Source organism: Lentzea sp. NPDC092896, assembly GCF_044754905.1.
Classification (GTDB): Bacteria; Actinomycetota; Actinomycetes; order Mycobacteriales; family Pseudonocardiaceae; genus Lentzea.
Genome location: NZ_JBIVPX010000019.1, coordinates 1 through 56746, shown reverse-complemented (window position 1 = coordinate 56746; position 56746 = coordinate 1). Strand labels below are relative to the sequence as shown.

Here is a 56746-nt window from a genome sequence, read left to right as displayed (position 1 = left end):
ACTGGCCGAGGCGTTCCTCCGTCAGCGGCCACGCGCCGACGAGCGACTGCCACGCCAGGCGGTTCAGCGACGGTTCGGAGAGCCCGTGCTTCTGGCTCATCTCGGCCTCGAACGCCAGGTACTCGTTCGGGATCTCCGCCAGCACCGAGAGCCTCGCGCGCACGTCCTCTGAGCGCTTGGTGTCGTGCGTCGACAACGCCGTCATCGCGTTCGGCTCTGCGGACTCACGCCGCGCCGCGCGCTCGTGGAACTCACCGACGGGCAGCCCGAACCGGTCCGGCGAACCGCCGACCTCGTTGAGCGCCACGAAGTTCGTGTACCGGTAGAACGCGGTGTCCTCGGTGCCCTTCGCGACGACCATGCCGGACGTCTGCTGGATCCTGGTCGCCAGCTCGCCGCGCGGATCGGCGCGGACCTGCTCGTCCAACGCGCGCACCGCGGACGACCTGCTCCGCTGCACGGCGATCTCCCAGTGCCGCAGGCCTTCCGGGAGGTAAGAGCGGTACACCGGGAAGTTGACCATCACCTCGGCGACGGCCTTGCAGGCCTCCTCGAACTCGACGCCCTGGACCAGCCGGGCGATCCGGCGCACCTCGGCCACCAGGATCGAGTCCGCGACCTGCTGCCGCGACGAGTGCTCGATCTCGTGGAAGTCGCCGCTGAAGGCGTCCCTGGCGGCGATGAACACGCCGCAGATCTCGCGCAGCGCGTCGTAGCCCGTCGTGCCGTCGACCGGCCAGCTCTGCGGCAGCGACTCGTCCGGCCCGAGGATCTTCTCCACGACCAGCCAGCCGTCGAAGTGCTCGCGCAGCCGCCGGAAGTAGCCGCCGGGATCGGCGAGCCCGTCCGGGTGGTCGACGCGCAACCCCGTGACGCCCCACGACAACACTGCGCGGTGCGTCGCCTCGAACACCTCGGGGTCCTCGACCCGCACCGCCGCGAGCTCGGTGATGTCGAAGAACCGCCGGTAGTTCAGCTCGGTGTTGCCGCGCCGCCAGTCCACTTTGCGGTAGTGCTCGTGGACCTCGTCCTCGGAGTCCTCCCCGAGCACCGGCAGCAGCACCTGGCCGGACGACCAGTCGATGTCGAAGTACCGCGCGTACTTCGACTCCTGCCCGTGCGCGAGAACGTCCTCCCACCACGGGTTCGGCACGACCATGTGGTTCGGCACGATGTCGACGACCAGGCCGAGGTCCAGTGCCTTGAGCCGGTCCTGGAGCGCCACCCGGCCCTCGTCGCCGCCCAGTTCGGCCCGCGCGCGGGTCGGGTCCACGACGTCGTAGCCGTGCGTCGAGCCTTCCCGCGCGTCGAGCATCGGCGACGCGTACAGCGCGCCGATCCCCAGGCGCGCCAGGTAGTCCGCGACGGCCGTGGCGTCGGCGAAGGTGAAGGACGGGGTGAACTGGACGCGGTACGTCGAGGACGGCGCGCCCATCAGCCCACCCGCTGCAGCACGACGAGCGACCGCGCGGTCAGCGAGAGCTGCCCGGACGCGGCGATCGGCTTCTCGTTGCCGCCGACCTCCCCGGTCGTGGTGTCCACGACGACCCTCCACTCAGGACCGTACTCGGGCTCCGGCAACGTGACCTGGATGTCCTCGTAGTGCGCGTTGAACGCCATGAGGAACGAGTCGTCGACCACCCGCATGCCGCGCGAGTCGAGGTCGGGAATGCCCTCACCGTTGAGGAAGACGGTGATGCACTTGCCGAGGTCGTCCTCCCAGTTCTGCTCGGTCATCTCCTCGCCGGCCGGCGTGAACCAGGCGATGTCGCGCAGTTCCTCGCCCTTGCGGATCGGCCTGCCCGCGAAGAAGCGCTTGCGCCGGAACACCGGGTGCGCCTTGCGGAACGCGGCGAGCGCCGAGGTGAACTCGGCCAGCTCGGAGTTGGCCTCCAGCAACGACCAGTCGACCCACGAGACCTCGTTGTCCTGGCAGTACGCGTTGTTGTTGCCGTTCTGCGTGCGCCCGAACTCGTCGCCGTTCACGATCATCGGCACACCCTGCGACAACAGCATCGTCGCCATCAGGTTCCGCCGCTGCCGCCGCCGGAGCGTGAGGACCTCCTCGTCGTCGGTCGGCCCCTCGACACCGCAGTTCCAGGACCGGTTGTGGTCCTCGCCGTCGCGGTTGTCCTCGCCGTTGGCCTCGTTGTGCTTGTCGTTGTACGACACCAGGTCGTTGAGCGTGAAGCCGTCGTGCGCCGTCACGAAGTTGATCGACGCGTACGGCCGCCGACCGTCGTCCTGGTAGAGGTCGCTGCTGCCGGTGATGCGCGACGCGAACTCGCCCATCGTCGCCGGCTCACCGCGCCAGAAGTCGCGGACCGTGTCGCGGAACTTGCCGTTCCACTCCGTCCACAGCGGAGGGAAGTTGCCGACCTGGTACCCACCGGGCCCGACGTCCCACGGCTCCGCGATCAGCTTCACCTGCGACACCACCGGGTCCTGCTGCACGACCTCGAAGAACGTCGCCAGCCGGTCCACGTCGTAGAACTCACGCGCCAGCGTCGCCGCGAGGTCGAAGCGGAAGCCGTCGACGTGCATCTCGGTGACCCAGTACCGCAACGAGTCCATGATGAGCTGCAACGTGTGCGGCGAGCGCACGTTCAGCGAGTTACCGGTGCCCGTGTAGTCCGTGTAGAACTGCGGGTCGTCCTCCACCAGCCGGTAGTACGACTCGTTGTCGATACCGCGCATCGACAACGTCGGCCCGAGGTGGTTGCCCTCCGCCGTGTGGTTGTAGACGACGTCGAGGATGACCTCGATCCCCGCCTGGTGCAGGGCGCGGACCATGCCCTTGAACTCCTGCACCTGGTTGAGCGGCAGTGCCGAGTAACCGTCGTGCGGCGCGAAGAACCCGATCGTGTTGTAGCCCCAGTAGTTGCTGAGCCTGCGCTCCGCCAGCGTGTGATCGCTGATGAACTGGTGCACCGGCATCAGCTCGACGGCCGTGACCCCGAGCTTGATCAGGTGATCGATCATCACCGGATGCGCGAGCCCCGCGTACGTCCCGCGCAGGCGCGGCGGGATCTCCGGGTGGTCGATGGTGAGACCGCGAACGTGCGCCTCGTAGATGACGCTCTCGTTGTACGGCGTCCTGGGCAGCCTGTCGTTCGTCCAGTCGAAGAACGGGTTCACCACCACGGACTTCGACACGTGCGGAGCGGAGTCGTCGTCGTTGCGCTCGTCCGGCGACCCGAACTTGTACCCGTACAGCGCCTCGTCCCACGACAGGCCGTTCGAGATGGCCTTGGCGTACGGGTCGATCAGCAGCTTGTTGGGGTTGCACCGGAGGCCTCGGGCCGGGTCGTGCGGCCCGTGCACGCGGTACCCGTACCGCTGCCCCGGGCCCACGCCGAGCAGGTAACCGTGGTGGACGAAACCGTCCACCTCCGGCAGCCTCACGCGTGTCTCCGTGCCGTCCTCGTCGAAGAGGCAGAGCTCGACGTACTCCGCGACTTCGGAGAACAGGGCGAAGTTCGTGCCGACGCCGTCATAGCCGGCGCCGAGCGGGTAGGGCCTACCAGGCCAGGGTCGCACAATGCTCCTCGTCACAAAGAACTAGCTACCGACAGACCATATCCGTGCGACAACGTCGTGGCATCACGCTTCGACGACGGGTACCGACGGTCCACGAAAAGACACGTACCCCGTCATCGCGCCTCGTACGCACGATGTTCGCCGGATCTCACCGAACCCTGTGCCGGCGATCCGCAGGACGCCGCGGATCATCGCGGCCGACCTCGCGGGCGGCAGGTGGGTGCGCTCGACCTCGCTGGTGGAGGGAGCGGGAAACGCGCGGCACCGCAGGGCGCGGACGACGTCCGCGCCTGTGCCGGGTGCTGGTGGGATGCGAGCCGGTAGGCCTGGTGGAAGATCACACTCGAACCTTACGAGCGGGCTCTGACAATTCCGGGCCCGCTGCGGCAGGTTTTCCCGAGAGCAGGAGCAGCTTAACTCGATCGTGTGATCGTGCAGTCAGGCGACTACCGGGGTGCGGTCACACTCCTTCGTGCGCGAGAACGAGCTGTCCACGTGCGGCCGTGAGCAGCGTGCGGGCTTCCTGGATCTCCGCGTACTTCAGGTGTTCACAAGCGGCCTCAGCGCACGCCAGCGCGTGTTGAAGGGCGATGTTGTCGTCGACGGGACCCGCGTCCCGCAGCGCGTCACGAAGGGATTCCTCCGCGCGCCGTGCCCCGACCACCGGGTCGCCGAGCGCAGTGGGTCTCACCGAAGCGAGGACCTGCTCGACGGCCAGTTCAAGCACGCCGGTTGATGTCCGCGTGCCCACGGCTGAGCTCATTTGGTACGCCACCTCCAAGAACGTTCGTCTTCCGCCGTCCGGTGACGGCACCTACAGTACTCCGCGGGTCCATGACCTGCTGTTACGCAAAAGTTTCATCTTCCGCGGTTGCGCAGTGGCCGGGTGATCTCCCGGACTCGTGGGAAGAAATCATCCAATACCACCGGCAGGGGAATTCTCCAGTTCGGGTGCTCGTCGATCGTGCCCGGCACGTTCGGCTGCCGGGTTTCCCGCAGAGCGTCCTGAGGTGAGGTCAGGACCAGCGCGCAGGGGGCCTGCGCGAGCAGTTCGTGGGCGCCTTCGACCCTGTCCGCGGTCTTGATGCCCTCCTGCCGCATCAGCGCGTCGAAGTCGGGGCCGTCGGGGCCCGCGAAGAACGTCGCCGCGGTCGGGAGGTCGTGGGTGGAGATGCTGGCCATCTGGTTCGGGTTCCACTGCGACGGCGGGATCAGCGGGTGACCCTCGGCGTAGTAGTCGCGCTGGAAGTAGAGAACGGCGCTGGTCAGCATGCCGTTCTCCTGCAACGTCTTCGTGACGACCGGCTCGACCGTGCCGAGGTCCTCGCCGACGACGACGGCGCCGGCCCGGTACGCCTCCAGCGCGAGCACGCCGAGCATGGCGTCGGAGTCGTAGTGGACGTACGTGCCCCTGCTGGGCGGCTCGCCCGGCGGGATCCACCAGAGCCGCCACAGGCCCGCGACGTGGTCGATGCGAATGCCGTCGGCGTGCTTGAGGACGCTGCGCAGCACCTGCCGGAACGGCCGGTAGCCGGTCTCGGCGAGCTTGTCCGGGCGCCACGGCGGCAGGCCCCAGCCCTGGCCGTCGGCGCTGAACGCGTCGGGTGGCGCACCGACCGTGACGTCGATGGCGAACACGTCGGGGTCCGCGAACGTGTCGGCGCCGCCGGGGTCGACGCCCACCGGGAGGTCGTGGATGACGCCGATGGCCATGCCGGCCTCGTGCGCGGCGAGCCGCACGTCCTGGAGCTGGCGGGTGCAGAGGTGCTGGAGCCAGGCGTGGAACCCGACCCGTTCCGCCGGAGGCTCGGCGCGGTCGGCCGGCCACGTGCGCCAGTCCTTGCCGTGGATCTCAGCGAGCGCGCAGTACGTGGCGAACTTCTCCAGCTCGGCGTCCATCTCGACGTCGCCGCCGGGGAAGAGCAGCTCCAGGGCCTGCTTCTTGGCGTCCCAGATCTCGTCGTAGTCGATCAGCTCGTGGTTGCCGGGCCGGAGGTCGCGGATGAGCTGCCGGGTGCGCGGGCAGGCCTGCAGGAACTCCGCGGTGTCGGTGACGCGCAGGTACAGCGGGTTCGCGAACCGGCGGCTGGTCGGCGAGTACGGCGAACGTTCGACGGGATGCGTCGGCGACGGCGCCTGCACGGGGTTGACCAGCACGACACCGGCGTCGAGCTCCAGGCTGCTCCGGCGGGCGATGGTGGCGAGGTCGGCGAAGTCGCCCATCCCCCACGACTCGTTCGAACGCGCGGCGTAGAGCTGCAGCATCCAGCCCCAGGTGTGCGGGACGTCCGGCAGCGTCCTGGGCGCGACGGCGAGCGTGACGGTCTGGTCCTCGGTGACGACGCGGTGCCAGCCGAGCGGAACCGAGTCGGGCACGTGCCGTTCGACGGCGAACGAGGTGCCGTCCTCGAGCTCGATGGTCGCGGGGCCGCGCAGGTCGTACGTCTCGTACTCGCGGATGACGATCGTGGGCGGGAGCTTCAGCTCGGCCCGCCGCCGTTCGACCTCGGCGAGCTCGCGGGCGACGGAGTCCTCAGTGGACGCGTCGACACCGAACTGAGCGAGGACCTTCACGACGACGTCGTGATCGACCACGACCTCTTGCTGGTCCGCGTTTTCGTACCGTGTGGCAACGCCCCAAGCGTCCGCCAGCCGCGCCACCAACTCCTCCACAGGTACAAGCTATGTCATAGCCCGGTCCGCATTACCAGAGCAAATGGTCCCTGGTCACCCGATGGGTGCAGGCCGGTCGAGACACCCACGCAGAGATGCATTTACTTAGACATCCGATGCTTCACCTGGAATAGCCACGACCGCTTCGACCTCGACCAGGAAATCGGGTCCGAACAAAGCAGCCACCTGAACCAGCGTGCTGGCCGGGTTGGGCACTTCTCCCAGCGCGGGCCGCAGAATCTCGTCCCGCACGTCACGAATGGTCTGAACCTCCGACGCATCCAGCACGAACCAGGTGAACTTGATGACATCCGACCAGTCGGCGCCGAGATTTCTGATGACGTGATGAAGATTGCTCAAGGCCTGCCGCGTCTGCGCCGCGAGGTCGTCGACGCCGACCGCACACCCCTGCGCGTCCACCGCGACCTGACCGGAGACGAACGCGAGCGTGCCGGTGACCGTCACCGCGTGGGCGTAGCCGGGCGTCGTCGGCAGGCCGGGCAGTTCGGTCAGGCGCTCTTGGGCGGGCATGGCGCCACAGTACTTCGAGCGGGTGGAACGCATCGGTGCGCTCAGCGCGCGACCGGACCGCACGACCGGAATGCGCCGCCTGCTGTTGCCGAGCGACGAGTTCGTCCTGGTCGACGACGACGCGCCGGTGAAGCTCGGCAAACCGCGCTACGTCAGTTCGCGGGCCCGCTCGAGTTCCTGACGACCAGCCGCACCGGGTGTTCGGCCGGTTCGATCTCCCCGCCCCTGATCAGCGTGAACAGGTCGGCGACCGCCCGTTCCCCCTGCGTCTTCGCCGCCCCTTCGACGGCGGTCAGCCCGACCACGCGGGTGAGCTCCTGCCCGTCGAGCGACACGATCGACACCTCGTCCGGCACCGCGCGCCCGTCCCGCTGCATGCGCAGGAAGATCCCGACCGCTGCGGCACCGTTCGAGCTGATCACCGCGGTGGGCAGGCGTTCGCCGTCGAGCAGCACGTCGACCACCTGCTCGCCGCCGTCGACGGTCGGCGAGCACCACACCGTCCACTCCGGACGCACCTCGAGGCCGGCGGCGACCAGGATCTCGTCGTAGGACTCGTCCACGCCGTCGGCCAGCACCAGGGCCACCTCGCGATGGCCGAGGGCCTGCAGGTGGGACACGGCGGTCTGCAGCGCGTGGCGGAGATCGGTGTCGTCGACCGTGACGTGCGGGACCTCCAACGACTCCAGCGCGACCTGCTCCGAAGAGGACAGCGACATCGACAGCAGCAGCACGCCGTCCACCCGGCGCCCCAGCGGCAGCTCGTCGAAGAACTTCGCGCGCGCGTCCGCGTCACCCAGCACGTAGAGCAGCACGTCGTACCCGGCCTGCCGCAACGCGCCCTCCGCGCCCGCCAGCACGGGACTGACCTCGGACGTCAGCACCGCGATCGCGTACCGCCGCCCACCGGCCAGGGAGGAGGCGTCGCGGGCGATCGCGTACTTCATCCGGCGTGCGACGTCGCTCACGTGCTGCCTGGTCGCCTCGGACACGCCCGGTTCGCCTCGCAGCGCACGCGATACGGTCGCAGCGGACACACCAGCGGCCTTGGCCACGTCGGACATGCTGGTCACGGCCCGAGCGTATTGGAGATCCATGAAGCCCGGCGACCTCGCCCCCGACTTCACGCTGCCCGACCAGGACGGCACCGACCGCAAGCTGTCGACGCTGCTCGAGGACGGCCCGGTCGTGCTCTTCTTCTACCCCGCGGCGATGACGTCCGGGTGCACCGCGCAGAGCTGCCACTTCCGCGACCTCGCCCAGGAGTTCAAGGAGGCCGGGGCCCAGCGCGTCGGCATCTCGATGGACGACGTGGCGAAGCAGAAGGAGTTCGCCGAGCTGAACGGCTTCGACTACCCGCTGCTCGCCGACGTCGGTGGCGACGTCGCGGAGCAGTACGGCGTGCGGCGCCGGTTCGGGCCGATCCCGGTCAAGCGGCACACGTTCGTCATCGGGGCCGGCCGCGAGATCATCGAGGTGGTCAAGAGCGAGTTCTCGATGAACGCGCACGCGGACAAGGCGCTGGCGGCTCTCCGCGAGCGAGCCGCCAAGTAGTCGGCTAACCGACGATCCCGGCGAGAGCGGCCTCATACTCTTTCGCCTGGGTCGGCGTGAGCTGTTTCGACACCCGGACCAGCACACCACCGGCGACGTAGTCGTACTCGGCGAGGACCGACATCTGCTTGCCGAAGGACTGGATGTAGTCCATGCGCGCCTTGGCCGCCGCCTCGTCGGCGAACACCTCGACCCCTCCTCCCCGGAGGGTGTCGTTCTCCTTGGTGATCGCCACCTCGCCCTCCACCGCGACACGCGTGTCGGTGAACGCGGTCTTGGACGTGTAACCGTTCGGGCGGCCGAGCAACTTGTTCGGATCGTCCTCGGCAGTGAAGACCTTGGTCAGTTTCAGGCTGGGAACCTTCTGTGCCAGCGCGGTGGTGAGCTCTTCTGCGGTCTTGGGTGCCGCAGGCTTGTTCTCCGCCTGGACTACCGGAGTGTCGGCCGAGCCGGTCGGACCACTGGTCGACGGCGAGCCGCATGCGGTGAGCAGAGTGGCGGCGAGGATGCCGACGGCGATGCGATGCATGCGACGTCCTTCGTCCCGCGAAGGCCGGCCGTTACGAGGCTCTCAGGAGTCAGTGATCGTCAGCACGCCGTAGGGCCCGGACGCCTTGCCCTCGCGGACAGTCGTGCCGTCGATCGTGTACTTGCCGTGCACCTCGGCACCGTCCGGGCCCGCGACGACCACGAGCATCACGGACTCGGACGCGGGGCCGGCGGGCACCTCGACGGTGCGGGTCCACGGCAGGGTCACGCTCGCCTCGTTGTGGATCGTCGCGCCGACGGTCGCGGTGACGTTGAACGCCTTGCCGGTGCCGGTCACCTCGAACACGACGGTCCGCTTCTCCGGTGCCGGCGCGGGCGACTGGACGGGCTCCAGCGGCACCGCGGTGTGCTCCGGGGAGCTGAAGGTCCGCTCCAGCATGGTCGTCACGTGGTTGCCGAACGCGAGTGCGCCCAGGACCACCAGCACCGTGATCAGCAGCAGCACCCAGGGCCACTTCGACGACTTGGGTGGCTCGTGCAGTGGCGGTGCGATGCCGAACTCGGGCGGTTGGTGCGACATGAGGACCCCCTGCCCTGGGAGTCGATCTCGCGACTCCCGCCGTTACCGCCACTGGGACGCGGCGCGGCGCGGCGCGGATCCGCCCGTCTGCACCGCACCGGCCGGCGCCAGCCGTTCGACGTGGTCGGCGCTGAGCGCGGCGGCGTCGTGCTGCCGGTACTCCGCCGCGAGTTCGCGGGCCCGCAGCCGGAACGACCCGCCGTCCAGCACCGACCGCACCGCCGCCCTGATCGCCTTCGACGACGGCGCCGAGGTGCGCAGGTTCAGGCCGGCGCCGGACCGTTCCACGCGGGCGGCCACCTCGGGCTTGTCCTCGGTCGTGCCCGCCACGACCAGCGGGACGCCCTGGGCGAGCGCGAGTTGCACGCCACCGAATCCGCCGTTGGTGACCATCGCGGCGATCTCGGGCAGCAGCCGGTCGTAGGGCAGGAACGGCGCGGTGAAGGCGTTGGCGGGCAACGGGCCCACGTCGTGCGCGCCGGTGCTGGCGACGACCGTGACCGGCTCGTCGGCCAGGGCGTGGATGGTGGGCAGCACGAGTTGGTGCAGGTCCATGTCCGCGACCGTGCCCTGGGTGACGTGCACGATCGGGCGCCCGGCGGTCATCATGCGTTCCCACCAGTCCGGCAGGTCGATGGTCGGGGCCGGGTCGACCAGCGCGCCGACGAACTTCACCTGCGGCGGCATGAACACGCGCGGATGTTCCAGGCCGGCGATGCCGTTCTGCAGGTGCAGGTGCGAGGACACGCTCGCGAGCCGGCGTTCGCCCTCGGGCAGGCCGAGCCCGGCGAGGATCCGGTCGCGGTGCGCGAACACGGGCTTGAACACCACGTTGTCCAGCAACGCGCGCACGGCCGCGTATTGCATCCGCGCCACCACACCGGTCCGATGCCGCAGACCAGGTCCGAACGGCGGCACGTCCGGCGCGGGCAGCATCATCGGTGTGACGCCGACGCTCACGGCGCGAGGCCCGCCGAGCAGTTCGAGCACGGTCGCGCCGACGTACGCGGTGTCGTGCACCACGAGGTCCGCCGGCCGTTCGGCCAGCACTCGCTGAAGGTCGCTGACCTGCGCGGGGATCGGGTCCAGGAACACCGCGGTCATGTCGTAGCGCAGCTTCGCGATGCCCTTGAGCCTGGTGCGCTCGGGGAACAGCTCGTCGACGTTGCGCCCCTGGTGGTCGATCGACGGGTCCATCGCGACGAACTCCGCGCCGGTCGCGGCGATCCGGGCCGCGAACACCTCGCCGGTGCACCACCGCACGTGATGGCCGCGCTCGGTCAGCGCACGGGCGATGGGCAGCAACGGCACGACGTGACCGGGTACGGGCATGGTCGCGAACAACAGGTTCAGACGGGGCACGGGGGCAGTCGATCAGATCACGCTTAACGCGCCCTAATTCGTCATCTCAATCCGGCCAGCACGAAGTCCGCGATCTCCCCCGCCAGCACGGCGGGCGTCTTCTGGCCGTCCGGCCGGAACCACATGGGCAGCTGGTTGACCACGCCCAACGCGATCCGCACCACGGTGTCCGCGGGCACGACGGAGCTGAACTCGCCGTCCGCCTGCCCCTTCTCGATCACCGCGAGGAACGTCTCGTGGTAGCGGCGGCGTTCGGCGCGGAACTCGGTCATCGAGTCCTCGCCGAGCCGGTGCAGCTCGCGGACGAACACCGCGGTCTCGTCGACCCGTTCGGCCGTCGACACCACGAGCGACGCCAGGATCTCGCGCACGGTCTCGCCGGCGGGCAGGCCGAGGCCGATGATCCGGTCCATGTCGGCGGACTGGGACGTGATCAGCAGCCGGTAGATCTCGAAGAGCAGGTCGTCCTTCGCCCGGAAGTAGTGGTAGAGCGCGCCCTTGGTCACCTGCGCGGCCGTGACGATCTCCTGCACCGACGTCGCGTCGTAGCCCTGCGACGCGAACAGCCGCACGGCCGCGTCGATGATCTTCTGCTCGGTCGCGCTGGGCATCGCTAGGCCTTCGGTGCCAGTGCGCGTACCTGTTCGATCTGGTCGCCACCGGTCGGAAGCAGGGCGATGATCGGGGTGTCGACGCCCTGGGCCTGGTACTCGGCGACGCGATCGCGGCACTGGTCCAGCGAACCGTGCACGACCAGCGCGTCCACGACCTCGTCCGGGATCGACTTCGACGCGGCCTTGCGGTCGCCCGCCGCCCACGCCTCGTGCATCGGGCGCAGCGCCTCGCCGCGGCCCAGCCAGTCGTGGAACGCCGCGTAGGCAGGCACGGTCAGATAGGTGCTGATCAGCATGCGTCCCAACGCCCGCGCGGCGTCGGCGTCCTCGGTCGGGCAGACGAAGATCCGGGCCGCGAGCTCGGCGTCGCCCAGTTCGGCACGCACCTGCGGCACGTCGGTGGCGGCGAGCCAGTTGGTGATCGCGCCGTCGGCCTCGCGACCGGCCAGGCGCAGCATGTTCGGGCGCAGCGCCGCGAGCATGATCGGCACCTTCTCGGCCGGCGGGCGCTCCAGCTTGAAGCCCTTCACCGAGAACGTGTCGTAGTCGGCGCTGACCTTCTCCCCCGCCAGCGCGGCCTTCAGGAACCGCAGCGTGTCGCGGGTGCGCTTGAACGGCTCCTCGAACGGGATCGCGTTCCAGCGCTGCACGATCGCGGGCGACGACGAGCCGATGCCCAGCACGAACCGCCCACCGGTCACCTCGGCCAGCGTCGCGGCGGTCATCGCCAGCGTCGCAGGGCCGCGCGTGTACACCGGCGCGATCGCCGGGCCGAAGCGCAGCTCGGAGGACCACTGCGCGGCCAGCGCCAGCGGCGTGAACGCGTCGGTGCCCGTCGTCTCGGCCGACCACACGTCCGTGTAGCCGAGCCCGGCGAGCTCGGACACCAGCGCGCGGTGCTCCAGCACCGGCACTCCGATGAGCGGCAGCGTGATTCCCCAACGAGCCATGAACGCCTCCAAGTCAGCTTGAAGGCACCCTACCGACCGGTCGGTATGCTCACAACCTCACTTCTTGCGGGCCATCGTCAGGCCGTCCGCGATCGGCACCAGCACCGACTCCACGCGCGTGTCCCTGCGCACGAACTTGTTGAAGGCGTCGATCGCGGCGGCGTTGCCCTCTGGCTGCTCGTCGGCGGCCTCGCCGTAGTAGAGCGTGTTGTCGGCGAGCAGCAGGCCGCCCTGCCGCACCCGCGGCACCAGCAGGTCCCAGTAGTGGACGTACCCGACCTTGTCCGCGTCGATGAACACCAGGTCGATGACCGGCTCCTCGGGCAGCTCGGCCAGCGTCACGGCGGCCGCGCCGATCCGCAGGTCGATGCGGTCGCGCACGCCCGCCGCCTGCCACGCCTCCTCGGCGATCGCGGTCCACTCGGTCGAGAGGTCGCAGGTGATGACCTTGCCGGACGGGGGAAGTGCCTGCGCGAACGCCAGCGTGGAGTACCCCGTGTAGGTGCCGACCTCGACCACCGTCTGCGCGCCGGTGAGCTTGACCAGCAACGACAGCAGCACTGCCTGCTCGTGCGGGATCTGCATCTCGGCCGAGTCGCCGAGCTCGGCCGTGCGGGCGATCAGCTTCTCCTGCACGGCGCTCGGCTGGCCGGCCTGCTCGCGCACGTAGCGGTAGATCTGCGGGGTCATGACCACGGTCTTGAAGTCGTTCACGCGCGGCCTTCTCTCATAGTCGGGTGGCGAACGTCCTGAGTGTCTCTCCGTACTCGGGGCTCAGCGGGTGTTTCGCGAGGTCATGGCCGATCGCGGACAAGATGGCCGTGCGGTGCGCCTGATAGCGGCTCACGCACACGCACTCCCGGCTGACCAGGAAGAACTCGTCGAACCGCGCGCGTTCGGCTTCGGTGGTGGGCACGCTCGTGCGGCCGGACTCGCGCAGCAGCGACGGGCCGCCGGGCACGAGTCTGCGCATGACCTCCTTGTGTGCCACCAGGTTCGCCTTGCTCGCGGAGGAGAGCGGTGCGGCCGCCGCGGGCCCCAGTGCGGCACGCGCCCGGCGCAGCAGGCCGGGCAGTGGCTCGTAGTCACGTGCCCATCGCCCGCTGAACGCCGGGTCGAACGTCACCATCATCGGCCGGATGACGTCCTCGTACACCTCACGGGAACAACTGCCCGAATAGGCGAGCATCACCGAGTACGCGTCGTATCCAAGCGCAGCGAGGCGGACTAACTGCGAATCAGGCTCGCGTATCAACCGATCGAGTGAATCCGACAGAAACTTCCACACCAGGAATGCGCCGTGATGGCCGAGAAACCACCGGTACACGGCGCGTTGCACCGGGTCTTCCGGGGCGGTGATGACGATCGGGATCTGAAAGCAGCGGGCCGCGCACGGAATCAGTTCCGCGTCCGGCATCGGCAGCCGCAGGACGGGCAGGTCGACCCAGGTGTGCCCCCACGCGGGCACGCAGGCGGGAGCGCTCATCGACCACCCTCCACTTCGGACACTACGGCGTCGAGGAGATCCGCGACCACGCCCAGCGCGACGTCCAGCGGCCGGTCCTCCACGATCGGCGGCACCACCTCCGCGATCCGGTCGAACACCTCCGCGAGCCGCGGCGCCTGCGGACGGCGCGCGCCGACGTGCACGGCCTGGCGCAACCCGATCGCGAGCCCCGCGTGCAGATAGCGCAGCAGCCGCGCCTGGTCGAGCGCCGTGAACGCGGCCTGCGTGCCGAACGGGACGACGTCCTGGTTGTGCAGGTTCGTCGGCAGGCTCTGCACCGACGCGGGCGCGGCGGCCCTGCGCATCGCGGCGACCGTGGCGGTCGCGCACAGCTGCACGCCCTGGAGTGCGTGGTGCTGACCGGGAAGCGGGCTGAGCATCGGCGGCAACCCGTTGGTGCGGTGGGGATCCACCAGCAGGTCGAGCTGGCGTTCGGCCAGGTTGCCCAGCTGCACCAGCGCGACGTTGAGCTGGTCGGCCGCGAAAGCGCTGGGCTGGCCGAAGAAGTTGCCGCCGTGCACGACCTCCCCCGTCTCCGGGAAGAACAACGGGTTGTCGCTCACGCCGTTGAGGTCGCGGCGCACCACCTCGTCGGCGTGCCGCACGCTCGTGCCGGCCGCGCCGATCAGCTGCGGCGTGCACCGGATGCTGTAGGGCTCCTGCAGCGGACGCTCCCCGGATGGCTTACTCCCTTCGAGCCAACTTCTAATGGCCGCACCCGTTTCAGCGACGTCCGGATGCCCGAACGCCGCCAGTAGTCCAACCGACGTGAACTCGACACCGCAGCCGAGGACGTCGGTCATCAAGGCGGACAACAACTCCGCCGTCCGCCGCGCGCGAACCGACTGTGCGACAGCGAGTCCGAGAGCTGCGGCGGTCACCGAAATGCCGTTGACCAACGCGAGGGCGTCCCGGCCACCGAGCACGAGTTTCCTGAGCCCTGCCCGTGTGAGCGCTTCCCCGGCAGGCATGAGCTCATCCCCGAAGAAGGCGTTCCCGTTACCGCGCAAAGCATGGGCCACATAGGCCAGTGGCTGGAGGTCTCCACTCGCACCGACTGACCCCAAACGTGGTACCGCTGGGGCGAACTCGGTGTCCAGCATGGCAGTCAGCGAGTCCACGACCTGCTCGGACACTCCGGATCGCCCCTGCGCCAAAGAGAACAGTCGCGTGAGCACAGCCGCGCGGGCGACGGCCGGCGGCAGCAGTTCACCGTGGCCGACGATGTGGTGCAGGATGGTGTTGTCGCTCTGGCCGGCGCTGTCCGCGCGGCCCTCGAACTCGACGAGCGGGCCGAAACCCGTTGTGACACCGTAGATGGCGCGTCCGGACGAGCTGACTTCGAGCACGAACTCGTAGCAGCGCGAGATCCGCGCGCGCACGTCGGCCGGCAGTTCGACGTGCAACGGATCACGGGCGAGTTCGAGCTGCGCCGGTGCGAGGTGTGCGGCCAGATTCAGGACAGCAGAAGATGTTCCGACAGGCACGATGCCTCCAGATGACTTGGGAGCCACTCGCGACGATCCCGGTTGACCTGCCTGCGAGGAAGGGCCTTATGTACGCACTAAACGAGGAAAATTTCTCAGCTGTCCTTCGGCGTGATCAAGCCGCCGGAGAGGTGATCGAACTCTCCGCGCACGATTCGGCCCAAAAGATCGGCGGACTGCTCCAGCGGGGTGAACCTGCCCGTGTCGCGCTGAGACCTCGACCACGTCGAGATCCTTTGCTGGTGCGGATCCTTCGAGTCCATGGTGGCGCCGCGGCGCATCAGACCGATGTCGACCATGCCGGGGTCGTAGCTCAGCACGGCGATGGGCCGGTTCTTGAGCTCGATCGCGAGGTTCTCGGTCAGCTTGATCACGGCCGCTTTGGACACGGAGTACGCGGTGACATAAGGCCATCGGTGCACGCCGGCGTTGCTGACCACGTTGATGATCCGGCCGCTCGTCATCGTGCGGATCGCGGCGTTGGCGGCGAACGCGGTGCCGCGCAGGTTCACCTCGAACGTGTGCCACCAGTCGTTCTCGTCGACCTGCCACGTCGGACCGACCGGCCCACCGAGCGCACCGTTGTTGACCAGCACGTCGATCCCGCCGAGGCTCTCGATGAGCTTCGGTGTCGCATGCGGATCGCCCAGGTCCGCGACGTGCGTCTCGACGTCGACGCCCCGGGCCGTCAGCTCGGCCTGAGCGGTGTCGAGCGCCTTCTCGTCGCGTCCGGTGATGACGAGCTGATGTCCTTGCGCGCCAAGGACGTCGCTGAACGCCCTGCCGAGTTCCTTGGCACCACCGGTGATGAGAACCCTCACTGCGAGGCGTCCTTCAGCAGGCGACGAAGGATCTTGCCTGAGACGGACTTCGGTATCTCTCGCACGAACTCAACCTGGCGGATCTTCTTGTAAGACGCCACCTCCGCCGCGACGAACGCCATCAGTTCGTCCGCGGTGACGTCGCCTTGCGTCACCACGAACGCTTTGGGGACCTCGCCGTTAACTCGATCGGCCGCACCGATCACGGCAGCGTCTCGAACGGCGGGATGGCGGCGCAACACGGCCTCCAGTTCGGCCGGCGCGACCTGGTAGCCCTTGTACTTGATCATTTCCTTGATGCGGTCCACGACGTGGAACCGGCCGTTGTGGACTCGCACGAGATCCCCGGTGCGCAACCAGCCGTCCACGAAGGCGTCCCGGGTGGCCTGCTCGTCGCCGAGGTAGCCGTCCATCACCTGCGGACCGCGGATGAGCATCTCGCCCTCCGCCACGTCCCTTGTGGTGCCCGGCTTGACGATGCGCGCCTCGGTACCGGGACAGAGCACACCGACGCTCGTGGGGTCGGATTCCACGTCACCGTCGAATGTTTGGTGTGTCCCACCAGCTTCAGTGAGTCCGTAGCCCTGCCGCAGGGGCGCCTGGAGCTTGCGTTCGGCTTCCTGGCGAATGGTGTCGTCGAGCGGGGCGGCGCCGCAGAGAACGAGCTTGAGGCTCAGTTCCGGTACCGGTTCTGGATGATCCGCGATGGCGGCGGCGAGCGGAGGCACCAGGAACGCCCGTGTGACGCGGTGTTCCGCGAGGCGCCGCAAGTACGTTCCGGCGTCGCTGCGGGGCATGGTGACGAGCGTGGCGCCACCGAGCAGGCCGGAGTTGAGGATGATGGCGAAGCCGTAGACGTGGAAGAACGGCAGGTTCGCGGCGAGGACGTCGGTCTCGTCGATGCGCCAGCCCGGCCGGTGCTGCTCCAGGTTCGCCACGAGCGCGCGGTGACTCAGGCCGACGGCCTTGGTGAGACCCGTTGTGCCACTGGAGAAGAGGACGACCGCGGTCGAACCGGGATTTCCCCGTGGGAGCGAATCTTCCCGGCTCTCAGGGAGGTCGTCGAGGTCGAGCGTCGCGGTGACGTTCGCGAGCTCCTTGAGCCGTGCGATCTCCGGCGGTGTGAGCATCGGGTTGATCAGCGCGGCCGTCGCACCCGCGGCCATGACCGCGTGCAGACCGACGGCGTACCTAGGCCGGTTGAGACTGGCGATCGCGACCGTGTCACCGGGCCGGATCCCAGCCCTGACAAGGCCTTTGGCCGTTCGCTCGACCTGGTCGGCGAGCTCGGCGTAGGTGAGCGACTCGCCCGTGACGGCGTCCACGAGCGCGACTTTGTCGTTGTGCCGTGCGCGTTCCAGAACGTGTTCTGGCACAGTGCGTTCAGGAACGGCCACGGCCGGCAGGGGGCTGTGGTAGATCACTGGCGCGGCTCCGGTGTCCACGCCGCCGTACCTGATGCACGGCGACGTGGCCGGACACTATCGGCACTTTTCGTGATCGTGTGGCCGAGTTGGTCAGAAGCTCACCAAGTCTGGCCGGAGACTCAGAGACTCACGCCGCGCTCGGCCAGCCAGCCGACGGGGTTGATCTTCTGGCCGCCACCGACCCACACCTCGAAGTGCACGTGCGGCCCGGTCGACTGCCCGCGGTTGCCGATCGTCGCGATCTGCTGCCCGGCCTTGACCTTGGCACCCTGCGGAACGTCGATGGTGTTCATGTGGCCGTAGACGGTGATGGTGCCGTCCTCGTGCTGGATGCGCACCCACAGCCCGAACCCGGACGCGGGCCCTGCCTCGACGACCGTGCCGTCCATGACGGAGACGATCGGGGTGCCGATGGCGTTCGCGATGTCGACGCCGTTGTGGCTGGTTCCCCAGCGGGCGCCGAAGCCGGACGTGAACGAGCCCTGAGCGGGCCGCACGCACTTCGGGCGCTTCGCCTCCTCCTCGGCCGCGATCCGCGCCTGCTCGGCCTTGGCGGCCTCCTGGCGCTTCACGTAGGCGCCCTCCGCGGACTTGAGGGCCTCGGCGACGTGGTACTGCGCCTGGATCTGCTCGGCCTGCAGCAGCTTGCGCGCCTCGGAGCCGGTGTCGACGGAGTGAATCGTCTGCGGCCCCTGCTGCGGCGGGGCGGTCATCGCGGCGGCGAGGTTCTTGGTCGCCGCGACGGGGGTGATGAGGCGGTCGACCGGGGACACCGTGCTCGCCGCCTGGGCGAAACCGGCGCCGGCGAGGGCGCCCGCGGCGACGACCACCGCAACGGCCTTCTTGCGGTCCAGGTCCACTCTGGTGATGACGTCGACCAGCGGACCCTTCGCACGATGCCGTGCCAAAACTGCCTCCATGCACTCGGGGGAGTTCGGCAACCGCTCTTCGCCTGGCGTCGGGGGGCCTGGCTGCGGGCTTCGGGGGCCCGGTGGTGGACTGGACCGCTTCGGGGGCGTTCCGTGTCCTTGCGGTTATCGAACCGTGACATGCGGCGCAGAACGTAACCTCGCGTCACCGGCCCGAGCAAGCCAAGTGGGTGTTCAGGTGATTAGGCCCACTACCAGTCACTTTCGGTAGTCAAGACATTCCGGCTTTGGTTAACACGTTCTAAACCAATCCCCGCCAGTACGTTTGTACTGGTCAGTCGCTTTATCGAGAAAGGTTTGCGGAGCCGGCCCGCCCACGACAAAGGGCCGCCGGACGCACGTGGCGTCCGACGGCCCTCTGGGACCGAACGATGCTTACCTGTACTTGGCCGCGGCCGGCTTGAGCTGTTCCACCGGCAACCCTTCGTGGATCGCCTTCATGGCGTTGAACCACGTGGGCGCGGCGGACTGGCCACCGAAGATGCCGTTGGAGCTACCGGGGCACAACCGGATCGGGTTCGCGCAGATCACCTGCGGGTTGCTGCCGTCGGCGTAGGTCATCACCGCGCCCGCGTACTGCGGGGTGGCGGCGAGGAAGGCGACCGACTTGCTCTCCTCGGTGGTACCGGTCTTGCCGATGGCCGGGCGGTTCCAGCCCGCGGCCGACGCCGCGGCGGCCGCGGTGCCGCCACCGTGGACGTCCTGCGACATGCCCTGGCCCAGCGAGTTCGCGAGGTCGGGCTCGACCGCCTGCTCGCAGGGCTTCTCCTTGAGCGGGATCTCCTTGCCGTAGCGGTCGATGACCTTCTCGACCGGGGTCGGCGGGCACCAGGTGCCGCTGGAGACGATGGTGGCGGCCACGTTGGCCAGTTCGAGCACGCTGGTGGCACCCGGACCGAGGGTGTAGGAACCCGCGTTGTTCTGCTTCGTCCAGTCACCCTGCGACGGGCCGTTGGAGCCGTCCGCCTTCAGCGGCTCGGCACCGCGGTTGACCGCGCTCAGGGTTTCGCGCATGCCGAGCTTGTACGCCATGTCGACGACGTTGCTCAGGCCCGCCTGCTCCTGCAGGATCACGAAGCCCGTGTTCGGCGACTGGGCCAGCGCCTGCGTCAGCGTCATCTCCTCGGCGTAGTTGCCGGAGTTCTTGACCTGCCAGGCGGAGCCACCGTTGGGGTACACCTTCGACGCGTACGTCTTCGGGACCTTGATCTTGCGGTCGATGCCGGTGATGTTGCGCTGCATGGCCGCCGCGGCGGTGAAGACCTTGTTCACCGAGCCGGGGCCGAACGGCAGGACCTCGGCGGGCACGGGACGGGCGACCTGGCCGAGCTCGGCGTTGTTGCCGAAGTCGCGGGACGCGACCAGCGCGCGGACGCGGTGCTTGTCACTGCCGGGCTGGACGACGGACATGACGTTCGAGACGCCGTTCGTGGTCTTCGGCACCTGCTTCTCGGCCGCGTCCTTCGCCGCCTTGGTGGCCTTCGGGTCCATCGTCGTCTTGATGGTGAGGCCGCCGCGCTGCAGCTGCTTGTCCGTGATGCCGGCGTCGCGCAGGTAGTCGAGCAGGTAGGAGCAGAAGAAGCCGTAGATCGGGCCGTCACCGGCACCGACGCAGCCCTTGGGCAGGATCTGCAGGTCCTCGACGACGCCCAGCGGCGCGGCCTTGAACTCCTCTGCCTTCTTCTTGGCCTCGGTCTCGTCGGCGCCGAACGCACCGTTCTCGCGCATCTTGTCGATGACGATGTTGCGGCGCTCCAGCGCCTTCTCCGGGGAGGCGCCGGGGTTCAGCGACGACGGGCGGTTCGCGATCGCGGCGAGCAGCGCGGCCTGCGGAACCGTCAGCTTGTCGGCCGTGGTGTTGAAGTACGCCTTCGCGGCGGCACCGACGCCGTAGGTCTGGTTGCCCAGCGGCACGATGTTGAGGTAGCCGGTGAGGATCTCGTCCTTGCTCATCTGCTGCTCGAGCTGCAACGCGACGCGCGCCTCGCGCATCTTGCGGCCGACCGTCGCCTCGGTGGCCTTCTCCCAGGCCTCCTGCTCGTTGTCGGCACCGAGCACGAACGCCATGTAGTTCTTCACGTACTGCTGGGTGAGCGTCGACGCGCCCTGCGTCGCCCCACCGTCCACACCGGCCTTGGCGGCGGCACGGGCGATGCCCTGCCAGTCGACGCCCTGGTGCTCGTAGAACCGTTTGTCCTCAATGGCCAGGATCGCGCCCTTCATGGTGTCCGCGATGTCCTTGGTCTCCAACGGGATGCGGTACTGGTCGTACAGGTAGGCGATCGGCTGGCCGTCCATGTCCTGGATGGTGGTGACCAGCGGCAGCTCACCCTTCGCGAGGTCGCCCGACGTCTGGTCGACCGTGTCGGCCGCGCGGTTGGACGCGAGCCCGAGACCTCCGACGAACGGGAACACCATCGCAGCGAGGAGCACGCCCGCAGTCAGGCACAACCCCAGCAACTTGACCAAGCCTGACGCGCGTGCGGCGAACAACCCGCAACTCCTTCCGAGCAAAACCCCAGAGACTCTCTACATGTATAAGTCGCGCGGAAGGCCTACGAGGTTGCGTCCGCTGATCGACTGTTTTCCAACCTACCGGAGTAGTCGGAGTCCGATCGTCGGACTTGCCCTGCGCACCTCGACGCCCGCGTGATCGGGAAGGACGTCGTCGAGGAACCCGTAGCGCGCCAGTTCTTCGTCGGGCCGCCTACTCACCGTCCGCCACCAGACCGCGATGTCCCCCCAGCCGGGAGCGGACAGCGAGCCGCCGAAATGTTGCACGGACAGTGCGGCACACAGGTTCGCGAACCGCACCCGGTGTTCGAGGGGCCACCCGGCCAGAGTGCCCATCACGAACCCGGCCCCAAACACGTCGCCGGCGCCGGTCGCGTCGAGTTGCGCGACGTTGAGTCCCGGCACGTCCACGCACTCGCCGGTGGCGCTGTCGACGGCGACCGCTCCCCCGCCTCCGCGTGTGACGACGACCACGGGCACGTGCTCGGCGAGTTTGCGGGCGGCGGCCTCCGGGGTGTCGGTGCGCGTGTAGCCCTGAGCCTCCACGTGATTGGGGAGGAACACGTCATATCCGTCGAGCCTGCGCAGGAGTTCGGGCGACCAGGCCCCGGTGCGGTCCCAGCCGATGTCGGCGAAGAGCTTGGCGCCGTTCTCCTTGGCCGTGCGCACCCACTGCTCGTCTTCGGCCTGGATGTGCACGAAGCACGCTTTGGTCGACGGCGGCGGGGAGAAGAGGTCGTCGGCGACAACGGGCGCCTTGTGGCCGTGCGTGACCATGCTGCGGTCGCGCTCCATCGCCATGCTCACCGTCACCGGCGAGTGCCAGCCGTAAAAGCGACGGCAGTAGGAGAGGTCGACGCCCTCCTGGTCGGCCAGCACGTCCCAGCAGAAGTCGCCGTACGCGTCCTCCCCGAACGCCGCCGCCAGCGCGGTCTTCAGTTCGAGCCGGCGCAGCGCCACCGCGAGGTTCGCGATCCCGCCGGGGCACGACCCGAGGCCGTCGGCCCACACCTCGGTCCCCGGCTCCGGTGGGCGGGGCAGGCCGGTGAAGATGATGTCGAGGAAGACCGTGCCGGTGAGGAGCACGTCGTAGTCCGGTTCCGCCATGCGTAAACCTTGCCACCCCCACCTGGCCGTCATGCGATAGAAACGTCGGCCATGGGGGTTCCGCTCAGGAAGAACGTTCAGTTCCAGCTGCTCTGGCTCGGCGGGGCGGTCTCGCAACTCGGCACCACGATCACGACGCTGGCGATGCCACTGCTGGTCGTGGCGCTCACCGGCTCGTACTTCCTGCCCGGTGTGATCGCGGGCGCGCGGGCCGCCGCGCTGCTGCTCACCCTGATGCCGGCGGGCGTGTGGGTGGACCGCTGGGACCGCCGTAGGACGCTGGTCTGGAGCCAGTCCGTCCAGGCGCTCGCCGCCGCTCTGCTGGCCGCCGCGATCCTCACCGGCCACGCCTACGTCGTCGTCTTCGTCGCACTGGCGGTCGTCGACGGCGTCTGCACCGCGTTCGCAGGCCCCGCCCGCACGGCCGCGATCCAGGCCGTCGTGCCCCAGGACCAGCTCACCACCGCCTACGCCCAGGAGGAGGCCCGCGGCCACGCGGCACGAGTGGCCGGACCACCGCTGGGCGCCCTGCTCATGGCCGTCGGCCGCGCCGTCCCGTTCGTGGTGGACGCTCTGACGTTCACCGTGGCGGCGATCTGCGCCTGGTTCGCGAAGATCCCTGCTCGCGGCGAACTGAAGCCCCGGCAGCGCATGCACCACGACGTGAAGGACGCGGCCCGCTGGCTGTGGCACCAGACCGGCCTGCGCAACCTCACGATCATCTTCCTCGTGCTGAACCTGCTCGGCGGCGCCTCGATCCTGCCGGTGCTGGCACTGGTCGCCTCCCGCGGCGGCAGCGGCCTCGACACGGGCCTGGTGCTCGCGGGCATCGGGGTCGGCGGCATCATCGGCTCGCTGCTGTCCCCCAGGGTCTCCCTCGCGCCCGGCAAGCTGATGGTCGCCGTGCTGGTCGTGTTCGGCGCCTGCAACCTCGCGATGGCACTCCCGTTCGGCGTCTTCTGGCCGTTCGTGCCGCTGGCCCTCACCGCGGTCGTCACGCCGCTGATCAACGTGTCGGTGTCCGCGCTGCACTCGGCACTGGTTCCCGAGGACATGATGGGCCGCCTCGACGCGGTCTCGACGCTGGCCTCCCGCGTGCTGACCCCGCTCGCGCCGGCGCTCGGCGGGTTGCTGGCCGGGATGTTCGGCGGGGCGGTCGCGTTGGTGGCGTTCGGCGCGTTGATCCTGGTGACGGCGGTGGCGGCGGCGTTCACCGACCTGCGGACGCCGGCTCCGCAACCTTCCTGAGGTGCTCGGCACCGTCGCGCATGATCGTGCCCCCGTCCACGTCCAGGCAGAGGTCGAACACACGCTGCGGAGGCGCGGCGACACGAGTGGTCACCTCGAGGCGGGTCATGCCACGACGCTGGGCCCGGCAACCTGAGAGCTTCCGCTCAGCGGAAACCGAAGCTTCCCGATGACGTCCCCAGAGCGTCCACTGAGGACATGCCCGAACGCCCCACTCTGCTGCTCGTGCACGGCGCCTGGCACGGCTCCTGGTGCTGGAACCCGCTGCGCGCGCTCCTCGAATCCAACGGCTGGCGGGTCGACGTGGTCGACCTGCCCAGCGTGGCGCCGCAAGACGCGCCCAGGCACGGCATGCACGACGACGCCCAGGCGATCAGGGACGCCATCGACGGCCCGACGGTAGTGGTCGCGCACTCCTACGGCGGCATCCCGGCGACCCAGGCGGCCACACCCGACGTCCAGCACCTCATCTACGTGGCCGCGTTCCTGCCGGACCTGGGCGACTCGCTGTTGAACATGGTCGGCGGCACCCCACCGCCGTGGTGGCGCACAGAAGAAGACGTCATCCACGCGCTGACCCCGGAGACCGTCTTCTTCAACGACGTCGCCGACCCGCCGGCGGACAGGCTCCTGCCGCAGAGCCGGCAGGCCTTCACCGACGAACTCACGGAGGCGGCCTGGCGCACCACGCCCAGCACCTACGTCATCTGCGAGAAGGACAACGCCATCCCGCCGTTCGCCCAGGAGGCGATGGCGGGACGAGCGACCGCGACCGAACGTCTTGATGCAGGACACTCCCCGTTCCTGTCCTGCCCGCAAGAACTCGCCGCGATCATCGAGAACGCCGTCAGCCCTCCTCGGCGACCATTTCCTTCATCCGCGTGAGCGCGCGGTGCTGCGCCACCCGCACAGCACCTGGAGTAGACGAGACGGCCAGCGCGACCTCCTCGGCGGACAGCCCCACGGCCACCCGCAGCACGAGGATCTCGCGCTGGCGGGCCGGCAGCTTGTGCAGCAGGCGCGTGACCTGGGCCATCATCTCGCCGTTGACGGCGTGCTGTTCCGGGCCCAGGTCCAGCGACGGGCAGTCCGGCAGTTCCGGCACGACCTCGGCGCGGTTGCGGACCGCGCGCCGGCGGGCGTCGGCGACCTTGTGGGCCGCGATGCCGTACACGAACGCGAGGAACGAACCTGGCTCGTAGCGGTACTTCGACAGCGCGCCGAGCACCGCCACGCAGACCTCCTGCGCGATGTCCTCCGCCGAGACCAGCGTGCGCTCGCGGCCGCCGACCCGTGCGCGGCAGTAGCGCACGATCAGCGGCTGGATCCGGCCGAGCAGGTGCTCGACCGCGCGTCTGTCTCCGGCGAGAGCGGCATCGACGAGGTCGGCGAACTCGGCTTCGGCGAGCCACTGGCTGGAGACCGGTGCCTGGCGCACCCGACGGCGCATGGGCACCGTTGGCTGGTTCCAGGACTCCTCAGGAACGAGGACGTCTGCACCGCCACCGGTCCGCACGGCTGTGGGTATGACCATCCCGGCGACCCTCCTCCACTACAGCGACACTAGGGGCTTCACTCAAGTAGAGACCGCAGCGAGCCGTTTGATACCGCCTGCATCCAAGAGGACCACGAAGTCCATGCGGGTGGGGCGTGCAGCACCCTTCTGGGGTAGAACGTGGTCCTAATGGCCCAGTCGTTCGGACATGCCGAATTGCTGTACTCCCAGGTATCCGACGCGGAAACCTGCCTCCGAGTAGGCCAGGTAGAACTCCCACATCCGGCGGAACGTGTCGTCGAAGCCCAGCTCCCGCACCTCGTCCCAACGGGTGAGGAACGTTTCGCGCCACCGGCGGAGGGTCTCGGCGTAGTCCTCGCCGAACGACCGCGTCTCGACGATCCGCAGCCGGGTGTGGTCGCGCACCGACTCCTCGATCGACCGCACCGACGGGATGAGCCCGCCGGGGAAGATGTACTTGTGGATCCAGGTGTAGCTGGCCTTCGACGCGATCATGCGGTCGTGCGGCATGGTGATCGCCTGGAGGCCGACGCGGCCGCCGGGAGCGAGCACGCGGTCGAGCATCGAGAAGTAGTCGGGCCAGTATTCGGCACCGACTGCCTCGATCATCTCGACGCTGACGACGGCGTCGTACTGACCGTGCTCCTCTCGGTAGTCACGCAGCTCGACCGTCACCCGATCGTGGAGCCCCGCGGCCCTCACCCGGTCCAGCGCCAGCTTGCGCTGTTCGGCGGAAATGGTCAGCGACGTGACCGTGGCACCCCTCTGGGCGGCCCGGATCGCGAGCGCGCCCCAGCCCGTGCCGATCTCCAGCACGCGTGAGCCCTCGCGGACGCCCGCGTAGTCGAGCACGCCGTCGATCTTGCGCAGCTGGGCCGTGCGCAGGTCGGCGTTCCCGCCCTCGAACAGCGCCGACGAGTACGTCATCGTCTCGTCGAGGAACACCGAGAACAGCTCGTTCGACAGGTCGTAGTGCCGGTGGATGTTCTGCCGCGAGCCCGCGACGTCGTTGATCTCGGTCTGCCGGCGCTCCGCCCAGCGGCGCATCAGCTGCAGGCGGGGCGGGATCAGCGTCGAGAGCTTCGCCGCGAACACCGAGAGCACGTCCGCGAGCTCGTCGGAGACCCAGTCGCCCACCATGTAGGCCTCGCCGAAGCCGATCTTGGCGTCGGCGCCGAGGCGGTGGAAGAACTCGCCGGGCCGGACGATCCGCATCACCGGACCGCCTGCTCCCCACGTCCTGCCGTCGGGGAACTGGACGGTCACGTGCAACGAGCGCACGGCTTTGCGGAACAACGCCTCGGCGATGCGGGCGCGCAGGGGCGAGCGCGGCGCGTTGAAGAGTCCGGGCCAGATGCCCTGGCCGGGGCGGGGCAGGGACAGCGTGCTCATCCATCACTCCTGGGGATGATCGGAATACGCCTCAGGTAGAGGGCGATGCCATGACGGCGGATCAGCGCGGACACGCGCTGGGGCATCAGCGGACGCTTGAACAGCATGCGCAGACCCGAACTGCGCTCGCCCCTCATCGTCGCGCTGAAGGTCGTCTTCCCGTTCTGCCGCAACGCGATGGTCACGGACAGCTGGTTTCCCGGCCTCGGCAGCTTCATCACGTAGTGGCCGTCGACTTCCAGGAACGGGGAGACGTAGAACTCCTTGTCCACCGACGCACGGCCGTTGGCGTCGGTGCGCAGCAGATAGCAATGACGTCCGCCGTAGGTGTTGTGCACCTCCGCGACGACGCACACGAGCTCTCCGGAAGCGTCGTGGCACCAGAACACGGACAGCGGGTTGAAGACGTAGCCGAGCACGCGGGCGTTGGCGAGCATCAGGACCTGCCCGCCGCCGAGGTCGATCCCCTGCTCGGCCAGCCACTCGTCCAGGTTCTCCCGGATGCTCTTGTCCGGCGAGCCGAGATGATCGCGGGCCTCGAACTTCGCGAACGGCCGTGCCCACCACGGCACCCGAGGCATGTCGCCGAGGTCGACCAGCCACATGTAGGCGCGGTGGCTGAACGCACGGTCGATCAGCTCACGCCGGCTGTGCGTGATCAGGACGTCGTAGATCACCAGGCCACCCCGAAGTGCTGGGCGGCGCGCACTCCGGACGCGCAGCCGTCCTCGTGGAAGCCCCAGCCGTGGTACGCACCGGCGTAGGCGGTGGTGCCGGTGTTGATGTCGGGCAGTCGGCGTTGCGCGGCAACGGACTCCGGCGTGTAGATCGGGTGCTCGTAGACCATCTTCGCGAGCACGCGGTCCGGGTTCACGTCGTGCGGGTTGAGCGTGACGACGAAGTCGCGTGGTTCGTCGAGCCTCATCAGCCGGTTCATGTGGTAGCTGACGAGCACCTGGTCGTCGGCTTCCCGGCAGGCTCGCTTGTAGAGGTTCCAGGACGCCCGCGCACCCGCGGCGCGCGGCAGGATCGAGGCGTCGGTGTGCAGCCAGGTCTCGTTGCGCGAGTACTGGAACGCGCCGAGCACCTCCTTCTCCGCGCGCGTCGGGTCGGCGAGGAGCCCGAGCGCCTGGTCCGGGTGCGTGGCGATGACGACGTGGTCCGCGGTGTGCAGCACGTTGTTCTCGTCGCGGATCTCCACGCCCGCGCCGTTGCGGGTGACGGCCCTGACGGGCGTGCCGACGTGCACGGCGTTGAGGCCCTTCACGGCGCGATCGACGTACGTGCGCGAGCCGCCGACGACGGTCTTCCACTGCGGGGTGCCGCCGATCGCGAGCATCCCGTGGTTGGCGAGGAACTCGAACAGGTACCAGGCCGGGTACTTCATGCTCAGGGCCGCACCGGACGACCACACCGCGCTGACCAGCGGAATGATGAAGTGGTCGACGAAGTAGCGCGAGTAGCCGCCGATCGCCAGGAACGCGCCGAGCGTGACGTCGTGCGCCTCCTCGTGGTCGAGGACGCGCTGGGCGTGCCGGTAGAAGCGGGTGACCTCGGCGAGCATCCGCACGTAACGGCCGTTGACGGCGTTCTTGGGCTGCGCGAACAGCCCCGGCAGCTTCCGGGCGCCCGCGTACTCCAGGCCGCAGCCGTCGCACCGGACGCTCATGGACATCTCTGAGTCCTGAGTGGACACGTTCAGCTCGCGGAAGAGCCTGATCAGGTTCGGGTACGTCCGTTCGTTGTGGACGATGAACCCGGAGTCGACGGCGACACCGCCGATGTCGTGCGTGTGCGCGTGCCCGCCGAGCCTGTCGTCGGCCTCGAACAGCGTGACGTCGTGCTTGCGTTGCAGCACGTAGGCGGCGGTGAGCCCGGCCACCCCTGCTCCGATGACGGCGACCTCAGCCACGCGAGCCTCCCAAAGGCACGTCGAGACCTCGCGGCGAGGTCTCCTCCATGGCATTCGCGATGTCCGGTGCGACCGGTTCGAGTCCGAGCTCACCGTGGACGAAAGCCACCACGAGCCGGGTCCAGTCCTTCGCCCTCTTGAGCATCGCGTGGCCGTCGCCGACGACGCTGAACCGCGCGACCCGGTCCGTGACGGTCTTGGCCTGCCGCGCGAACCGCAGCGACTGCGCCGGGTCCGTCATCCGCTCCTGGTCGCCGTGCGCGATGAGCAGCGACTTGCCCCTGAGCTGCTCGAAGGGCTCACCAGGCACGATCCACGGCGCGAGCGCACACACGGCGATCACGCTCGGATGCCCGGCGACCCGCAGCGCGGTCCGGCCGCCCATGGAGTGCCCGACGAGCACGATCGGCCGGCCGGGATGCAGCTCGGCGATCTTCGCCAGCGCCCACTCGGCGTCCTTCACCGGATCGAGGCTCGGCGCGTTCCAGCCGCGGACCCGGTAGCGCAGGTTCCAGACCTCGACGCCCGGCGCACGCAGCGCGCGGGCCAGCGGGACCATGCGCAGGTACGCCAGGTTGTGGCGCCGGACGGGTCCGGTGCCGTGTTCGCGTCCGCCGTGCAGCACGAGCACAACGGCATTCGTACCGTCCGGCGGTTTCAGCACGTCAACATGCGGATGCACACTTGATGTTCGGGAAGCCACGGCCTTCGGCTCGGCCGTTGAGAGCCAGCTCACACCGGTAGTGTCGATTCCGTGATCGACCACATCAGCATCGAAACCGAGGCAGGCTCCTTCGACGCCATCGCGTCCGGCCCCGAGGACGGCCGCCCGGTGCTGTTGCTGCACGGCTTCCCCGAGGCCGCCATCGAGTGGGAGCACCAGGTCGCGGTGCTCGGCGTGAACGGGTTCCGCGCGGTCGCCCCCGACCAGCGCGGCTACTCCCCCGGCGTGCGCCCGGAGCAGGCGGGCGAGTACACGGTCACGCACCTGGTCGGCGACGTGATCGCGATGGCGGACTCGTTCGGCTGGGACACGTTCGACCTGGTCGGCCACGACTGGGGCGGCGCGGTGGCGTGGTGGACCGCGATCGAGCACCCGGACCGCGTGCGCACGCTCACCGTCTTCTCGACGCCGCACCCCGGTGCGTTGAAGACCGCGCTGCAGACCGACGAGGAGCAGGCGATGCGGTCGCAGTACATGCGCGACTGGCGGGAGCGCAGCACCGAGAAGCGCATGCTCGACAACAACGCCCAGGCCATCAAGCAGATGTTCGAGTGGCGGATCCGGCCCTCGCACGTCGAGGAGTACGTCCAGCGGCTGCAGGAACCGGGGGCGCTCACCGCCGCGCTGAACTGGTACCGCGCCGGCAAGCCGCACGGCGCCGCGGACAAGGTCAGCGTCAAGACCATGTACGTGTGGAGCACCGAGGACGTCGCGTTCGGGTCGGCGGCCGCCTTCGAGACCGAGAAGTGGTGCACCGGCCCGTACCGCTTCGAGATGGTCGAGGACGTCAGCCACTGGATCCCGGAAGAGGTTCCCGAAGCGGCGTCCTCGCTGATCCTGGAGAACCTGGGCTAGCGAGCCACAGCACGAGCGTCACGTAGGCGCAGAGCACGGCGAACCCGGCCCAGCCCGGCAGCGGGAAGTAGCCCGCAGACGGCGCGTAGTGGGCCGTGACCTGCGGATGCTCCACGGCGGTCTGGGTGACGGCGAATGCCGCGGCCGGGGTGAACCGCAGCAGCCAGTCCGCGACGGCGTCGGGCAGCAACGGGACCGCGGTGACGGCGTAAGGCACCGCGACCAGCGTCAGTCCGACGAGGATCGCCGCCCGGCCACGCCGCAGCCACAAGCCGAGCCCGTACGAGAGGACCGCGCAGAGCGCGAGCACGGCGGCGACACCCACGATCACCTGAACACCGGGCAGCAACGGCGTGACGGCGACCAGACCGGTGACGAAGGTGGCCGCCCCGACGACAGCCGCCGGGACCGCGATCCTGGATGACGCGCCACGAGCGCCGTAGCGGGCTGCCACGACGAGCACGATGATCAGCGCGATCACCAGGCCGCCCAACGGCTTCTCGACACCGCGCGCACCGCCCTCACCGATCGGCCCGATGTCACCGGCGCCGCTGATGGTGACGACGCCGTCCTTCTCCACCGCCCCTGACGCGTTGTGGAACTTCTCCCAGTCGGTGTGGTTCATCTCGCCGACCGACTCGCTGCCCCACGAGCCGGTGCCGCCGTCCACGCTGACGTGGTCGAAGACACCGACGGCCTGGGTGAACCGCACCTGCTCGATCGTGCCGCCGAGACCGGTCTCGACGAGTGTGAGGTCGCCGGGCGAGGTGGCGAAGAGTCCGACCTGGACGGTCTCCGGCAGCCCGGTGAGCTCCGCGGTCCCGACGACGTGCCACTGCTCGCCGTCCGCCGACTCGGACCCGGTGATGGTGTCGCCGGAACGGGTCAGCCGCAGCCAGCGAGGGGTCCGGCCCGCGCTTCCGGCGACGTCGTGCACGTAGTCGTGCTGGAAGCGCACGCCGTGGCCGCCGGTCATCGCGAGCGCCGCGTACCGCGAGCCCTGCCGCAGGCCGTCCTTGACGATTATCCCGGCCTTCGCCCACGGCACGAGCCCGGCGACGATCTGGTCGTGGCCCGGCGGTGGATAGGTGATCGTGCCGGTCATGGACGTCATCCGGACCGTGATGGAGCCGTCGCGGCCCAGGTCCTGGTGCCGGAACCAGAACGTGTCGCTGACGCCGGACGAGGTTCCGCCGGTGAACAGCAGGCCCAGCGCGATGACGGAGAGGGCGGCGACGGCGAGGGAGAGCAGGCGGCCCGGTGTGCGGAACGCAGTCCACTCCCGTCGGAGGAGTTCGGTGCTCGACATGGTGCCGGGTCTACGGATCGGCGGCTAACACGGTCCGAAGCGGCCTTGTCATGCCGTTGTTAGGTCGTCCCGGTCATGCTGACGCCATGAGAACGATCGGGGTGCGGTTCACGATCCTGTACGCCGTCGTGTTCCTCGTGTCGGGCATCGGACTGCTGGCCCTGACCTTCCTGCTGTCCGGCGGCAAGGTGACCGACGTCGCGAACCCGTCCGGCCTCGACTCGGAGCAGCGGCAGATCCGGCAGCTTCAGGAGCAGCTGGCCGAGGTGCACACGCAGCAGTCGCGCCAGCTGCTGGCCGGATCGTTGCTGGCGCTGGTCGTGATGGCGGTCGTCTCGCTGCTGGTCGGCCGGGTGCTGGCCCGGCGGGTGCTGCGGCCGTTGCGGACGATCACGAGCGCCACGCGGCGCATCTCCGCCGACAGCCTGGACCGGCGGCTGGCCGTCACCGGTCCGGCCGACGAGGTGAAGGGGCTCGCCGACACCATCGACGAGCTGCTCGAACGGCTGGAGGTGTCGTTCGCCGCGCAACGCCGCTTCGTCGCGAACGCCTCCCACGAACTGCGCACACCGCTGGCGACGATGCGCGCGTCGCTGGACGTCGCGGTCGCCAAACCCGATCCGGTGACCTCGACGGTCGCGCTCGCGGACCGTCTGCGCGTGCAGCTCGACCGGGTCGACCACCTGCTCGACGGGTTCCTCGTGCTGGCCAGGGCACAGCACGGCGCACTGGCCGACTCCGCCGCGGTCGACCTCGACGAACTCGCCGAGGGGGCGTTGCGCGAGCTGTCCGCCGAGGTCGAGGCGAAGAGGCTGGCCGTGACGGTGGACATCGCGCCGGGCACGGCGACGCACGGCAGTCCGGCGTTGCTGGCCCGGTTGGTGGGCAACGTCGTCGACAACGCCGTGCGGCACAACGAGGCCGGCGGGTGGGTGCGGATCAGCGGGTTCGCGGGTGAGGAGGTGGTGCTGGTCGTCGAGTCCGGTGGACCTGTCTTCGACCAGCGGGAGGTCGACCGGCTGGCTCAGCCGTTCGAACGGCTCGGGGGCGAGCGCATCGGTTCCTCTGGCCTGGGACTGTCCATCGTGGCCGCCGTCGCCGCGGCACACGGTGGTCAGCTCGCCCTGCTCGCCAGGCCGGAAGGTGGTCTGCGGGTGTCGGTGACGGTGCCGGCATGAGGATCCTCGTCGTCGAGGACGACAGCGCCCTCGCCGAGGTCGTCGCGGAAGGGCTGCGCGACCAGGGGATGCCCGTCGACCTCGTGCACGACGGGCTGGTCGCCGCCGCGCAACTCGACGTCACCGCGTACGACGTGGTGGTCCTCGACCGGGACCTGCCGGGACTCCACGGTGACGTGCTGTGCCAGATGATCACCGAGCGGACCGACCGGCCGATGGTGCTGATGCTGACCGCGGCGAGCGCACCGGGCGACCGGGTCAGCGGGCTGGTCCTGGGCGCGGACGACTACCTCGGCAAGCCCTTCCACTTCCCGGAGCTGATCCTGCGCATCCGGGCGCTGGCCCGCCGCAAGCCGGACGCGCGGCCCCGGACGTTGCGCGCGGCCGGGATCGAACTGGACCCGGTGCGCCGGACCGCGGTGCGCGACGGCCGGCAACTCACCCTGTCGGTGAAGGAGTTCGCCGTGCTGGAGGCGCTGCTGCGGGCATGCCCCGGTTTCCTGAGCGCCGAGGCCCTGCTCGAACGGGTCTGGGACGAGCACGCCGACCCGTTCACCAACACCGTCACGGTCACGGTGGGCCGGCTGCGCCGCAAGCTCGGCGAGCCGCCGATCATCGCGACGACACCGGGGATCGGCTATCGGATCGTGCAATCCACGACAAGTCACTAGATTCGACGTATGCGCGTGGCCGGTCTTCTGCTCGCCGCGGGGGCCGGTCGCCGGTTCGGTTCCCCCAAGGCTCTCGTCCCGTTGCACGGCAAGCTCTTCGTGGACTCGGCCGCCGACCTGCTCAGAGCCGCCGGGTGCGATCCCGTCGTCGTGGTGCTCGGCGCGCAGGCGGCGGAGGTCAGGGCGAAGGCCACTTTGGACGGCGTGACCGTCGTGGACAACCCGCACTGGGACACCGGTATGGGGTCGTCGCTGCGCACCGGCCTGCACGCGATCGGCATCGCGGACGCCGTCGTGGTGCTTCCCGTGGACACACCGGGAGTCACCGTCGAGGCCCTGCACCGGCTGATGGCGCTCGCTGAGCCGGAAGTGCTGGCCCGCGCCACCTACGACGGCGAGATCGGGCACCCGGTGCTGATCGGGTCGGACCACTTCGCGGGCGTCATGGCGTCGGCGGCGGGCGACCAGGGCGCGCGGGACTACCTGAAGGCGAACACCGTCCGCCACGTCGAATGCGCTGACGTGGCGGACGGTGCCGACATAGATCTGCCCGAGGACCTCAGGCGCAGAAATCAGGCCACGTAGCGGCGGAGCTTGATGCCCGACGACACGTTGGATGCGCTCAGCCAGTGCAGGCCGCCGCCCGCGTAGGCCGGGTCGGACACGGCGAACTCGTTGCCACCGGCGCGGTAGCCGACGATCGTGGCGTAGTGGCCGCCGGAGTAGTTGCGGCCGTTCAGGCGGATCACGTTGATGACGACGGCGTGGCCGCGGTCGGCGTTGTAGACGACGTCGGCCTTGAGCTTCTGCAGCAGCTGCGCGTCCGTCGACCACTGCTTGACCTGGTAGTAGGTCGAGCCGGTGTAGTGGTCGAGGGCGTTCTCGAGGTTCTTGATGTTGGGCAGGCCGTTGGTCGTGACCTTCATGAACGAGGCCAGCGTGGACTGCTCGACGTACTTGCCGCGCGCCGTCAGCGCGATGCGGGCGGCGGCGGCGGAGCACCAGTAGCCGGTCTTCTGCACCTGGAACTGGTGCGGCAGCACGCCTTCGCCCTGGATGCCGAGCTCGGCGGCGGCCGGGATGACGTTCTCGCCGGGCGCCGCGAGCGCGACCGGCGCGGTCAGAATCGTCATGGCGACGCCGACCGCGGCCACGGCCCCGGTGATCTTCGCAAGCTTCATCGACACGATCCCCTCAGTGTGGCGCCGTCCCCTTGATCCGGCGCTCGGCGAAAGCTTGGCGGCAACGTGAGAAAGGGCGCCACCACATTCGGCCAAGTCCGAAAAAGCCAGGTAGAAGCACTCACGCGGGCGCACGGAACCACTCAGGGTGGGCGATCTGCACCAATCGGATGAGTCGTCTCGAATCCGGTACAGGTCCCGGATCGCTGTGCCAGTCTGCTTGCCGTGCTGCGTGTCCACTTCACGGCGGAGGACCTGGCGAGGGTGCGGGTCGCCGCCGGTCCCGACCCGATGTGGGAGATCCTGCTGAGCCTGCACGTGCTGCGGCAGCGTTCGGCCACTCCCGTCTTCGGTGCGTGGCGCGCGTCGGTGCGGACGACGTTGCCCGACGACACGCGCTGGCTCATGCAGCTGGCGCCGCCGGTCGGCTACTCCCCCGACTTCCTGACGCCCACCGCGGGCTCGTGCGCCGTGGACGCGGGCATCGACGCGGTGCTGTCGACGCCGGCCGAGTCGTTGCGGGCGGACCTGGAGCAACTGGGCTGCCAGCAACGCCTCGACCCGCGCACGCACCGGCTGGCCAGCGGCGACCTGGCCACTCTGGACTCACTCGGCGACGCGCTGCGCGCCTACCACCGCCACGCGCTCGCCCCGATCTGGGACGAGGTCCGCGCCGTCGTCGACGCCGACCGCGCGGTGCGGGCGCGGTCCTTTCTGGACAACGGCTGCGAGGGCATGCTCGCGGCCCTGCACCCGACGATCTCGTGGACGCCGTCGGTGCTGTCGATCGAGTCGCGCTTCCCGCATCGGGACGTCCACTTACGCGGCCAGGGCCTGATTCTCGTGCCGTCGTACTTCTGCTGGGAACGGCCGATCATGCTCCGCGACCAGAGCCGCACACCCGTGCTCGTCTATCCGATCGCGCGCGACCTGCACGTGACGAGCGCCGGCAAACGGTCGCTGGAAGCGCTGCTCGGCCGCACCCGCGCCGCCGCGCTGGAGGTCATCGCCGGCGGCTGCACCACCACCGAACTGGCCCGCCGCCTGGGAATCTCGGCGGCCTCGGCCAGTGCCCACGCCTCGGTGCTCAGAGACGCGGGCCTGGCCGTCGCCCAGCGCCACCGCAACTCGGTGCTGCACACCGCGTCGGCGCTGGGCGTCGAACTGCTGGCCTGAACCTGCTGTTCGGCCGCTAGGGCCTTGCCCGCACCGCCGCCCTCGCGCAACCCACGGCCACGACGAGCAACGCCAGCGCCACCCACACCGGCCACAGCTCGGAGTAGGTGATCGCCAGCGCGATGTTCGTGGCCGCCGCGGCCGTGAAGACGGCCACCAGCACCACCCAGAAGTAGAAGTACCGCGCGATCCGACCCACCCCCTGTCCGCCGAGTGCCGCCACACCCTTCATCGCGCGTATCGAGGTTTGTGCTGCCCGGGTTACTGGTGAGGTCATCAGCAATCCGGTAGTACTGACCGGCATGACGACCGACACCGTGACCGGCTCCGACTACGGCAATCTCGTGCGCACGCATCTGACGCGCGTCGAGCAGCACAACGCGGCCGCGCTCGACGACGTGGCCGAGCTCGTGCTGGCCGCCGTCCAGGCCGACGGAATCCTCCTCACCGCAGGCGCGGGACACTCACTGGCGGCCGTCGCCGAGACCTTCTACCGGGCAGGTGGGCTGGCCTGCGTCCGGCCGGTCTACCACCCCGAGCTGCTCCCGATGCACGGCGCGATCAGCAGCACCTCGGCCGAACGCCGCTCCGGCCTCGCGGGCGAGGTCCTGCGTGAGTCGGGCCTGGCCCTGCACGACGTCCTGTTCGTCTTCTCGACCTCCGGCGTGAACTACTACCCGGTCGAACTGGCCCAGGAGGCCGCGAGCAAGGGCTGCCCGGTGGTCGCCGTGACGTCGGTGGCGTCGAGCGCCCTGGCCCCGCGCCGCGCCGGCGTCACGCTGGCCGAGGTGGCGACCGTCGTCCTCGACAACCTCGTCCCGCCCGGCGACTCGACCTACCCGGAACAGGCGCCGGTCACCGCGGCGATCTCGACGCTGGCCACCACGTTCCTGTGGAACCTGCTGATGGTCCGGCTGCTCGACAAGGCGGCCGAGTCCGGCGTGCAGCTCCCGCTGTGGCGCAGCGCGAACGTGGAGGGCGGCGACGCGGCCAACGCGGACCTGCTGCGCCACTACCAGACCCGCATCCCGCAGCTCGGATAGGTAGAAATCCTCAGGTTCTCTCAGCGGCCCACCGTTACCCTCCCACCGGGGAACTACTGACCTGGGGGGTCTTCAACAGTGGAGCCGAAAACTCGTAGATGGGTCCTGATCAGCGGCGCGCTCGCCACGACGGCCGTGGTCGGCGTGGCGGGCGCGTTGCTCTGGTCGGGCAGCAGGACGGTGGTGGTCGCCGACGAACCGGCCAAGTCGGCGGAGACACCGTCGCAGGTGGCTCAATCATTCCTGACCAGGGCGTTCTCCGGTCCCGCCAGCGCGGCCATCTACACCGACGCACCGGCCGCGGCGACCACGGCGCTGGAAGCCAGCAAGGCCGGCATGGGCACCTCCGCGTTCCAGGCCAGCCTGGCGACGTCCGAACCGCCGCCGGCCGACGCCACCACCGCCGAGCTCACCGCGGCCGTCACCTGGACGATGCCGAGCGCCGCCACGCTGAAGTACGACGTCAAGATCTCCATGACACGCGCGGACCGCGCCTGGAAGGTCCACTGGACTCCGGCGCTCATCCACCCGCAGCTCACCGAGGGCGCCTCGCTGACCTACCGCAAGGCGCTGGCGGACGGCGCGCTGCTGGGCCGCGACGGCAAGCCGCTGGTCCAGGGCTCGATCCCGGACGGCCTCTACAAGACGATCACCGCCACCGCCGGTGACGTGAGGGGCACCGACGGCTGGGAGGTGGGCATCACCGCGGGCGGCGCCTTCACCGCGCTGGACGGCAAGAAGGCGGAAGGGGGCGAGAAGATCACGGTCACCATCGACCCGGCCCGCCAGGCAGCGGCCCAGGCGGCCGTCGACGCTCTCCCGCAGGGCGCGGCGATCGTCGCGATCGAGGCCTCCACCAGCGAGATCCTGGCCGTGGCGCAGAACAAGGCGCTCGCAGGCACCAACCCGTTCGTGGGCCGCTACGCCCCCGGCTCGACGATGAAGATCGTGACCGCCGCCGCGGCCATGAACGCGGGCCTGGTCCAGTCCGGCACCGCGGTCCCCTGCCCGGCCAAGGCCACCATCGGCACCCGCACGATCACCAACGCGGGCTTCGGCCACGACAGCGTGCCGTTCCACACCGCGTTCGCCCTGTCCTGCAACACGACCTTCGGCGATCTGGGTTCCAAGCTGGACGCGAACGCCCTGCCCGCCATGGCGAAGCGCTTCGGTCTGGGCGCCGACTGGAACATCCCCGGCGCCGAGACCAACACCGGCAAGGTCCCGCCGGCCACCGGCGACCAGCAGGTGGAGAACAGCTTCGGCCAGGGCAACGTGGTCGCCAGCCCGTTCGGCATGGCCCTGGTGGCCGCCACCGTCGTCTCGGGCAAGACCCCGGCACCGACCCTCATGCGCGGCAAGCCCTCCGAGCCGAACGACGTGGCCGCGGCACCACCTGCCGGCGTCCTGCAGCCGTTGCGCGCGATGATGCGCGAGGTGGTCACGTCCGGCACCGCCAAGCAACTGGCCGGAATCCCCGGCCTGGCCGGGAAGACGGGCACGGCGGAGGCGGGCGGCGGCACCGCGCACGGCTGGTTCGTCGGCTACCAGAACAACGTGGCGTTCGCGGTGGTCGTGGAGAACGCCGGTTCGTCGGCCAGCGCCCTGGACGCGACGGCGGCGTTCCTCAGGTGACGATCACCGCTGCTCGCGCGGCACGATCAGGCCGCGGTGGAACGCCTCGGTGACGCGGCCGCCCGATCGCTCACCTCCCGCTTGGAGCAGAGGTTGAGCAGGTGCGGGCTTGACGGTGGCCTCGGTGATTGAGGTCCTTGCGCCACCTCGCGGTTCGGCGCCCCACCGGCGACGAACCGCAGCACCTCCAGCTCGCGCGGGCTGGAGGTGCTGCGCCGGCCTCCGCCCGCACGCGCTTCATCAACGCCGCCGCAGCCGGGGCGAGCACGGCCTCGCCCCGCGCGGTGGCCCGGACCACGCGCACAAGCTCGTCCCGCGGAGCGTCCTTGCGCGAGCAACGCTCGCCTGCTGACGCGCGGACCGCTGGAACCGCCCGCAACAACGGATTCCGCCCCCGCGATCAACTCACGCGGACCAGGCTGCTCGTGCCCGGAACCGCCCGCGACAACGTCCCCACTTCCGCGACCAACTCGCGTCAGTCGGGCTGACCCGATCCCGCGTCCGTCCGCGACGACAACTTCTGCCGCCACGTTCAACTCGCGCAGGCCCAACTCCCCGACCTCGAAGCCTTCCGCCTCAGCGGCCTCGGTCGCCGACCCGCCTGCTCACGCCCAGAGCCAACCACGACAACAGCTCCGACTCTCGCGACCAACTCACGCAGGCTCGAACGCCCCACCCCGGAGCCGCCCACCACGACATCGCCAGTGCCGACGATCAGCTCACACAGGTTCGAACGCCCAATCCTTGAGCGGCCCGCAACACCGTTCCCCGCACCCGTGACCGACTCACGCCGCCCGATCCCGCGGCCGTCCGCCACGACATCACGTGCCCCCACACATTCACCCCGTGCAGACCCGGCTGCCCGGCCCCGGAACCCTCCGCCCCAGCGCCCACCGCTCGCCGGCCTGACCGCTCGCGCCCGGAGCCGTCCGCCCCACCTCGCCGTCCTGCCTCAGAGCAGCCCGCCGCGTCCCCCACGCCGGCCCGCCTGACCGCCCTCGGAGTTGCTCGTGCCGATCCCTCCGCTTTGGTGGTTCTCACCAAACCGGAATCCCCGGGACATCAGCCGATCACCCGGCCGCGGGGTCAGTTCGTCTGCGCGACTCCGAGGCGCTCGCTGAACTTCGGGGTCGGCAGGACGCCGACCACTGGCTCGGCGAACTGGGTGTTGTAGAGGTCCGCGTAGCGGCCCTCGGCGGTCATCAGTTCGGTGTGCGTGCCTCGTTCGACGATGTCGCCGTGTTCCAGCACCAGGATCTGGTCGGCCGCGCGGATCGTGGAGAGGCGGTGTGCGATGACCAGGGAGGTCCGGCCCTGCAGTGCCTCGGTGAGGGCCTCTTGCACGGCGGCCTCGGACTCCGAGTCCAGGTGTGCGGTGGCCTCGTCCAGGATCACCACGCGAGGCTTCGCCAGCAGGAGCCGGGCGATCGTGAGGCGTTGGCGCTCGCCGCCGGACAGGCGGTAGCCGCGTTCGCCGACCACGGTGTCGAGCTGGTCCGGCAGTGACGTCACCAGGTCCAGCAGGCGGGCACGGCGCAGCGAGTCCCACAGGTCGTCGTCGGAGGCTCCGGGAGACGCGTACTCCAGGTTCGCCCTGATCGTGTCGTGGAACAGGTGGCCGTCCTGCGTCACGACGCCGACGGACGAGCGAAGTGCGTCGAAGGTCAGGTCGCGAACGTCCACACCGGACAGACGCACGGCACCGGAGTCGACGTCGTACAGGCGCGGCACCAGCGAGGCCAGCGTGGACTTGCCTGCGCCGGACGAGCCGACCAGAGCGACGAGTTGGCCAGCCTCGGCCTTGAAGCTGAGGCCGTGCAACACTTCCTCGCCGCCTCGAGTGTCCAAAGTGGCCACGGACTCCAGCGAGGCCAACGACACCTTCTCCGCGGACGGGTAGGCGAAGCGCACGTCGGAGAACTCGACCGACACGGGGCCGTCGGGCACCGAACGGGCGTCCGGGCGCTCCTTGATCATCGGGTCCAGGTCCAGCACCTCGAAGACCCGCTCGAACGACACCAGCGCGGTCATCAGGTCGACGCGGGCGTTCGCCAGCGCGGTCAGCGGGGCGTACAGGCGGGTCAGCAGCAGGGCGAGCGACACGACGGCGCCTGCCGCCAGGTGCCCGGTCAGCGCCAGGTAACCGCCCAGGCCGTAGACCAGCGCCTGCGCGAGCGCCGACACCAGGGTCAGGCCGGTCATGAACCAGCGGGTGGCCATCGCGGTCCGGATGCCGATGTCGCGGACCTGCGCGGCCTTCTCGCTGAACTCCTGCTCCTCGCGGTCGGGGCGGCCGAAGAGCTTCACCAGCGTCGCGCCGGGGGCCGAGAAGCGCTCGGTCGACTGCGTGACCATCGAGGCGTTCAGGGTGGACGCCTCGCGCTGCATGTCCGCCATCCGGCGGCCCATCCGCTTGGCGGGCAGCACGAAGACCGGCAACAACACCAGGGCCAGCGCCGTGACCTGCCACGACAGCGTGAACATGACACCCAGCGACAGCACCAGCTGAATGATGTTCGTGACGAACCCGGACAGCGTCGAGGTGAACGCGCGCTGGGCACCGATCACGTCGTTGTTCAGGCGCGAGACGAGCGCACCGGTGCGTGTGCGCGTGAAGAACGCGACGGGCATCTTCTGCACATGACCGAACACGGCACGACGCAGGTCGTAGATCAGGCCTTCACCGATGCGCGTCGACTGCCAGCGCTCGACCACGCCCAGACCGGCGTCGACCACGGCGATCAGCGCGATCGCCACGGCCAGCCACACGACCACGGACGGCGCGGAACCGCCCACGATCGCGTCGACCACCCGGCCGGCCAGAAGTGGTGTCGACACCGCGAGCACCGACGAGACCACCGTCAGCAGCAGGAACACCACCAGCTTCGCCCGATGGGGCTGAGCGAAGGCCAGTACGCGCCGGAACGTCCCCCGGCGCACCTTGGAGGGCGCTTCGGAGGTCGCCCCCATCATGAATCGCCAAGAGCTGTATCCGTCCACGCTGACTAGAACAGCACAGCGGTCTGACAATTCCGTCGCGCGCGACTAGGAACGCGGAAACATTCAGCTTTGAGCGGAAAGGGCCGCGAAGGACTGCAGCCGGCGCAGCTGGGCGGCACGCTCCAGCGCGAGCTGCGACTGCGCGTCCACGCCGGAAGCCGCCGACGCGATCAGCGCCAACGTCTCCGTGACCGCACCGGCCAGCGGCTTCAGCACGGCGGCCACCAGCTCATCGACGGCGCCGTCCAACCCGTCCGCGGGCACGACGGAGTTCGCGAGGCCGATCCGCAGCGACTCCTCCGCCGGCACCCGACGGGAGGTCACGCACATCTCGGCCGCGCGCGAGTACCCCACGAGTCGCACCAACGGCAGCGTGCCGCCGAGATCGGGCACCAGACCCAGCCCGGTTTCGGCCATGCAGAACTGCGCGTCCTCGGCGAGCACGCGGAAGTCGCACGCCAGCGCCAACTGGAAACCGGCGCCGATGGCATGCCCTTGCACCGCGGCGATCGTCACGCGTGCCGGATCGCGCAGCCAGGCGAACCCGGCCTGGTACGACGCGATGCGGGCGTCCGCCTCCTCGGGAGACAGCGCCAGGATCGCGCCAAGACCACCGGGCTCGCCGTCGACGGGCTCACCGGTGAACATGCGCCGGTCCAGCCCCGCCGAGAAGGCGCGGCCGGAACCCCGGACGACCACGACGCGGACGTCCGGGTCCAGCTGTTCGCCGATGTGCCGCAACGCCTGCCAGGTAGCCGGCGTCTGCGCGTTGAGCACGTCGGGACGATCGAGCGTGATGGTCGCGCGCGGCCCGGAGATAGCAAGCCGCACACCACCGCGCTCGAGCAGGCCAGCGTCGATTGAGGGCACTGGCATGTCGTTACCTCCGGCGAACTAGAAGCTAGTTACCGGAGAGTAGCAGTCTGAGTCGGGGCTACTTCTTCTTCGTCCGGGTGGCGCCACCGCGACCGCGCAGCGTGACCCCGGATTCCGACAGAACCCGGTGCACGAAGCCGTAGGAACGCCCGGTGCTCTCGGCCAAAGCCCGGATGCTCGCGCCCTTTTCGTACTTCTTCTTCAGGTCAGCGGCCAGCTTGTCCCGTGTGGCGCCGGTGATCCGGGCACCCTTCTTCAGGTCAGCCACCTTGTCCCGCCTTCCGTACGAGCAGGTGGGCCGTTCTACGGCCCCTGTCGTCGCAATGATCGAACAGGAACCGGCAGAACGCCAGGTGATCAAGCAAAGAGATCGCCGAACGGTCGATTCGATCACACTGAGTTGATCACAGAACGCGTTCGGTAGTCCTTTGACGCGTGGAGATCACGCCAGCTGCACGAGGTCCAGGTAGTCCTCGGACCAGTGATCCTCGGTGCCGTCGGGCAGCAGGATGACCCTTTCCGGCTCCAGCGCCTCGACCGCACCGGGGTCGTGCGTCACCAGGACGACCGCGCCCTCGTAGCGCCGCAACGCGTCGAGAACCTGCTCGCGCGAGGCCGGGTCGAGGTTGTTGGTGGGCTCGTCGAGCAGCAGCACGTTCGCCGCCGACGACACCAGGCCGGCCAGTGCCAGTCGCGTCTTCTCGCCACCGGACAACGTGCCGGCGGGCTGGTCGAGCTGCTCGCCGCTGAACAGGAACGTGCCGAGCAACGACCGCAGCCGCTGCTCCTGCTCGTCCGGCGCCATGTGCCGGATGTTCTCCCACACCGAGGCGTTGTGGTCGAGCGTCTCGTGCTCCTGCGCGAAGTAGCCGATCTTCAGGCCGTGACCGGGAACGACACCACCCGCGTCCGCCTTCTCGCTGCCGCCCAGCAACCGCAGCAACGTCGTCTTGCCGGCACCGTTGAAGCCGAGCACGACGACGCGGGAACCCTTGTCGATCGCCAGGTCCACGCCGGTGAAGATCTCCAGCGAGCCGTAGGACTTGCTCAGACCCTCTGCCATCAAAGGGGTCTTGCCGCACGGGGCCGGCGCCGGGAAGGTGATCCTCGCGACCTTGTCGCTCTGGCGCACGTCGTCGAGACCGTCGAGCAGCTTCTGGGCGCGCTTCGCCATGTTCTGCGCCGCAACGGCCTTCGTGGCCTTCGCGCCCATCTTGGCGGCCTGCGTCATCAGCGCGCCGGCCTTCTTCTCGGCGTTGGCGCGCTCACGACGGCGACGCTTCTCGTCCGTCGCACGGGCTTCGAGGTACTTCTTCCAGCCGAGGTTGTAGATGTCGACCTCGCCGCGCATCGCGTCGAGGAACCACACCTTGTTCACGACGTCGTCGAGCAGCTCGACGTCGTGGGAGATCACGACGAGACCGCCGTCGTGCGACTTGAGGAAGCCGCGCAGCCACGTGATCGAGTCGGCGTCGAGGTGGTTGGTGGGCTCGTCGATCAGCAGGATCGTGCTCGACTTGGCACCGATGCCCGCCTCGGACGCGGCGAACAGGATGCGGGCCAGCTCGACGCGGCGGCGCTGACCACCGGACAGCGTGCTCAGCGGCTGCGCCAGAACGCGGTCCGGCAGGCCGAGGTTCGAGCAGATGCGGGCGGCCTCGGACTCGGCGGCGTAGCCACCGAGCGAGGAGAAGCGCTCTTCGAGCTTGCCGTACTTGGTGACGGCGACGTCGAGCTCTTTCGCGTCGACCAGCTCGGCCATCTTCGACTGGGCCTTCTCCATGTCGCGGAGAAGCTGGTCGAGGCCGCGCGCGGACAGCACCCGGTCCTTGGCGATGACCGACAGGTCGCCCTCACGCGGGTCCTGCGGCAGGTAGCCGAGCTCGCCCTTGCGGGTGATGGCGCCGCCGTAGGGCTGGCCCTCACCGGCGAGAACGCGCAGGGAGGTGGTCTTGCCGGCACCGTTGCGGCCCACGAGGCCGATGCGGTCGCCGGGCTGAACGCGCAGGTTGGCGCCGCTCACCAGAATGCGTGAGCCCGCGCGCAACTCCATGTCAGTTGCGGTGATCAAGAGAAACTCCGAGCAGTAACAACAACTCCGGGCATGACAAGGGATGGCACGTCCGGTTCGGCCTACTCGAGGAGGATCACGCAACTCATTCTACGGGATCACGACCATCGAATTTCCCACCTGTGGCCAGGCGCATAGATTGCGGCTATGAGCGAAGACTTCTCGGGCAAGGCGGCCCTGGTCACCGGCGCTTCCCGCGGCATCGGCTACGGCATCGCACGCGAGCTCCTCTCCCGCGGCGCCTCCGTCACGATCACGGGCCGCAAGGCCGACCAGCTGACCGAGGCGGCGAAGCAGCTGGAGGCCGACACCGGCGGCAAGGTCCTCACGATCCAGGGCAACGCCGGCGACGACGCGTCCCGCGAAGAGGTCGTCACGCGCACGGTCGAGGAGTTCGGCAGCCTCGACGTGCTCGTCAACAACACCGGCATCAATCCCCAATACGGGTTCCTGATGGACGCCGACCTGAACGCCGTCCGGAAGATCTTCGACGTCAACGTGGTGGCCACGCTCGGATTCATCCAGCTCGCGTGGAAAGCGTGGATGAGCGAGCACGGCGGCGCGGTCGTGAACGTCGCCTCGATCGGCGGAATCCGGTCCACGGGCGTGATCGGCGCGTACGGCGCGTCGAAGGCGGCACTGATCCGCCTGACCGAGGAACTCGCGTGGCAGCTCGGCCCGAAGGTGCGCGTGAACGCCGTCGCGCCCGCCGTGGTGAAGACGAAGTTCGCGGAAGCCCTCTACGTCGGACGCGAGGAGGAAGCCTCGCAGCAGTACCCGATGAAGCGTCTCGGCACGCCGGAGGACGTCGCCTCGCTCGTGGCGTTCCTGTGCTCCGACAAGGCTTCCTGGATCACCGGCGAGACCGTGCGCGTCGACGGCGGGCTGCTGTCGACCGGCACCGCGGGTTAGTCGGGCTCCACACCCAGCACGTCGAGGAACGCGGCCGTGGCCGGGGTCAGCCCGGCCGCGCTCCACACCAGGTGCTCGACGCGCGAAGGCCCGCCCACGATCGGCACCGTCGCGACGCCGCTGAGCTGCGGCGTGTACCGCGACGGCAGCACGGCGACGGCGAGCCCCTCCCGGATCAGCCCGGCCATCAACTCCGCGGTGGTCACCTCGAACGCGACCTCGCGATGCAGTCCCGCGATCGAGAAGGCCTGATCCGACTGCATGCGTCCCGGTGATCCCGCCGGGAAGTCCGCGAACAGCTCCTCGGCGAGCGCCCGCAGGTTCGTCGACTCCTGCCGGGCCAGCGGATGTTCCGGCGCCACCACGGCCACGTGCTCGTCGCGCGCCAGCTCACGGCCCCGCACGCCGTCCGGCCGCACGCCCAGCGGCAGCCCGAGGAACGCCAGGTCGAGCGTGCCCTGCCGCACCTGCTCGACCATGTCGAGGCTCGACAGCATCCGCAACGCGACCCGCACCTGCGGATACCGCTCGCGGAACACCTTCAGCGCGGCCGGCAGGTCCACGGCCGCGACCGTCGGGATCACCCCGACGACGACCCGTCCGCGCACCTCCCCCACCGCCGCGGCGACCTCGGCCGCCGCCCGTTCGGCGATGTCGAGGCACTGCCGCGCGGACGGCAGGAACGCCGCACCCGCCGGGGTCAGCCGGACGCTGCGGCTCGTCCGCTCGAACAGCCGCGCGCCCAGCGACCGTTCGAGACGGGCGATCTGATGGCTCAACGCCGACTGCACGACGTGGCACTGCCTGGCCGCCTGGGTGAAGCTGCCCGTCTCGGCGACCGCCACCACGTACCGCATCTGCTGAAGCTCCACCGATCCATCTTGAATCACGATGGATCGGATGAAAAGCATGCGTTGGACTCATCGATCGCGCGAGCCAACACTGGACGACGTGAAGAACAGCGACCTCTCCCGCACCGCGCTGGCGGCGTTCGCCCCGGTGGTCTGGGGCTCGACCTACGTGGTCACGACCGAACTGCTGCCGGTGGGACACCCGCTGTTCGCCGGCCTGGTCCGCGCGCTCCCCGCCGGCCTGATCGCGCTGGCGCTGACCAGGAACATGCCGCGCGGTGCGTGGTGGGCGAAGGCGGCCGCCCTGGGCGTGCTCAACATCGGCCTGTTCTTCCCGTTCCTGTTCATCGCGGCCGAACGCCTGCCCGGCGGCGTGGCGGCCACCCTGGGCGCCGCACAGCCGCTCGTGGTGGCGTTGCTGGCGATCGGGGTGCTCAAGGAGAACGCGTCCGCGTGGCGGCTCGCCTGGGGCGTGATCGGCATGCTCGGCGTCGGGCTCGTGGTGCTCGGACCGGCGGCGGGCTTCGACCTGGTCGGTGTGCTGGCCGGACTGGGCGGCGCCGCGACGATGGCGCTCGGCGTGACGCTGACGAAGAAGTGGGGCAGGCCCGCCGGCGCGACGCCGATGGCGTTCGCGGGCTGGCAGCTCACGGCGGGCGGGCTGTTCCTGGTGCCGGTGACGTTCCTGTTCGAAGGGCCGCCGCCCGCGATCGGCCTGACGGCCCTGCTCGGCTACCTGTGGCTCGGCGGCGTCGGTGGCCTGCTCGCCTACGTCCTGTGGTTCCGCGCGATCGGCACGCTGCCGGTCACGTCCGTCTCGATGCTCGGCCTGCTGTCCCCGATGGTCGCCGCGCTGCTCGGTGTCGTCGTGCTCGGCCAGACGCTCGACGCGGTGCAGCTCACCGGTTTCGCGCTGGCGCTGGCCGCGATCGTCGCGAGTCAGCGACCGGCACCCGTTCTCGTCAAAGGAGTTCTGCAGTGAAGATCGCAGTCGTCGGCGCGTCCGGCATGGTCGGTTCGCGGGTCGTCGCCGAGGCGGTGCGGCGCGGGCACGACGTGACGGAGGTGTCCCGCGGCACCGGCGGTGACGCCACCGACCGCGAACTGATGGACAGCGTTCTGTCCGGAGTGGACGGTGCGGTGGTGGCCACCACCGGTGTCACCTCGACGGTGGTGCTGGACGCGGCACTCGCGACCCGCACACGGGTCCTCGTCGTCGGTGGCGCCGCGCCGCTGCGCACACCGGACGGCACCGGTCTCGTGCTCGACGACGACCGGTACGTGCCGCCGCACATCCGTTCCGTCGCCGAGGCGAGCGTGCGGCAGTTGCACGAGTGCGAGGCCCATCGCGCCGACTGGGTCTACCTGAGCCCGCCCGCGCTGCTCGAACCGGGCGAGCGCACCGGCACCTACCGGCGTGGCACGGACGTGCTGCTCACCGGCCCGTCCTCGATCTCGGCGGAGGACCTGGCCGTCGCGGTGCTCGACGAACTGGAGAGCCCCGGCGCCGACCGCCGGTTCACGGTCGCGAGCCGAGGTCCAGCAGCAGGATGAGCTCGCCGTCGTCGTCGACCTCGCCGGTGGGCTCGAACCCGAACGCGCGGTAGAACGGCTGCGGCGACCCCTCCCCCGGCACGCAGCTCGTGTACAGCTCGGTGGCACCCGCCTCCCGCAGCAGCGCCACGACCTCGTTCAGGATTGCGGTGCCGTAGCCGCGGCCCTGCTGCCCGGCGTCCACGAGCAGCCGCCACAGGAAGTACGGCCCTCGCAGACCGGGCCCGGGCACGACGTTCCAGCTCAGCATGACGAACCCGACGGGCGCGTCCCCGTCGTAGACCGCGCGGAACCACGGTTTGGCCTCGGGGTTCTCCCGCGCGTGCTGGAAGGACTTCTCGACGGACGCGACGAACTGCTCCTGCGCGGGATGCACGCGCACGGCGATGACGGCGTCGCGGTTGGCGTCGGTGACCTCGACCAGGCGGATCTGAGCACTCATGCCCTGGAGTGTGCCGCTCAGCGGGTCGTCGAGGGGGAAGTCGACACCGGTTGACCCGTCGAGGACGTCGGGGGCTTCGTGACGGGCGCCGACGTGCCGGGCGGTGCGGAGGACGGCGGCGTCGCCGGTGGCTGCTCGATCTTCGTCGACTGCGGGCTGGTGTTGGTCGGCGCCTTGGTCTCCGGCGGCTCGACGGAGACCGGTGATGAGGACGGCGGCGGGACCTGCGAGGTCGTCGTGGTGGTGGTCGGGGACGGCCCCGGTGTCGCCGGGTCCACGGGGGCCGCGGCGGGCAGCACGGCGAGCGCCAGCGCCACGACCCCCACGGTCGCGAGCCCGCTGCCGACCACCGCGATGGTGCGGCGCCGGGAGCGCACGGCCTGGCCGCGCTGGATGAGGCCGGCCGCCGTGGTGGCCCGCGGCGGCGCCTCTTCCTGGTGCAGAGCGGAGAAAGTCGCCCGCAGATCGTCTTCGCGAACCATCACACCTCCAGCCTCAGTTGATCGAACTCAGGGCCGAGCCTGCGCCGCAACGCGTCCAGGCCCTTGCTGCTCTGCGACTTCACCGTGCCCGTCGAGCACTTCAGCGCCGCCGCCGTGTCCTCGACGCTCAGATCGTGCCAAAAGCGCAGCACGAGGACAGCGCGTTGCCGTGCGGGCACGGCGGTGAGCGCCTGCCACACCACGAGCCTGTCTTCCGCCGCGACGGCGGAAGACAGGCCCTCCGGGGGTGCGTCAGTCAGCTTCTCCCTGCGCCAGCGCACCTTGCGGCGTTCGGCGAGGAACGTCCGCACGACGATCTGACGCAGGTACGGCTCCAGCCCCGACCGGTCCGCGAGTTTGGGACCGGCCAGGTACAGCTTCAAGAACGCCGACTGCATGACGTCTTCCGCCTCGTGCCAGTTGCCGCACAGCAGGTACGCCGTGAAGCGCATCGAGTCGGCGCACCGGTCGAAGCAGTCGGTGAACTCAGCCTCCCAGTTCAGCGGTGGCTCCTCACCGGGCCGGCGTCGTCGCGACAGGCGCTGAGGTCGGGGTCTTCGTGTTGACAGGGGTCGTGGAGACCGGCACCTTCGTCGCCTCGGGCGAGGTCGAGATCGGCGCGGTGGTGGGCGGCTGCTCCGGGTGCTTCGAGGACGTCGGGGTCGGCTGGGTCCACGTCGTCGGCGTCTTGGTAGGAGCGGTCGAGGACGGCGGCAGCACGGTCGTCGGCGGAACCGTGGTCGGCGGCGCCTCGGTCTTGGTGGAGGAAGGCGGCTGCGGAGCCGAGGTCGTGGGCTGGGGCGCGTTGCCGCCGCCACTCAGCGCGAGAGCGGGCACCGCGATGCCGATGGCACCCAGCGCGACCGCTCCGGCCACGATCACCATTCGTTTGCGCACTTGCAGCTCCAGCAGGTCAGTGGCGCCAGGATCAGGCACCCTCACCCGTATCCATGCGGCCGGGCTCGTGCCCGGTTGCCCGTGTGTCCTGGATCACGATCTCGACGCAACGGGCCCGTTGCGCGGCCTCGTCCAGGACCGCGCGCCGAGGTTCCGGCACGTCCAGGACGCGCGCCTCGGCCTTGCTGAAGACGCCCGAGAGCCTGCGGTCGTTGCGCAGAACGTCGAGCGCCTGCCAGTCGCCACCCAGCACCACTCCGTCGAGTTCGGGCAGACGCGGGACGAGCACCCTGGCGACGTCGTCCGCGGCGGCCTGGAGCGCGACCCTGGCCTGACCCTCCCGGCGCCGGGCGAACCGCTGCTGCGACCAGCCGCCGGCCCTGATGCGGCCGTGGACCTGCTTGCGGTCGGTGGTGGACACCTCGACCCTGCCGCCGAACGCGACCCCGATGCTGTGGCCGCCGAGCCGCACGAGGACGAGGCCGATCCGGCGAGGCTCCGTCAACTTTTCAATCACCTCTACTACAGAGGTACCGCCACGGGTCGGGAACGTGGCCGTCGCGCCGTCGTTCGCTGTGATCTCGACCTCGGCCTCGGTCACGGTGATCTCGACGGCGCCGTGCCGGTCGGCGAACCGGGCGATCCAGCCCTCGATCCGTTCCGGCTCGACCTCGACGGCCCGCCCGCCTGGAACCGGCCGCACTCGGCTCACGTCCCACCCCTTGGTCACACCGCGAGTTGGTCTTCGTGCACACAGTAGAGCCGACTCGACACAGCGCGTGCACGGCACGAAGATGTTACTGATGGGTTCGCAACGCTTGACAGATGAGTCTCGAAAGCGTGAACTCATCAACCGTATGGATTAACCATTGACTCCATCCGGCTCCGACCAGCGATGTTCACGGGCGGGTAGGGTCACTGGGGCGTGATCTTATGACAGCGGGGAGTCACCATGACGACTGCTGCCGGTCGACCAACACTGACCGTTGAAGAAACGGACTCAACGGGCCACGGCAGCCTTACGCAGCTCTTGACGACGGGACCGTTCCCGGAAGCGTTGAGGGCCGCGATCAAGGCGAGCCGGCTCAGCCTCGACCGCATCCAGCACCGGTTGGCACTGCGCGGCGTCACCATCAGCGTCGCGACGCTCAGCTACTGGCAGTCAGGACGACGAAGGCCTGAACGCCCTGAATCACTGGAGGCGCTGCGGCACCTCGAGTCGGTTCTGGGAGTACCTCAGTCAGGTCTGTCGGCGCTGCTCGGCCCACCTCGTCCGCGAGGCCGCCGTTGCCGCCCGACGACGATGATGCCGATCGACGCCCTCTGGGCGCGTCGTGAGCGGGTCGCGAACCTGCTCTCGAAGGTCGACACGTCCTCCGACCTGAAGCTCGGCCGGATCAGTCAGCACGACCGCATCGAGATCTCTGCCGACGGCGGGCAGAAATCCGTGTGGGTGCGGCAGATCCTCCGGGCGGAACAGGACGGCCCAGACCGTTGGGCGCTCGTGTTCGAGACCGAGGAGAGCGACGTGCTCCCCGAGATCACGAACGTGCGCAACTGCCACCTCGGCCGCATCGCCCGTGACCACGAGGCCAACATCATGGTCGCGGAGATGATGTTCGAACGGCCGCTCACCCGCGGCGAGACCCTCATCATGGAATACCAGCTGGTGTTCCCCGAGGGCCACGCCCCCAAGGGCAACAACACGTTCGCGCGCAAGTTCCGGCTGCCGGTGCGCGAGTACGTGATCGAGGTCCGGTTCGACGAGACGAACCTGCCGTCGCGCGTGCAGCAGTACAGCGTGCCCGCGGGCGACGAGACGCCGTCGCGGCGCCGCAACCTCACCCTGGACTCGGGCGGCGGCGTGCACGCCGTGGCACTCGGGTTCGGGCCCGGCGTGTTCGGCATCCGGTGGGAGTGGCCGAACCGCTAGCTCGGCTCTGACAGACGCGTGAGGGGCGCTTCCCAGCCTGGGAGGCGCCCCTTTCGTCGTGTTCCCCTCTTGGGGATGCGAAAAGGCCCCCGGCGCGTGCCGGGGGCCTTCCGTCGCATCAGCTCAGTTCATCACACCCAGCCGGCGACGCTGAGGGTCACCGAGCGGATCGAACCGCGGTCGGAGCCCACCACGTCGGCGACCTTGAACACCCACGTGCCGTCGGCGGGGTCGGCGGTCAGCGAGGACAGCGGCGCCCCCGCCTTCCACGAGCCCGTGAACGGCGCGTTGCCGCTCGTCACGCCCGAGAACGGCAGCGTGGCGTCGTCGGTGAACACGGCCTGGCAGATGTTGTTGCCGGTGCCACCCGCCCGCGAGAACAGCGTCACGGACTTGCCGGACGGCGAGGTGAGCGTGCCCACCAGGTCGCCGACGAAGGTGTGGTCGATGCCGACCGTCGTCGAGCCCTCGGTGGCGGAGCACGTCGCGCCGTCCACGGAGAACTTCAGGTTCGACGCCGCGCCGACACCCGTCACCGGCAGCGAGACCGAGACACCGGTCTGGTCGTTGTCCGGGATGGCCAGCGGCTCGCCGGTGTAGGCGAACGTCTTGAACGTGCGGGACGGCTCACCCACGCGGAGCGTGAACGAGGTGGTCGTCGGCGACGTCGCGCCCGAGTAGGTCACCCGAGCGTCGAGCTTGACCGCCGAACCGAGCACGGCGGAGGCCGGCACGGTCACCTTGTAGGTGTTGCTGACGGTCTGGCCCGGGTCGATGTTGCCGTAGTACTTGGACCGCGGCGCGATGGTCACGCCGGCGGACGTCGTCGACAGCACGACCGAGGTCGACGCGGCCGAGCCGTCACCGTTGTTGGCCACCGGCACCGTCACCGTGGACGTGGTGCCCGGCTTGAGGAAAGCGCTTCCGTCGGCGTCGTTGACGATCGTCGGCTTCTGCGCGCGGGCCAGCGCCTGCGGCGACGCACCCGTGTACTGCAGGGCGCGGTCGGCCATCACGAGGCCGGCGCCGGTGCGGTTGTCCACACCGGACTCGACGATGTCGATCGCCGTGGTGACAAGGGCTTCCTTGACCTCGGCGGGCGTCAGCGTCGGGTTGCCGGACAGGATCAGACCGGCGATCGCGGCGGCGTTCGGGGCCGAGGCGGACGTGCCGAAGAACGGCGCGAAGCCCGGCACCGACGTGGTCACGCCGTCGGCCGCGGTGATGTCCGGCTTCTGCCGGGTCTCGGCGAGCGGCGAGCCGTCCGGTGCGAAGAACGTCTTGCGCGGGCCGTCGGAGGTGAAGCGCTCCGGCTTCTGCGTGCCGTCGAAGGCGTTGGGGTACGGGCCCTTCGGGTTGGCGGGGTCGCCCGGCTCCAGGTCGAACGGCAGCGCGGCGGCGGCAGGTGCGGCCGCGACCGAGATCGCGCCCTTCGCTGCCGAGTGGCCGCGGGTCGTGCCCGGCGTGACGTACTTCTTGAGGCCGTCGTTGGTGTCGGCGAACCGGCCACCGAACAGCGACAGCGCGAAGTACTTGTCCTCACCGCGGTACTTCACGACCGCGAGGCGCGTGCCCGTCGAGCTGCTCGGGGTGTTGATGCGCTCGTACGGGTCCTGCGCGCCGTCCTGGTTGTTCTGGCTGAAGGTGACAACGTTGCCCTGGGCGTTGACCAGGTACAGGTCGTAGTCGTTGGCCGACTGGCCGAGCGGGTCGGCCCAGTGCAGCACCACCGGGGTGTCGCCGGAGAAGTTCGACAGCGGGTCGAACAGCTGCTTGGCGTTCGGGTCCGGGTTGAAGTCGTGCGCGCTGCCGGCGAACTTGCCGACGCCCACGCCCGAGTCGACGAACTGGCCCTCGTAGTGGCCGGAGGTGCCGTCCGCGACGTTGCCCTGGTTGCCGGCGCTGGAGAAGAACATCGCACCGTCCGCGACGACCGCGTCCACGGCGCGCGCGATGATGCCGTCCTGGAACGGCGACTCGTTGAAGTAGATGACGTCGTCAACGATGACATCGCAGCCGAGGTCGAAGCGCAGCTTCTTGATGTTGTCCGCGAAGCTCGCGTCACCGTTGAACGCCGTGGCGAAGCCGAGTTCGGCGTTGGGCGCGAGGTCGTGCAGGATCTCGAGCATCGCGGTGCCCTCGTCACCGGAACCCGCCTGCCCCGTCAGGACGTCGACGGCCGGCAGTTCACCGGAGGCCTGCGAGACGGACAGCGAGCTCACACCGTCCGACAGCGCGCAGAGCTTCACGCCGACACCGGTCACGCGGAACGAACCGCGCGCCGCCTCGGCGTTGTGCGCCTTGTCGCTCTCCGCGACCTTGGCGGCCTGGACGGACAGCTGCTTCTCGGACAGCCGGCGCTCGATCTCGCGCGACTTGTCCTCTTTGGACGGAGCCTTGGACTTGGTGTCCTTCTTGTTCTTCACGTCCTGCGTCATCGCGTCGCTGCCCGGCTCGACGCGGGCGACGTCGGAACGCCCGGCGATCTCGGCGATCTTCGCGACCGGGACCTCGGCGCGCACGGTGCGGTGCTCGGGGGACACTGCCCGGATCTGTCCGCCCGCGGCGCGGACAGCGTTGACCAGGTCCTCGGAGTACTGCTTGGCACGGATGTCGACGAGAGTGGTGGCCTTCGGCGTCACGGCAACGCCGGTCTGCACCTGAGGAAGGGCGCTCGTGGTACCAACTGAGACGCGCTTGCGCGCCTCCACGACCAGTGCGCTGTCCACCTTGGACTCGGCAGGGGTGAGCGACTTCTTGATGCTCTGCAGCGCGGAGATCTGCGCTGCAGTGCGGTCGCTGATGGTCTTGGACGCCTTGCCCGGGTCAGCGGACGCCGGCGTGACTGCGGTGAGTGCGGCCAGAAGAACTGCGGTACCTGCGGTGACTAAGGTCGTGCCTCTTCGAGATCGGCGCACAGGAGTTTCTCCCCCGAACGTTGGCGTGCCCCCGAGCACGCGGCCTGCGACCGGAGATTCCCGGTCGAGGCGTCAACGTATGGTGCTTGTGTGATCACAGTCAGCATCCGATTGGGCTACTTCTCACTTAGCAGACGCAATCACACTTCACAGAACAACCTCAGAGGACAAATGCGTCAGTCCACAACTGACCGGTTCGACCGGAAAGGGCTTCCAACAGGGCAGCGGCCTGGTTGTCGGTGAGCGACGCCACGAAGTCCACAACCGCCCGCCCGCGCGCCAATCCCCTTACGACATCAGGACCAACCGGAAGCTCCCCGGTCGTACCGACCAATGTGGACGGCTCCGTCCGGGCGAGCGCCGCGTACTCCGTTTCGGCCAGCTCCACCAGATCGTGCAGCCTGCGCGGCAACCGATCCGCCTCGGCCCGATCGGTCACCCACTGCTCCAAAGCGTCCACCAGCGAACCGAGCAGACGCGCCTGTCCACGTTGGTGCAAAGCCAGATCCGGCCGCAGCAACACGAACCGCCGGTGCACGAACTTCAACACCTGAACCTCGTGCCACTGCTGAACAGCCAGCACCACGTGCCCGGACCGCGGCGTCGGCTCCTCGATCACACCAACAGCGTCGACCAGCCGCCGCGTCCACCGCGCACTGAACCCGGCAACCGCCTGCTCGGCCTCGACCGACCCGTCGAACGGCACCGACAACAACCCGTCGACGAGCTCCTTGCTCACCTTCCGCACCGCGAGCGCGAACGCCTCGTCGCTCATCACCCAGGAGTCCTTGAGGTGCATGCGCCTGCGGAGCGTCTCCAACGACCGCCCGGGCATCCGAATCTCGGCATACAGCTCAGCGTCGGTCAGCCCGGCGAGGTCCAGCGCCTGCGCCTGCCACGTCCCGAGCTCCGCGGCGACCGTCGCGTGCTGCAACACCCCGACCCGATGGAAGTCCTCGAGGTCGTGAATCGCGTAGGCGATGTCGTCCGCGGTGTCCATGACACTCGCCTCGACCGTCTGCTGCCAAGACTCGACCCGCCCCTCGAACGGCTCCCGCGCCTGCCGCAGATCACTGATCTCCGTGACGTACGCGGAGAACTTCGAACTACCGGTACCCGGCATGTCGTCCGGCTCACCGGCACCACGGGGCGCCACCGCCAGACCAAGCTCCTGATGACGCGTCCACGGGTACTTCAACATCGCCGCCCGCACCGCCACCGTCAGGTCGAGCCCGAGCGCCTTGGGCCCCCGCACGTCGGTCGTCGTGACGATCCGGAACGACTGCGCGTTGCCCTCGAACCCGTCCGGCAACCCGAACCGGTGTCGTGCCAGCCGGTCGAGCACCTGCTCGCCGAGATGCCCGAACGGCGGGTGCCCCAGATCGTGCGCGAGCGCGGCCGCCTCGACGACATCGGGGTCGCAACCTCCCAGCTTCTCCAGCACCGCGGTCAGCTCGGGCCGGTTGGTGAGCCGTTCTGCGATGGCGCGCGCCGCCTGGGCGACCTTGAGGCTGTGCGTGAGGCGGTTGTGCACGAGCAGACCGGAACCGGTGGAGCTGACGACCTGGGTGACTCCGCCGAGCCTCGCGAAGAACGGGGAGCTCGCCACGCGGTCCCGGTCCACCCGGAACGGGTTCGTGGCTAGGTCGGCGGTCCTGCCCACGCCGGCTGAGCGTCGGGCGGCACGGTGCTCGTTGTGCATGCGGAAACGTTAGACGGTCTAGTCGGCGGCCGTGACAGCTGTACTGGGCTTGGCTTCGGCGACCAGCTTCTTCGAGTAGCTGTCGAGGACCCTGGTACCGACCTGCTGCGAGTACCCCAGCGCGATGGCCGCCATGATGAGCGCCACCTGGTTGTCGAGCTTCGCCCCTGCGATCGCTCCCGCCTTCAGCGCCAGCACGCCGATGACGGCGATCCCCGCTCCCAGCGCGAGCTTCGTGATGAACAGCGGCACGCCGTACGCGTAGGGAGCCAGGCTCAGCTTGAGCTTCATCCCGGTGACGGTCGCGGCGACGAGAGCGCCGAACACGCCCCAGCCGGCCACCCACCAGAAGTCGCCGCCGCTGCCGGAGGCACCCCCGGTCGGGCAGACGCCCTTCCCGCACAGTGGAAGCATTCCCGCCCGCAACGACGTGACCACACCGATCACCGTCATCAGGGCCAGCAACACGAATGCCGTGTAAAGCAGACGATTCCGATGTCCGCGCAAGGTGCTGTAGCTGTCATCGGCCGTCTTGAAAGCCGCAGCCAGTGCGGTCTCGATCACAACACGGTCCGGAGCCGTCACGTCCGCGTCCGACGTGGCGCCGATCTTGCCGAGTGCCCGGTACCGGTCGTCCTTGGCGGGCAGGTGGGCACCAACTCTCGCTCGCACGTCCGGCAACCTGCCGGCGAGATCGCCACCAAGGGAGGTGATCCGTGCTTCGGCCGCGTGCAACGCCCGCCAGACCGACTCCTTGTGCCAGCCGTTCCACCAGGTCCGCACCTTCGTGAGCTTGTCGCCGGGCGGCGCGTCCAGCGCTTCCCTGGCCTGTTCCAGGAGCACCCCTGAGAGAGAGTCCCGGGGTTGGGCCTGCTGCTGATAGCAGTCCTCCAGCCACACGAACAGGCCACGCGCCTCAACGCGCCAAATGCTTCGGCTCATGGTGCACCTCGATGGGTCGTGTAGAGACCACATCGCCGCCTGCTCGCCGAGCGTGACCGTGGATGCGCGATCGTTACGTCAAGACACGAAAAAGGCCCCTGCGGGGAGCGCTTGTGGCGCTCGACCCGCAAGGGCCATTTCGAAAGAAGTTCGGCGGCGACCTACTCTCCCACACCGTAACCAGTGCAGTACCATCGGCGCAGAAGGGCTTAACTACCGGGTTCGGAATGGGACCGGGTGT

General features: G+C 69.4%; 55 protein-coding genes and 1 rRNA gene (1 of these 56 cut by a window edge). 15 read left to right on the top strand and 41 right to left on the bottom strand.

The window, feature by feature from the left end; translation table 11 throughout:
• The 5 genes from treY to ACIQF0_RS47345 all read right to left on the bottom strand — a co-directional run.
• Positions 1-1435 carry the 5' portion of a malto-oligosyltrehalose synthase gene (gene treY, locus ACIQF0_RS47365; protein ID WP_401041542.1) on the bottom strand. The gene continues 644 nt to the left of window position 1, outside the view, so only the first 1435 of its 2079 coding nucleotides appear in the window; it begins with the start codon at positions 1433-1435; the stop codon falls past the left edge of the window.
• Entirely contained in the window at positions 1435-3540 is a 2106-nt protein-coding gene (glgX, locus tag ACIQF0_RS47360) for a glycogen debranching protein GlgX (RefSeq protein WP_360049156.1), read from the bottom strand. Before glgX ends, treY begins: the two co-directional genes overlap by 1 nt.
• A gap of 460 nt (positions 3541-4000) precedes the next feature.
• Positions 4001-4303: a hypothetical protein gene (locus tag ACIQF0_RS47355; protein ID WP_360049154.1), complete on the bottom strand. Its 303-nt coding sequence runs from the start codon at positions 4301-4303 to the stop codon at positions 4001-4003.
• Positions 4304-4398: 95 nt separating this feature from the next.
• Positions 4399-6213 (bottom strand): 4-alpha-glucanotransferase, encoded by a 1815-nt coding sequence (locus ACIQF0_RS47350; RefSeq protein WP_401041539.1) that lies wholly within the window; start codon positions 6211-6213, stop codon positions 4399-4401.
• 105 nt (positions 6214-6318) lie between these two features.
• Positions 6319-6744, bottom strand: a complete 426-nt coding sequence (locus ACIQF0_RS47345) for a RidA family protein (protein WP_093604347.1) — start codon at positions 6742-6744, stop codon at positions 6319-6321.
• Here ACIQF0_RS47345 and ACIQF0_RS47340 point away from each other — a divergent pair.
• Positions 6743-6925, top strand: a complete 183-nt coding sequence (locus ACIQF0_RS47340; RefSeq protein WP_401041537.1) for a hypothetical protein — start codon at positions 6743-6745, stop codon at positions 6923-6925. The genes ACIQF0_RS47345 and ACIQF0_RS47340 overlap by 2 nt on opposite strands.
• Here ACIQF0_RS47340 and ACIQF0_RS47335 read toward each other — a convergent pair.
• The gene (locus ACIQF0_RS47335; protein WP_401041561.1) at positions 6897-7808 is read right to left on the bottom strand and encodes a LacI family DNA-binding transcriptional regulator; all 912 of its coding nucleotides are present in this window, start codon (positions 7806-7808) and stop codon (positions 6897-6899) included. The two genes, ACIQF0_RS47340 and ACIQF0_RS47335, sit on opposite strands and share 29 nt — an antisense overlap.
• A gap of 31 nt (positions 7809-7839) precedes the next feature.
• Between ACIQF0_RS47335 and ACIQF0_RS47330 the strand changes: the two genes are divergently transcribed.
• Positions 7840-8298: a peroxiredoxin gene (locus ACIQF0_RS47330; RefSeq protein WP_401041535.1), complete on the top strand. Its 459-nt coding sequence runs from the start codon at positions 7840-7842 to the stop codon at positions 8296-8298.
• Positions 8299-8302: 4 nt separating this feature from the next.
• Here the strand turns inward: ACIQF0_RS47330 and ACIQF0_RS47325 are convergent, their stop codons facing one another.
• From ACIQF0_RS47325 to ACIQF0_RS47265, 13 genes are all read right to left on the bottom strand, one after another.
• Positions 8303-8827, bottom strand: a complete 525-nt coding sequence (locus tag ACIQF0_RS47325) for a hypothetical protein (protein WP_401041533.1) — start codon at positions 8825-8827, stop codon at positions 8303-8305.
• 42 nt (positions 8828-8869) lie between these two features.
• Positions 8870-9367, bottom strand: a complete 498-nt coding sequence (locus ACIQF0_RS47320; protein WP_401041531.1) for an MmpS family transport accessory protein — start codon at positions 9365-9367, stop codon at positions 8870-8872.
• Between the two features lie 42 nt (positions 9368-9409).
• Complete coding sequence (locus tag ACIQF0_RS47315; RefSeq protein ID WP_401041529.1) at positions 9410-10729, bottom strand: nucleotide disphospho-sugar-binding domain-containing protein; 1320 nt, start codon at positions 10727-10729, stop codon at positions 9410-9412.
• 41 nt (positions 10730-10770) lie between these two features.
• A complete protein-coding gene (locus ACIQF0_RS47310; RefSeq protein ID WP_360049146.1) occupies positions 10771-11340 on the bottom strand; it encodes a TetR/AcrR family transcriptional regulator in 570 nt (189 codons plus the stop codon).
• Positions 11341-11342: 2 nt separating this feature from the next.
• Complete coding sequence (locus ACIQF0_RS47305; protein WP_401041527.1) at positions 11343-12293, bottom strand: LLM class F420-dependent oxidoreductase; 951 nt, start codon at positions 12291-12293, stop codon at positions 11343-11345.
• A gap of 57 nt (positions 12294-12350) precedes the next feature.
• Entirely contained in the window at positions 12351-13007 is a 657-nt protein-coding gene (locus ACIQF0_RS47300; RefSeq protein ID WP_401041525.1) for an O-methyltransferase, read from the bottom strand.
• Between the two features lie 13 nt (positions 13008-13020).
• A complete protein-coding gene (locus tag ACIQF0_RS47295) occupies positions 13021-13779 on the bottom strand; it encodes an L-tyrosine 3-hydroxylase (protein WP_401041524.1) in 759 nt (252 codons plus the stop codon).
• Complete coding sequence (hutH, locus tag ACIQF0_RS47290; protein WP_401041522.1) at positions 13776-15287, bottom strand: histidine ammonia-lyase; 1512 nt, start codon at positions 15285-15287, stop codon at positions 13776-13778. The genes ACIQF0_RS47295 and hutH overlap by 4 nt, the downstream gene beginning before the upstream one ends.
• Before the next feature lie 95 nt (positions 15288-15382).
• Positions 15383-16108, bottom strand: coding sequence for an SDR family NAD(P)-dependent oxidoreductase (locus tag ACIQF0_RS47285; protein WP_401041521.1), 726 nt, complete (start codon positions 16106-16108; stop codon positions 15383-15385).
• Positions 16105-17505 carry an AMP-binding protein gene (locus ACIQF0_RS47280; protein WP_401041519.1) on the bottom strand — a complete coding sequence of 467 codons (1401 nt, stop codon included), beginning with the start codon at positions 17503-17505 and terminating at the stop codon, positions 16105-16107. Before ACIQF0_RS47280 ends, ACIQF0_RS47285 begins: the two co-directional genes overlap by 4 nt.
• A 149-nt stretch (positions 17506-17654) precedes the next feature.
• On the bottom strand, positions 17655-18443 hold the full coding sequence (locus ACIQF0_RS47275) for a M23 family metallopeptidase (RefSeq protein WP_401041517.1): 789 nt from the start codon (positions 18441-18443) through the stop codon (positions 17655-17657).
• Positions 18444-18839: 396 nt separating this feature from the next.
• Positions 18840-20897, bottom strand: coding sequence for a transglycosylase domain-containing protein (locus ACIQF0_RS47270; RefSeq protein ID WP_401041515.1), 2058 nt, complete (start codon positions 20895-20897; stop codon positions 18840-18842).
• 159 nt (positions 20898-21056) lie between these two features.
• Entirely contained in the window at positions 21057-22085 is a 1029-nt protein-coding gene (locus ACIQF0_RS47265) for a PfkB family carbohydrate kinase (protein WP_360048974.1), read from the bottom strand.
• 51 nt (positions 22086-22136) lie between these two features.
• Here ACIQF0_RS47265 and ACIQF0_RS47260 point away from each other — a divergent pair, with 51 nt between their 5' ends.
• Positions 22137-23333: an MFS transporter gene (locus ACIQF0_RS47260; protein ID WP_401041514.1), complete on the top strand. Its 1197-nt coding sequence runs from the start codon at positions 22137-22139 to the stop codon at positions 23331-23333.
• Positions 23334-23531: 198 nt separating this feature from the next.
• A complete protein-coding gene (locus ACIQF0_RS47255) occupies positions 23532-24218 on the top strand; it encodes an alpha/beta hydrolase (protein WP_401041512.1) in 687 nt (228 codons plus the stop codon).
• Here the strand turns inward: ACIQF0_RS47255 and shbA are convergent.
• The 5 genes from shbA to ACIQF0_RS47230 all read right to left on the bottom strand — a co-directional run bounded on the left by shbA (position 24181) and on the right by ACIQF0_RS47230 (position 28784).
• Positions 24181-24867, bottom strand: a complete 687-nt coding sequence (gene shbA, locus ACIQF0_RS47250) for an RNA polymerase sigma factor ShbA (RefSeq protein WP_360048968.1) — start codon at positions 24865-24867, stop codon at positions 24181-24183. The genes ACIQF0_RS47255 and shbA overlap by 38 nt on opposite strands.
• 147 nt (positions 24868-25014) lie before the next feature.
• On the bottom strand, positions 25015-26241 hold the full coding sequence (locus ACIQF0_RS47245; protein WP_401041511.1) for a class I SAM-dependent methyltransferase: 1227 nt from the start codon (positions 26239-26241) through the stop codon (positions 25015-25017).
• Positions 26238-26918, bottom strand: coding sequence for a DUF1365 domain-containing protein (locus ACIQF0_RS47240; RefSeq protein ID WP_401041509.1), 681 nt, complete (start codon positions 26916-26918; stop codon positions 26238-26240). The genes ACIQF0_RS47245 and ACIQF0_RS47240 overlap by 4 nt, the downstream gene beginning before the upstream one ends.
• On the bottom strand, positions 26915-28153 hold the full coding sequence (locus tag ACIQF0_RS47235) for an FAD-dependent oxidoreductase (RefSeq protein ID WP_360048964.1): 1239 nt from the start codon (positions 28151-28153) through the stop codon (positions 26915-26917). Before ACIQF0_RS47235 ends, ACIQF0_RS47240 begins: the two co-directional genes overlap by 4 nt.
• Entirely contained in the window at positions 28146-28784 is a 639-nt protein-coding gene (locus ACIQF0_RS47230) for an alpha/beta hydrolase (RefSeq protein WP_401041508.1), read from the bottom strand. Before ACIQF0_RS47230 ends, ACIQF0_RS47235 begins: the two co-directional genes overlap by 8 nt.
• Positions 28785-28907: 123 nt before the next feature.
• On the opposite strand from ACIQF0_RS47230, the gene ACIQF0_RS47225 reads away from it, so the two are divergent.
• Positions 28908-29732, top strand: coding sequence for an alpha/beta fold hydrolase (locus ACIQF0_RS47225; protein WP_401041506.1), 825 nt, complete (start codon positions 28908-28910; stop codon positions 29730-29732).
• Here the strand turns inward: ACIQF0_RS47225 and ACIQF0_RS47220 are convergent.
• The gene (locus ACIQF0_RS47220; protein ID WP_401041505.1) at positions 29665-31041 is read right to left on the bottom strand and encodes a hypothetical protein; all 1377 of its coding nucleotides are present in this window, start codon (positions 31039-31041) and stop codon (positions 29665-29667) included. The genes ACIQF0_RS47225 and ACIQF0_RS47220 overlap by 68 nt on opposite strands.
• 86 nt (positions 31042-31127) lie before the next feature.
• Between ACIQF0_RS47220 and ACIQF0_RS47215 the strand changes: the two genes are divergently transcribed.
• Genes ACIQF0_RS47215 through ACIQF0_RS47205 form a run of 3 tightly spaced genes read left to right on the top strand, consistent with a single transcriptional unit; the run spans position 31128 to position 33475 of the window.
• Entirely contained in the window at positions 31128-32219 is a 1092-nt protein-coding gene (locus tag ACIQF0_RS47215; RefSeq protein WP_401041503.1) for a sensor histidine kinase, read from the top strand.
• Positions 32216-32890, top strand: coding sequence for a response regulator transcription factor (locus ACIQF0_RS47210; RefSeq protein ID WP_401041501.1), 675 nt, complete (start codon positions 32216-32218; stop codon positions 32888-32890). The genes ACIQF0_RS47215 and ACIQF0_RS47210 overlap by 4 nt, the downstream gene beginning before the upstream one ends.
• Positions 32891-32899: 9 nt before the next feature.
• Positions 32900-33475 (top strand): NTP transferase domain-containing protein, encoded by a 576-nt coding sequence (locus tag ACIQF0_RS47205; protein WP_401041500.1) that lies wholly within the window; start codon positions 32900-32902, stop codon positions 33473-33475.
• Here the strand turns inward: ACIQF0_RS47205 and ACIQF0_RS47200 are convergent.
• On the bottom strand, positions 33463-34071 hold the full coding sequence (locus ACIQF0_RS47200; RefSeq protein ID WP_360048955.1) for a C39 family peptidase: 609 nt from the start codon (positions 34069-34071) through the stop codon (positions 33463-33465). The genes ACIQF0_RS47205 and ACIQF0_RS47200 overlap by 13 nt on opposite strands.
• A 225-nt stretch (positions 34072-34296) precedes the next feature.
• Here ACIQF0_RS47200 and ACIQF0_RS47195 point away from each other — a divergent pair, with 225 nt between their 5' ends.
• A complete protein-coding gene (locus tag ACIQF0_RS47195; protein WP_401041498.1) occupies positions 34297-35247 on the top strand; it encodes an ArsR family transcriptional regulator in 951 nt (316 codons plus the stop codon).
• A 16-nt stretch (positions 35248-35263) separates the two neighbouring features.
• Here ACIQF0_RS47195 and ACIQF0_RS47190 read toward each other — a convergent pair whose 3' ends face one another.
• Positions 35264-35446, bottom strand: coding sequence for a hypothetical protein (locus ACIQF0_RS47190; RefSeq protein ID WP_401041497.1), 183 nt, complete (start codon positions 35444-35446; stop codon positions 35264-35266).
• Positions 35447-35549: 103 nt separating this feature from the next.
• Between ACIQF0_RS47190 and ACIQF0_RS47185 the strand changes: the two genes are divergently transcribed.
• Positions 35550-36290 carry an SIS domain-containing protein gene (locus tag ACIQF0_RS47185; RefSeq protein ID WP_360048951.1) on the top strand — a complete coding sequence of 247 codons (741 nt, stop codon included), beginning with the start codon at positions 35550-35552 and terminating at the stop codon, positions 36288-36290.
• A gap of 78 nt (positions 36291-36368) precedes the next feature.
• Entirely contained in the window at positions 36369-37925 is a 1557-nt protein-coding gene (locus tag ACIQF0_RS47180; protein WP_401041495.1) for a penicillin-binding transpeptidase domain-containing protein, read from the top strand.
• Positions 37926-39011: 1086 nt separating this feature from the next.
• On the opposite strand, the gene ACIQF0_RS47175 is transcribed toward ACIQF0_RS47180, so the two are convergent.
• The 4 genes from ACIQF0_RS47175 to ACIQF0_RS47160 form a co-directional block, all read right to left on the bottom strand.
• On the bottom strand, positions 39012-40895 hold the full coding sequence (locus ACIQF0_RS47175; protein WP_401041493.1) for an ABC transporter ATP-binding protein: 1884 nt from the start codon (positions 40893-40895) through the stop codon (positions 39012-39014).
• A gap of 93 nt (positions 40896-40988) precedes the next feature.
• On the bottom strand, positions 40989-41801 hold the full coding sequence (locus tag ACIQF0_RS47170; protein WP_401041492.1) for an enoyl-CoA hydratase/isomerase family protein: 813 nt from the start codon (positions 41799-41801) through the stop codon (positions 40989-40991).
• Positions 41802-41859: 58 nt separating this feature from the next.
• Entirely contained in the window at positions 41860-42069 is a 210-nt protein-coding gene (locus tag ACIQF0_RS47165; protein ID WP_030473247.1) for a helix-turn-helix domain-containing protein, read from the bottom strand.
• A 174-nt stretch (positions 42070-42243) separates the two neighbouring features.
• Positions 42244-43872 (bottom strand): ABC-F family ATP-binding cassette domain-containing protein, encoded by a 1629-nt coding sequence (locus ACIQF0_RS47160; RefSeq protein WP_360048946.1) that lies wholly within the window; start codon positions 43870-43872, stop codon positions 42244-42246.
• A 147-nt stretch (positions 43873-44019) separates the two neighbouring features.
• On the opposite strand from ACIQF0_RS47160, the gene ACIQF0_RS47155 reads away from it, so the two are divergent.
• A complete protein-coding gene (locus ACIQF0_RS47155; RefSeq protein ID WP_401041490.1) occupies positions 44020-44784 on the top strand; it encodes an SDR family oxidoreductase in 765 nt (254 codons plus the stop codon).
• Here the strand turns inward: ACIQF0_RS47155 and ACIQF0_RS47150 are convergent.
• Complete coding sequence (locus ACIQF0_RS47150) at positions 44781-45656, bottom strand: LysR family transcriptional regulator (RefSeq protein ID WP_401041488.1); 876 nt, start codon at positions 45654-45656, stop codon at positions 44781-44783. The genes ACIQF0_RS47155 and ACIQF0_RS47150 overlap by 4 nt on opposite strands.
• A gap of 37 nt (positions 45657-45693) precedes the next feature.
• On the opposite strand from ACIQF0_RS47150, the gene ACIQF0_RS47145 reads away from it, so the two are divergent.
• Positions 45694-46617 (top strand): EamA family transporter, encoded by a 924-nt coding sequence (locus ACIQF0_RS47145; protein ID WP_401041559.1) that lies wholly within the window; start codon positions 45694-45696, stop codon positions 46615-46617.
• Positions 46614-47189, top strand: a complete 576-nt coding sequence (locus ACIQF0_RS47140) for an NAD(P)-dependent oxidoreductase (protein ID WP_401041487.1) — start codon at positions 46614-46616, stop codon at positions 47187-47189. Before ACIQF0_RS47145 ends, ACIQF0_RS47140 begins: the two co-directional genes overlap by 4 nt.
• Here the strand turns inward: ACIQF0_RS47140 and ACIQF0_RS47135 are convergent.
• Genes ACIQF0_RS47135 through ACIQF0_RS47115 form a run of 5 tightly spaced genes read right to left on the bottom strand, consistent with a single transcriptional unit; the run spans position 47155 to position 49722 of the window.
• The gene (locus ACIQF0_RS47135) at positions 47155-47631 is read right to left on the bottom strand and encodes a GNAT family N-acetyltransferase (RefSeq protein ID WP_360048939.1); all 477 of its coding nucleotides are present in this window, start codon (positions 47629-47631) and stop codon (positions 47155-47157) included. The genes ACIQF0_RS47140 and ACIQF0_RS47135 overlap by 35 nt on opposite strands.
• A gap of 17 nt (positions 47632-47648) precedes the next feature.
• Positions 47649-48113 carry a hypothetical protein gene (locus ACIQF0_RS47130; protein ID WP_401041485.1) on the bottom strand — a complete coding sequence of 155 codons (465 nt, stop codon included), beginning with the start codon at positions 48111-48113 and terminating at the stop codon, positions 47649-47651.
• On the bottom strand, positions 48113-48652 hold the full coding sequence (locus ACIQF0_RS47125) for a SigE family RNA polymerase sigma factor (RefSeq protein WP_401041557.1): 540 nt from the start codon (positions 48650-48652) through the stop codon (positions 48113-48115). Before ACIQF0_RS47125 ends, ACIQF0_RS47130 begins: the two co-directional genes overlap by 1 nt.
• The gene (locus ACIQF0_RS47120) at positions 48627-49010 is read right to left on the bottom strand and encodes a hypothetical protein (RefSeq protein ID WP_401041563.1); all 384 of its coding nucleotides are present in this window, start codon (positions 49008-49010) and stop codon (positions 48627-48629) included. Before ACIQF0_RS47120 ends, ACIQF0_RS47125 begins: the two co-directional genes overlap by 26 nt.
• A gap of 31 nt (positions 49011-49041) precedes the next feature.
• Complete coding sequence (locus tag ACIQF0_RS47115) at positions 49042-49722, bottom strand: acVLRF1 family peptidyl-tRNA hydrolase (protein WP_401041483.1); 681 nt, start codon at positions 49720-49722, stop codon at positions 49042-49044.
• A 318-nt stretch (positions 49723-50040) separates the two neighbouring features.
• On the opposite strand from ACIQF0_RS47115, the gene ACIQF0_RS47110 reads away from it, so the two are divergent.
• The gene (locus ACIQF0_RS47110; protein WP_245822512.1) at positions 50041-50943 is read left to right on the top strand and encodes a helix-turn-helix transcriptional regulator; all 903 of its coding nucleotides are present in this window, start codon (positions 50041-50043) and stop codon (positions 50941-50943) included.
• 131 nt (positions 50944-51074) lie between these two features.
• Here the strand turns inward: ACIQF0_RS47110 and ACIQF0_RS47105 are convergent, their stop codons facing one another.
• The 4 genes from ACIQF0_RS47105 to rrf form a co-directional block, all read right to left on the bottom strand.
• Positions 51075-53861 (bottom strand): S8 family serine peptidase, encoded by a 2787-nt coding sequence (locus ACIQF0_RS47105; protein WP_401041481.1) that lies wholly within the window; start codon positions 53859-53861, stop codon positions 51075-51077.
• A gap of 160 nt (positions 53862-54021) precedes the next feature.
• Positions 54022-55563 carry a deoxyguanosinetriphosphate triphosphohydrolase family protein gene (locus ACIQF0_RS47100; protein ID WP_401041479.1) on the bottom strand — a complete coding sequence of 514 codons (1542 nt, stop codon included), beginning with the start codon at positions 55561-55563 and terminating at the stop codon, positions 54022-54024.
• Between the two features lie 18 nt (positions 55564-55581).
• The gene (locus tag ACIQF0_RS47095) at positions 55582-56505 is read right to left on the bottom strand and encodes a hypothetical protein (RefSeq protein ID WP_401041477.1); all 924 of its coding nucleotides are present in this window, start codon (positions 56503-56505) and stop codon (positions 55582-55584) included.
• Positions 56506-56653: 148 nt separating this feature from the next.
• Positions 56654-56746, bottom strand: a 5S ribosomal RNA gene (gene rrf, locus ACIQF0_RS47090); the annotation flags it as partial.

Bases quoted from the DNA above. Each gene is read 5' to 3' on its own strand.
- ACIQF0_RS47355 (WP_360049154.1), bottom strand. From the start codon at position 4,303: ATGAGCTCAGCCGTGGGCACGCGGACATCAACCGGCGTGCTTGAACTG.
- ACIQF0_RS47340 (WP_401041537.1), top strand. From the start codon at position 6,743: ATGGCGCCACAGTACTTCGAGCGGGTGGAACGCATCGGTGCGCTCAGC.
- ACIQF0_RS47345 (WP_093604347.1), bottom strand. From the start codon at position 6,744: ATGCCCGCCCAAGAGCGCCTGACCGAACTGCCCGGCCTGCCGACGACG.
- ACIQF0_RS47335 (WP_401041561.1), bottom strand. From the start codon at position 7,808: ATGTCCGACGTGGCCAAGGCCGCTGGTGTGTCCGCTGCGACCGTATCG.
- ACIQF0_RS47330 (WP_401041535.1), top strand. From the start codon at position 7,840: ATGAAGCCCGGCGACCTCGCCCCCGACTTCACGCTGCCCGACCAGGAC.
- ACIQF0_RS47325 (WP_401041533.1), bottom strand. From the start codon at position 8,827: ATGCATCGCATCGCCGTCGGCATCCTCGCCGCCACTCTGCTCACCGCA.
- ACIQF0_RS47320 (WP_401041531.1), bottom strand. From the start codon at position 9,367: ATGTCGCACCAACCGCCCGAGTTCGGCATCGCACCGCCACTGCACGAG.
- ACIQF0_RS47310 (WP_360049146.1), bottom strand. From the start codon at position 11,340: ATGCCCAGCGCGACCGAGCAGAAGATCATCGACGCGGCCGTGCGGCTG.
- ACIQF0_RS47305 (WP_401041527.1), bottom strand. From the start codon at position 12,293: ATGGCTCGTTGGGGAATCACGCTGCCGCTCATCGGAGTGCCGGTGCTG.
- ACIQF0_RS47295 (WP_401041524.1), bottom strand. From the start codon at position 13,779: ATGAGCGCTCCCGCCTGCGTGCCCGCGTGGGGGCACACCTGGGTCGAC.
- ACIQF0_RS47265 (WP_360048974.1), bottom strand. From the start codon at position 22,085: ATGGCGGAACCGGACTACGACGTGCTCCTCACCGGCACGGTCTTCCTC.
- ACIQF0_RS47260 (WP_401041514.1), top strand. From the start codon at position 22,137: ATGGGGGTTCCGCTCAGGAAGAACGTTCAGTTCCAGCTGCTCTGGCTC.
- ACIQF0_RS47255 (WP_401041512.1), top strand. From the start codon at position 23,532: ATGCCCGAACGCCCCACTCTGCTGCTCGTGCACGGCGCCTGGCACGGC.
- shbA (WP_360048968.1), bottom strand. From the start codon at position 24,867: ATGGTCATACCCACAGCCGTGCGGACCGGTGGCGGTGCAGACGTCCTC.
- ACIQF0_RS47245 (WP_401041511.1), bottom strand. From the start codon at position 26,241: ATGAGCACGCTGTCCCTGCCCCGCCCCGGCCAGGGCATCTGGCCCGGA.
- ACIQF0_RS47220 (WP_401041505.1), bottom strand. From the start codon at position 31,041: ATGTCGAGCACCGAACTCCTCCGACGGGAGTGGACTGCGTTCCGCACA.
- ACIQF0_RS47215 (WP_401041503.1), top strand. From the start codon at position 31,128: ATGAGAACGATCGGGGTGCGGTTCACGATCCTGTACGCCGTCGTGTTC.
- ACIQF0_RS47210 (WP_401041501.1), top strand. From the start codon at position 32,216: ATGAGGATCCTCGTCGTCGAGGACGACAGCGCCCTCGCCGAGGTCGTC.
- ACIQF0_RS47205 (WP_401041500.1), top strand. From the start codon at position 32,900: ATGCGCGTGGCCGGTCTTCTGCTCGCCGCGGGGGCCGGTCGCCGGTTC.
- ACIQF0_RS47200 (WP_360048955.1), bottom strand. From the start codon at position 34,071: ATGAAGCTTGCGAAGATCACCGGGGCCGTGGCCGCGGTCGGCGTCGCC.
- ACIQF0_RS47185 (WP_360048951.1), top strand. From the start codon at position 35,550: ATGACGACCGACACCGTGACCGGCTCCGACTACGGCAATCTCGTGCGC.
- ACIQF0_RS47175 (WP_401041493.1), bottom strand. From the start codon at position 40,895: ATGGGGGCGACCTCCGAAGCGCCCTCCAAGGTGCGCCGGGGGACGTTC.
- ACIQF0_RS47170 (WP_401041492.1), bottom strand. From the start codon at position 41,801: ATGCCAGTGCCCTCAATCGACGCTGGCCTGCTCGAGCGCGGTGGTGTG.
- ACIQF0_RS47155 (WP_401041490.1), top strand. From the start codon at position 44,020: ATGAGCGAAGACTTCTCGGGCAAGGCGGCCCTGGTCACCGGCGCTTCC.
- ACIQF0_RS47145 (WP_401041559.1), top strand. From the start codon at position 45,694: ATGCGTTGGACTCATCGATCGCGCGAGCCAACACTGGACGACGTGAAG.
- ACIQF0_RS47135 (WP_360048939.1), bottom strand. From the start codon at position 47,631: ATGAGTGCTCAGATCCGCCTGGTCGAGGTCACCGACGCCAACCGCGAC.
- ACIQF0_RS47130 (WP_401041485.1), bottom strand. From the start codon at position 48,113: ATGGTTCGCGAAGACGATCTGCGGGCGACTTTCTCCGCTCTGCACCAG.
- ACIQF0_RS47100 (WP_401041479.1), bottom strand. From the start codon at position 55,563: ATGCACAACGAGCACCGTGCCGCCCGACGCTCAGCCGGCGTGGGCAGG.
- ACIQF0_RS47095 (WP_401041477.1), bottom strand. From the start codon at position 56,505: ATGAGCCGAAGCATTTGGCGCGTTGAGGCGCGTGGCCTGTTCGTGTGG.